55 protein-coding genes (2 of these 55 cut by a window edge) are annotated in these 55,952 nt (G+C 65.7%); 19 read left to right on the top strand and 36 right to left on the bottom strand.

Features of this window, described 5'->3' with window-relative positions; genetic code table 11:
* The 3 genes in view from V3C33_19735 to V3C33_19725 are tightly spaced (at most 50 nt apart) and all read right to left on the bottom strand, a layout consistent with a single transcriptional unit that may run on beyond the window.
* Positions 1-669: the 5' portion of a sugar ABC transporter permease gene (locus V3C33_19735; GenBank protein ID XAS67616.1), read on the bottom strand. 294 nt of this gene lie to the left of the window's left edge; only the first 669 of its 963 coding nucleotides appear in the window; it begins with the start codon at positions 667-669; the stop codon falls past the left edge of the window.
* A gap of 48 nt (positions 670-717) precedes the next feature.
* Positions 718-1,956: a sugar ABC transporter substrate-binding protein gene (locus tag V3C33_19730; GenBank protein XAS67615.1), complete on the bottom strand. Its 1,239-nt coding sequence runs from the start codon at positions 1,954-1,956 to the stop codon at positions 718-720.
* 50 nt (positions 1,957-2,006) lie between these two features.
* The gene (locus tag V3C33_19725; GenBank protein XAS67614.1) at positions 2,007-3,332 is read right to left on the bottom strand and encodes an L-fuconate dehydratase; all 1,326 of its coding nucleotides are present in this window, start codon (positions 3,330-3,332) and stop codon (positions 2,007-2,009) included.
* 189 nt (positions 3,333-3,521) lie between these two features.
* Between V3C33_19725 and V3C33_19720 the strand changes: the two genes are divergently transcribed.
* Complete coding sequence (locus V3C33_19720; protein XAS67613.1) at positions 3,522-4,406, top strand: fumarylacetoacetate hydrolase family protein; 885 nt, start codon at positions 3,522-3,524, stop codon at positions 4,404-4,406.
* A complete protein-coding gene (locus tag V3C33_19715) occupies positions 4,403-5,140 on the top strand; it encodes an SDR family oxidoreductase (protein ID XAS67612.1) in 738 nt (245 codons plus the stop codon). Before V3C33_19720 ends, V3C33_19715 begins: the two co-directional genes overlap by 4 nt.
* A gap of 90 nt (positions 5,141-5,230) precedes the next feature.
* On the opposite strand, the gene V3C33_19710 is transcribed toward V3C33_19715, so the two are convergent.
* The 14 genes from V3C33_19710 to dacB form a co-directional block, all read right to left on the bottom strand.
* Positions 5,231-6,160 (bottom strand): pantoate--beta-alanine ligase, encoded by a 930-nt coding sequence (locus V3C33_19710; GenBank protein XAS67611.1) that lies wholly within the window; start codon positions 6,158-6,160, stop codon positions 5,231-5,233.
* Position 6,161: 1 nt separating this feature from the next.
* Positions 6,162-7,112, bottom strand: a complete 951-nt coding sequence (locus V3C33_19705) for a DUF2520 domain-containing protein (protein ID XAS67610.1) — start codon at positions 7,110-7,112, stop codon at positions 6,162-6,164.
* On the bottom strand, positions 7,105-8,661 hold the full coding sequence (locus V3C33_19700; protein XAS69805.1) for a PH domain-containing protein: 1,557 nt from the start codon (positions 8,659-8,661) through the stop codon (positions 7,105-7,107). The genes V3C33_19705 and V3C33_19700 overlap by 8 nt, the downstream gene beginning before the upstream one ends.
* A gap of 65 nt (positions 8,662-8,726) precedes the next feature.
* Positions 8,727-9,239 carry a PH domain-containing protein gene (locus V3C33_19695; GenBank protein XAS67609.1) on the bottom strand — a complete coding sequence of 171 codons (513 nt, stop codon included), beginning with the start codon at positions 9,237-9,239 and terminating at the stop codon, positions 8,727-8,729.
* Entirely contained in the window at positions 9,220-9,753 is a 534-nt protein-coding gene (locus tag V3C33_19690) for a DUF3180 domain-containing protein (protein XAS67608.1), read from the bottom strand. The genes V3C33_19695 and V3C33_19690 overlap by 20 nt, the downstream gene beginning before the upstream one ends.
* Positions 9,754-9,756: 3 nt before the next feature.
* Positions 9,757-10,296, bottom strand: coding sequence for a 2-amino-4-hydroxy-6-hydroxymethyldihydropteridine diphosphokinase (folK, locus tag V3C33_19685; protein XAS67607.1), 540 nt, complete (start codon positions 10,294-10,296; stop codon positions 9,757-9,759).
* Entirely contained in the window at positions 10,293-10,652 is a 360-nt protein-coding gene (folB, locus tag V3C33_19680; GenBank protein XAS67606.1) for a dihydroneopterin aldolase, read from the bottom strand. Before folB ends, folK begins: the two co-directional genes overlap by 4 nt.
* 13 nt (positions 10,653-10,665) lie before the next feature.
* A complete protein-coding gene (folP, locus tag V3C33_19675; GenBank protein XAS67605.1) occupies positions 10,666-11,586 on the bottom strand; it encodes a dihydropteroate synthase in 921 nt (306 codons plus the stop codon).
* A 10-nt stretch (positions 11,587-11,596) separates the two neighbouring features.
* A complete protein-coding gene (folE, locus tag V3C33_19670; GenBank protein XAS67604.1) occupies positions 11,597-12,241 on the bottom strand; it encodes a GTP cyclohydrolase I FolE in 645 nt (214 codons plus the stop codon).
* A gap of 9 nt (positions 12,242-12,250) precedes the next feature.
* Positions 12,251-14,317, bottom strand: coding sequence for an ATP-dependent zinc metalloprotease FtsH (gene ftsH, locus V3C33_19665; protein ID XAS67603.1), 2,067 nt, complete (start codon positions 14,315-14,317; stop codon positions 12,251-12,253).
* Between the two features lie 389 nt (positions 14,318-14,706).
* The gene (hpt, locus tag V3C33_19660) at positions 14,707-15,258 is read right to left on the bottom strand and encodes a hypoxanthine phosphoribosyltransferase (protein XAS67602.1); all 552 of its coding nucleotides are present in this window, start codon (positions 15,256-15,258) and stop codon (positions 14,707-14,709) included.
* A gap of 32 nt (positions 15,259-15,290) precedes the next feature.
* Entirely contained in the window at positions 15,291-16,352 is a 1,062-nt protein-coding gene (tilS, locus tag V3C33_19655; protein XAS67601.1) for a tRNA lysidine(34) synthetase TilS, read from the bottom strand.
* A 140-nt stretch (positions 16,353-16,492) separates the two neighbouring features.
* Positions 16,493-17,626 (bottom strand): zinc-dependent metalloprotease, encoded by a 1,134-nt coding sequence (locus V3C33_19650; protein XAS67600.1) that lies wholly within the window; start codon positions 17,624-17,626, stop codon positions 16,493-16,495.
* A gap of 145 nt (positions 17,627-17,771) precedes the next feature.
* Complete coding sequence (gene dacB, locus V3C33_19645; GenBank protein XAS67599.1) at positions 17,772-19,343, bottom strand: D-alanyl-D-alanine carboxypeptidase/D-alanyl-D-alanine-endopeptidase; 1,572 nt, start codon at positions 19,341-19,343, stop codon at positions 17,772-17,774.
* Positions 19,344-19,482: 139 nt separating this feature from the next.
* On the opposite strand from dacB, the gene V3C33_19640 reads away from it, so the two are divergent.
* Positions 19,483-19,971, top strand: coding sequence for an inorganic diphosphatase (locus tag V3C33_19640; GenBank protein XAS67598.1), 489 nt, complete (start codon positions 19,483-19,485; stop codon positions 19,969-19,971).
* A 234-nt stretch (positions 19,972-20,205) separates the two neighbouring features.
* A complete protein-coding gene (locus tag V3C33_19635) occupies positions 20,206-20,805 on the top strand; it encodes a hypothetical protein (GenBank protein XAS67597.1) in 600 nt (199 codons plus the stop codon).
* Positions 20,806-20,820: 15 nt separating this feature from the next.
* Here V3C33_19635 and V3C33_19630 read toward each other — a convergent pair whose 3' ends face one another.
* The 3 genes from V3C33_19630 to serS form a co-directional block, all read right to left on the bottom strand.
* On the bottom strand, positions 20,821-21,666 hold the full coding sequence (locus tag V3C33_19630) for an HAD family hydrolase (GenBank protein ID XAS67596.1): 846 nt from the start codon (positions 21,664-21,666) through the stop codon (positions 20,821-20,823).
* A 205-nt stretch (positions 21,667-21,871) separates the two neighbouring features.
* Positions 21,872-22,885, bottom strand: coding sequence for a hypothetical protein (locus V3C33_19625; protein ID XAS67595.1), 1,014 nt, complete (start codon positions 22,883-22,885; stop codon positions 21,872-21,874).
* 169 nt (positions 22,886-23,054) lie between these two features.
* Positions 23,055-24,335 carry a serine--tRNA ligase gene (serS, locus tag V3C33_19620; GenBank protein ID XAS67594.1) on the bottom strand — a complete coding sequence of 427 codons (1,281 nt, stop codon included), beginning with the start codon at positions 24,333-24,335 and terminating at the stop codon, positions 23,055-23,057.
* An 89-nt stretch (positions 24,336-24,424) separates the two neighbouring features.
* Between serS and V3C33_19615 the strand changes: the two genes are divergently transcribed.
* Positions 24,425-25,504, top strand: coding sequence for a diacylglycerol kinase family protein (locus V3C33_19615; protein XAS67593.1), 1,080 nt, complete (start codon positions 24,425-24,427; stop codon positions 25,502-25,504).
* A gap of 53 nt (positions 25,505-25,557) precedes the next feature.
* Here V3C33_19615 and V3C33_19610 read toward each other — a convergent pair whose 3' ends face one another.
* The 3 genes from V3C33_19610 to V3C33_19600 form a co-directional block, all read right to left on the bottom strand.
* On the bottom strand, positions 25,558-25,776 hold the full coding sequence (locus tag V3C33_19610) for a hypothetical protein (protein ID XAS67592.1): 219 nt from the start codon (positions 25,774-25,776) through the stop codon (positions 25,558-25,560).
* Positions 25,777-25,871: 95 nt separating this feature from the next.
* Positions 25,872-26,852, bottom strand: a complete 981-nt coding sequence (gene pheA / locus V3C33_19605; protein ID XAS67591.1) for a prephenate dehydratase — start codon at positions 26,850-26,852, stop codon at positions 25,872-25,874.
* A 43-nt stretch (positions 26,853-26,895) separates the two neighbouring features.
* Positions 26,896-27,222 carry a rhodanese-like domain-containing protein gene (locus tag V3C33_19600; GenBank protein ID XAS67590.1) on the bottom strand — a complete coding sequence of 109 codons (327 nt, stop codon included), beginning with the start codon at positions 27,220-27,222 and terminating at the stop codon, positions 26,896-26,898.
* A 114-nt stretch (positions 27,223-27,336) separates the two neighbouring features.
* Here V3C33_19600 and V3C33_19595 point away from each other — a divergent pair, with 114 nt between their 5' ends.
* Both V3C33_19595 and V3C33_19590 read left to right on the top strand, forming a co-directional pair.
* Entirely contained in the window at positions 27,337-28,080 is a 744-nt protein-coding gene (locus V3C33_19595; protein ID XAS67589.1) for a peptidase E, read from the top strand.
* Positions 28,073-29,557 (top strand): amidase, encoded by a 1,485-nt coding sequence (locus tag V3C33_19590; GenBank protein XAS67588.1) that lies wholly within the window; start codon positions 28,073-28,075, stop codon positions 29,555-29,557. The genes V3C33_19595 and V3C33_19590 overlap by 8 nt, the downstream gene beginning before the upstream one ends.
* On the opposite strand, the gene V3C33_19585 is transcribed toward V3C33_19590, so the two are convergent.
* The gene (locus V3C33_19585; GenBank protein XAS67587.1) at positions 29,554-30,021 is read right to left on the bottom strand and encodes a MarR family winged helix-turn-helix transcriptional regulator; all 468 of its coding nucleotides are present in this window, start codon (positions 30,019-30,021) and stop codon (positions 29,554-29,556) included. The two genes, V3C33_19590 and V3C33_19585, sit on opposite strands and share 4 nt — an antisense overlap.
* A gap of 131 nt (positions 30,022-30,152) precedes the next feature.
* On the opposite strand from V3C33_19585, the gene V3C33_19580 reads away from it, so the two are divergent.
* The 3 genes from V3C33_19580 to V3C33_19570 are packed head-to-tail and all read left to right on the top strand — an operon-like array spanning position 30,153 to position 32,909.
* Entirely contained in the window at positions 30,153-30,545 is a 393-nt protein-coding gene (locus tag V3C33_19580) for a DUF6069 family protein (GenBank protein ID XAS67586.1), read from the top strand.
* Positions 30,546-30,577: 32 nt separating this feature from the next.
* Positions 30,578-32,047: a peptide MFS transporter gene (locus V3C33_19575; protein XAS67585.1), complete on the top strand. Its 1,470-nt coding sequence runs from the start codon at positions 30,578-30,580 to the stop codon at positions 32,045-32,047.
* Positions 32,048-32,051: 4 nt separating this feature from the next.
* Complete coding sequence (locus V3C33_19570) at positions 32,052-32,909, top strand: phosphotransferase (GenBank protein XAS67584.1); 858 nt, start codon at positions 32,052-32,054, stop codon at positions 32,907-32,909.
* Positions 32,910-32,918: 9 nt separating this feature from the next.
* Here the strand turns inward: V3C33_19570 and V3C33_19565 are convergent, their stop codons facing one another.
* Positions 32,919-33,467, bottom strand: a complete 549-nt coding sequence (locus V3C33_19565) for a DUF4190 domain-containing protein (protein XAS67583.1) — start codon at positions 33,465-33,467, stop codon at positions 32,919-32,921.
* Between the two features lie 774 nt (positions 33,468-34,241).
* Between V3C33_19565 and pgm the strand changes: the two genes are divergently transcribed.
* The gene (pgm, locus tag V3C33_19560; GenBank protein XAS67582.1) at positions 34,242-35,912 is read left to right on the top strand and encodes a phosphoglucomutase (alpha-D-glucose-1,6-bisphosphate-dependent); all 1,671 of its coding nucleotides are present in this window, start codon (positions 34,242-34,244) and stop codon (positions 35,910-35,912) included.
* On the opposite strand, the gene V3C33_19555 is transcribed toward pgm, so the two are convergent.
* Complete coding sequence (locus V3C33_19555; protein XAS67581.1) at positions 35,909-36,385, bottom strand: 2'-5' RNA ligase family protein; 477 nt, start codon at positions 36,383-36,385, stop codon at positions 35,909-35,911. The genes pgm and V3C33_19555 overlap by 4 nt on opposite strands.
* Before the next feature lie 216 nt (positions 36,386-36,601).
* The gene (locus tag V3C33_19550; GenBank protein ID XAS67580.1) at positions 36,602-37,207 is read right to left on the bottom strand and encodes a malonic semialdehyde reductase; all 606 of its coding nucleotides are present in this window, start codon (positions 37,205-37,207) and stop codon (positions 36,602-36,604) included.
* Between the two features lie 220 nt (positions 37,208-37,427).
* On the opposite strand from V3C33_19550, the gene V3C33_19545 reads away from it, so the two are divergent.
* Positions 37,428-38,792 carry a solute carrier family 23 protein gene (locus V3C33_19545; protein XAS67579.1) on the top strand — a complete coding sequence of 455 codons (1,365 nt, stop codon included), beginning with the start codon at positions 37,428-37,430 and terminating at the stop codon, positions 38,790-38,792.
* A gap of 202 nt (positions 38,793-38,994) precedes the next feature.
* Here the strand turns inward: V3C33_19545 and V3C33_19540 are convergent, their stop codons facing one another.
* Complete coding sequence (locus V3C33_19540) at positions 38,995-39,174, bottom strand: hypothetical protein (protein ID XAS67578.1); 180 nt, start codon at positions 39,172-39,174, stop codon at positions 38,995-38,997.
* 57 nt (positions 39,175-39,231) lie between these two features.
* Here V3C33_19540 and V3C33_19535 point away from each other — a divergent pair, with 57 nt between their 5' ends.
* From V3C33_19535 to V3C33_19525, 3 genes are all read left to right on the top strand, one after another.
* Positions 39,232-39,612: a hypothetical protein gene (locus V3C33_19535; protein ID XAS67577.1), complete on the top strand. Its 381-nt coding sequence runs from the start codon at positions 39,232-39,234 to the stop codon at positions 39,610-39,612.
* 170 nt (positions 39,613-39,782) lie between these two features.
* A complete protein-coding gene (locus V3C33_19530) occupies positions 39,783-40,280 on the top strand; it encodes a DUF6328 family protein (protein ID XAS67576.1) in 498 nt (165 codons plus the stop codon).
* A 163-nt stretch (positions 40,281-40,443) separates the two neighbouring features.
* Positions 40,444-40,608, top strand: coding sequence for a DUF6766 family protein (locus V3C33_19525; protein ID XAS69804.1), 165 nt, complete (start codon positions 40,444-40,446; stop codon positions 40,606-40,608).
* A 44-nt stretch (positions 40,609-40,652) separates the two neighbouring features.
* Here V3C33_19525 and V3C33_19520 read toward each other — a convergent pair whose 3' ends face one another.
* Complete coding sequence (locus V3C33_19520) at positions 40,653-41,777, bottom strand: glycerate kinase (protein XAS67575.1); 1,125 nt, start codon at positions 41,775-41,777, stop codon at positions 40,653-40,655.
* Between the two features lie 142 nt (positions 41,778-41,919).
* The gene (locus V3C33_19515) at positions 41,920-42,660 is read right to left on the bottom strand and encodes a glycerophosphodiester phosphodiesterase (GenBank protein XAS69803.1); all 741 of its coding nucleotides are present in this window, start codon (positions 42,658-42,660) and stop codon (positions 41,920-41,922) included.
* Positions 42,661-42,828: 168 nt separating this feature from the next.
* Between V3C33_19515 and V3C33_19510 the strand changes: the two genes are divergently transcribed.
* Positions 42,829-43,275: a hypothetical protein gene (locus tag V3C33_19510; GenBank protein ID XAS67574.1), complete on the top strand. Its 447-nt coding sequence runs from the start codon at positions 42,829-42,831 to the stop codon at positions 43,273-43,275.
* On the opposite strand, the gene V3C33_19505 is transcribed toward V3C33_19510, so the two are convergent.
* The 4 genes from V3C33_19505 to V3C33_19490 all read right to left on the bottom strand — a co-directional run bounded on the left by V3C33_19505 (position 43,272) and on the right by V3C33_19490 (position 50,332).
* A complete protein-coding gene (locus tag V3C33_19505) occupies positions 43,272-43,523 on the bottom strand; it encodes a hypothetical protein (protein ID XAS67573.1) in 252 nt (83 codons plus the stop codon). The two genes, V3C33_19510 and V3C33_19505, sit on opposite strands and share 4 nt — an antisense overlap.
* 109 nt (positions 43,524-43,632) lie before the next feature.
* Positions 43,633-44,451: an HAD family hydrolase gene (locus tag V3C33_19500; GenBank protein XAS67572.1), complete on the bottom strand. Its 819-nt coding sequence runs from the start codon at positions 44,449-44,451 to the stop codon at positions 43,633-43,635.
* A gap of 172 nt (positions 44,452-44,623) precedes the next feature.
* A complete protein-coding gene (locus V3C33_19495; protein ID XAS67571.1) occupies positions 44,624-49,687 on the bottom strand; it encodes a multicopper oxidase domain-containing protein in 5,064 nt (1,687 codons plus the stop codon).
* A gap of 27 nt (positions 49,688-49,714) precedes the next feature.
* Entirely contained in the window at positions 49,715-50,332 is a 618-nt protein-coding gene (locus V3C33_19490) for a hypothetical protein (protein ID XAS67570.1), read from the bottom strand.
* A 58-nt stretch (positions 50,333-50,390) separates the two neighbouring features.
* Between V3C33_19490 and V3C33_19485 the strand changes: the two genes are divergently transcribed.
* Complete coding sequence (locus V3C33_19485; protein ID XAS67569.1) at positions 50,391-51,785, top strand: copper resistance protein CopC; 1,395 nt, start codon at positions 50,391-50,393, stop codon at positions 51,783-51,785.
* A 225-nt stretch (positions 51,786-52,010) separates the two neighbouring features.
* Positions 52,011-53,603, top strand: coding sequence for an FG-GAP-like repeat-containing protein (locus V3C33_19480; protein ID XAS67568.1), 1,593 nt, complete (start codon positions 52,011-52,013; stop codon positions 53,601-53,603).
* A gap of 71 nt (positions 53,604-53,674) precedes the next feature.
* On the opposite strand, the gene V3C33_19475 is transcribed toward V3C33_19480, so the two are convergent.
* Positions 53,675-54,613: a carbohydrate kinase gene (locus tag V3C33_19475; GenBank protein XAS67567.1), complete on the bottom strand. Its 939-nt coding sequence runs from the start codon at positions 54,611-54,613 to the stop codon at positions 53,675-53,677.
* 288 nt (positions 54,614-54,901) lie between these two features.
* Between V3C33_19475 and V3C33_19470 the strand changes: the two genes are divergently transcribed.
* A complete protein-coding gene (locus V3C33_19470; protein XAS67566.1) occupies positions 54,902-55,933 on the top strand; it encodes an EAL domain-containing protein in 1,032 nt (343 codons plus the stop codon).
* A gap of 10 nt (positions 55,934-55,943) precedes the next feature.
* Here the strand turns inward: V3C33_19470 and V3C33_19465 are convergent, their stop codons facing one another.
* Positions 55,944-55,952, bottom strand: partial view of an alpha/beta hydrolase gene (locus V3C33_19465; GenBank protein ID XAS69802.1) — the 3' end only. 786 nt of this gene lie beyond the right edge of the window; 9 of the gene's 795 nt are visible here — the last part of the coding sequence; its start codon lies beyond the right edge, outside the window; its stop codon occupies positions 55,944-55,946.

The following is a 55,952-nucleotide window of genomic DNA, read 5'->3' as shown; positions in this document are numbered from 1 at the left end:
GTTGGCTCCGTCGATCTGGGCGGCTTCGGTCAGGTTTTCCGGCACGGCATCCAGGGCCGCCGAGAAGATCAGCATGTTGTAGCCGAAGCCCTGCCAGACGCTCATCACCACGATGGCGATCATGGCCCAGTTCTCATCGCCCAGGAAGTTCGGCGCCGCAACGCCCGTGGTGGTCTGCATGATCCCGTCGATCAGTCCTCCCTGCTGGTAGAGCAGCCGCCAGACGACGACGTTGGCAACGACCGGGGTGATGGCCGGGATGAAGAAGATCACCCGGAAGATATGCCGGCCCTTGATCCGGGGCGTCAGCCAGGCCGCCAGCCCCAGGGACACTACGAGGTTCAGCGGCACGTACAGCACCACGAAGAGCACTGTGTTGAGGACCACCTGTCCGAAGATCGGGTCGGTCAGGATCTTCGTGTAGTTATCCAGCCCCAGGAAGCTGGGTGTGCCCAGCAGCGGCCAGTTGAACAGGCTGATCACCAGTGATACAGCTATGGGCAAGAGGGTGAAGATTGCCAGGCCGGCGCCGTGCGGTGCCGCGAAGGCACCGCCCCAGCCGGTTTTGCGTCCAACGTGGCGCCGGCTGGCTTCGTCCTGTTTGGCGTGTGCCAGTTCTTCTTCAGCCGACTCAAGCAGCGCTGTGCCTGAACCTATCGGTACAGTCATGTCGAATCCTTCCTGGCCATGCTCACCGGCCGCCTGCTTGGACCAGCATTATTTCGGGAGCTGGGATGCGACGTCCTTCATGACGTCGCTGGCGCTTTGCTGGCCGTTGATGGACTTGACCAAGTACTGGTCGAGCAGCTTGCCGAGCTGGTCGCCGTTTGGGCTTCCGGGCAGCGGGATTGCGGTTTTCAGGGCGCCGATGAGCGCGTCCCCTACTCCGGGTATGCCGGCATTATCAATCCACTTGCTCTGCTCCGCGGTACGGGCTGCGAATGCGCGCCCGGAGGTAGCAAGCTCACCCAGAACCTTCTCCCCTGTCATAACCTTCAAGGCGGCAAAGGCCTTATCCGGCGTGGGGCACTGCTTGGAGATTCCCCAGCCTGAGCCTGCGCTGTAGGTCTTTCCGCCGCCCGGGCCGGCGGGCAGTGTTGTGACGCCAACCTTGAACTTCGCCTTGGACTTCGTGTCCAGCACCGACCATGGGCCGTCGATGCTCATCGCGGTACGTCCGGACAGGAATTGGTTGCCGCTGAAGGAGGGGTCTCCGCCAGGTAGCTGCGGCGACACTTTTTCCTTGTTGGTCAGATCGGAGACCCACTGCAGGCCTGTGGCGAAGTCGGCATTGGATGCGTCGATGCTGCTGTCGTCCTTGACGATGCGTCCGCCGTTGTAGGCCAGCACCTGTGACTCAACAAAGATGTCTGAGGAATTCGGCGCAATCGCGTACTTCCCGCCGCTGGTCAGTTTCTTCGACGCCGCAAGAAACTCGTCCGCGGTCCAGCCTGACTTGGGCTCGGGCACTCCGGCCGCGGCAAACATGTCCTTGTTGTAGAACATGACCACCGGGCCAACATCATAGGGCAGCGCGTACAGCTTGCCGTCCACGGTGAGGCCCTGGATCATCGATTGATCGAAGGCGCCAAGGTCCACGTTGTTGCTTTTCACCAGGTCGTCCAGAGGCAGCATTCCGGGCGCGAGCTGGCCCGTGCGCAGGCTCTGCGTGGCCACAAGACAGGGCGCGGTATTGGAGCTGAGCTGGGTGCTCATCTTGGTGAAGTGATCTGCGAAGGTGGAGCCCTGCAAGGTGATCTTGACATCTCCCAGCGTGGCGCTGGTATCGTCGGCTATTTTCTGCCAGGCGTTCTGATCCTCCGTTCCACCGACCCACATGGCCCAGTTCATCGCGGTCTTTCCGTCCGCCGTCGTCGTTGACGGGCTGCTGCTGCAGCCTGCAAGGCCGATCAGGCCCAGGGCAAGTGCACCTGCCGCTAACGCTTCTTTGCGCATAATCCTTACCGTACTTTCATTCGTTGGAATTGAGAGGAATTAACAGGAAATCAGTGCTGGCTTATGAGGGGGTGGGCTGTCCCGGCCCAGACAGGGCCATCGGGAAAGCTGTAGTCGGCGAGCGTCTTCTGGAGCATTTCGGTGCCCGCTCCGGGGGCATCGGGCGGCCAGTAGCAGCCGTCGTGGACGTCCACCGGCGTCACGAAGTGTTCGTGCAGATGGTCAACAAACTCGATCAGACGGCCCTCCTTCTCACCCGACACGGCCACGAAGTCGAACATGGACAGGTGCTGGACGGCCTCGCACAGGCCCACGCCGCCGGCGTGCGGACACACCCGGACACCGAACTTGGCCGCCAGTAGCAGGATCGCGATGTTCTCGTTCACACCGGCCACCCTGGCTGCGTCAATCTGCAGGACCTGGAGTGCCCCTGCCTGAAGCATCTGCTTGAACACCACCCGGTTCTGGACGTGCTCACCCGTGGCCACCGGGATCGGCGCCACGGCACGGGCAATGGCCGCATGGCCCAGAACGTCATCGGGGCTGGTGGGCTCCTCGATCCAGGCGATGTCATACGGCGCCAGGTGTGCCATCCATTCGATGGCTTCAGGCACGTCCCAGCGCTGGTTGGCGTCCAGGGCGATCCCGATGTCCGGGCCCACGGCCTCGCGAGCCATACGGACACGCCGGATGTCCTCCTCCAGTGAGGCACCGACCTTAAGTTTGATCTGTGTGAAACCGTCGGCGACGGCTTCCCTGGCCAGCCGGACCAGTTTCTCGTCGCTGTATCCAAGCCATCCCGGCGTCGTGGTGTATCCCGGGTAGCCCGCGGCGAGGAGCCCGGCGCGTCGTACAGACCTGCCGGGCACCGCACGGCGGAGTATGTCCAGCGCTTCCTCCGGTGTCAGCGCGTCGCTGAGGTACCGGAAATCCACCAGGGCCACGATGTCCTCAGGACTCATTGCGGCCAGCAGCTCCCACAGCGGGACACCAGCGCGCTTCGCCTTGAGGTCCCAAAGGGCATTCACGACGGCGCCGATCGCCATGTGCATGACACCTTTTTCGGGGCCAAGCCAGCGGAGCTGGGAATCGTGAACGAGCATCTTCCAAGTGGCGCCCATGTCACCCAGCAGCTCCTCCACGTGGCGCCCCCGGATGTGGTCCGTCAGGGCGTTGATCGCCGCGGCTTCCACCTCGTTGCCTCGTCCGATGGTGAACACGAAGCCGTGGCCCTCGTGGCCGTCGGCGGCGTCCGTGCGGATGATCAGGTAGGCCGCCGAGTAATCCGGGTCCGGGTTCATGGCATCGGAACCGTCGAGTTCCAGGGAGGTGGGGAAGCGGATGTCAAAGATATCCACAGCGGTAATGACGCTCATGATGCTCCTAGCTTCGCAGTGCACCCTTAGGACGCTGTGATAGCGGACCCGGCAACACTGCACTCTGGCGATTCTGGCTCTGCGATCAGAATAAACATCCGATCTTTATCTTGTCAAGAGGTCACTTTTGCCCGGATTGAGGATAATATGAACTGAAAGTTCGGATGTTAGAACTGTGACGGAGGAGAAATGAACGTGAAATTTGCGCGTCTGGGCGCCGCTGGCGAGGAACGGCCGGTTGTCATGACCCACGAGGTCGGTGGCGTCGAAAAGTTGTTCAGCCTGGCCCCGCTGACTCGGGACATCGACGGAAGATTCCTCGCCAGTGGCGGAATAGCCCGCACTCGTGCGGCCTTGAACGCCGGAAGCCTCCCCACGGTTTCCGGGGACGGCGTCCGCATCGGTTCCCCCGTTGCCCGCCCCGGCGCCGTGGTGTGCATCGGCATGAACTACGCCGCCCATGCTGCAGAATCCGGCGCCGAGCCGCCCACCATCCCCGTGGTTTTCCTCAAGCCCTCCAACACTGTCAGCGGTCCGTTCGATCCAGCACCCATCCCCCCGCTGGCAGAGAAGTACGACTGGGAGGTGGAGCTCGGCATCGTGATCGGCAAGGAAGCCACGTATCTCCCCAGTACCGAAGAGGCTGCAGAATGCATTGCCGGCTATGTCCTGGCCAACGATCTTTCCGAGCGCGACTACCAGTTGCCAGGCGCTGCCGGCCAATGGACCAAGGGCAAGTCGCTGCCGGCCTCCACCCCGTTGGGACCGTGGCTGGTTCCGGCGGACGAGCTTGACGCCGAAAAACTCCGCCTGCGGTCCTGGGTCAACGGTGACGCCCGTCAGGATTCCAACACGGCGGACCTGATTTTCGACGCCGCCGCTGTGGTGCACCATGTCAGCCAGTACATGCTGCTGGAGCCGGGTGACGTCATTCTTACCGGAACACCCGAAGGCGTCGCGCTCTCGGGTCGCTTCCCGTACATCCAGCCCGGCGACGTCGTTGAACTCGAAATCGAAGGGCTCGGCCGACAGCGCCAGGAGTTCTACCGCGCACACGGAAAGGATTCCCAATGACGAAGGAATTTGACGGCCTCGTCGCCATCGTCACGGGCGGAGCCTCCGGCATCGGAGCAGCCGTCGCGGACCGTCTCGCCGCCGGCGGCGCCCACGTGGCCGTCCTGGACCTGAACCCGGACGGCAGCCCGCACTTCGGTGTCGGATGCAATGTCGCCGACGACGCCTCGGTGCGGGCCGCCGTCGGGACCGTCGCCACCCGCTTCGGCCGCCTGGACATTCTGATCAACAATGCGGGCATCGGCGCCCAGGGCGACATCACCGCGAACGACGACGACGAATGGGCCCGCGTCCTGGACGTCAACGTGGTGGGAATCGCCAGGGTGAGCCGTGCCGCGCTTCCACACCTGCGGCAGTCACCTGCCGCAGCCATCGTCAACATGTGCTCCATCGCCGCAACCGCCGGATTGCCGCAGCGCGCCCTGTATTCGGCATCAAAGGGTGCTGTGCTTTCCCTGACGCTCGCGATGGCAGCCGACCACATCAGGGAAGGAATCCGGGTGAACTGCGTCAACCCCGGAACAGTGGACACCCCCTGGGTGGCCCGGATTCTGGACTCCTCCGCCGACCCCTCGGCCGAACGCGCCGCCCTCAACGCCCGCCAGCCACACGGCCGGCTTATCACCGCCGGGGAGGTCGCCGGCGCCGTAGCCTACCTGGCCAGCCCGCTCTCCGGCTCGACGTCGGGCACCTCATTGGCGGTCGACGGCGGAATGCAAGGTTTGCGCCTCTGACAGCCCACGCTGCGCGACAAATAGACGCCGGCCAGGGCGTTTGTGGACCGGCCGCATCTCAGGCCATCGCGCGCACACGACCGCCGGACGTCAGGAATTGAGCGGCACGTTGTCGATCAGGCGGACCGGGCCCACCTTGGCCGCGATAAGGGCCAGGCCTTCGCCGCGGAACGGGGTGTCCCGGCAATTCTCGGCCAGCGGCTCGAGTGTCCGCGGATCCACCACGTCGAAGTAGTCCAGCTGCACAAGCGGCTGGGACTCCACCATGGCCTGGGCGGACTCCAGGTCCAGCGGTTCGTGGGCATTGGCTCGGTCCTCGATCAGGTTCAGGGCACGGGAAAGCACCAGGGCGGCTTCGCGCTCGTCATCGGAGAGGAATCGGTTGCGGCTCGACAGCGCCAGGCCCTCGGCTGAGCGGACCGTGGGCACTGCCACGATCTCCACCGGGAAGTTCAGGTCCGCCACCATCCGCTTCACGAGCGTCAGTTGCTGGGCGTCCTTCTGGCCGAAGTAGGCGCGGTAGGCGGGAAGTCCCGCGCTGCTGCCGGACACAAATGCCCCCGCTGCCGGCAAGCCCGCACCGGGAATCCCGTAGTGGAGCAGTTTGGCCACCACAGTCAGCGCGCCGTCGAAGTGGCCTGGGCGGGAGGCGCCTTCCCACTTGTTGGCCAACGGTCCGGCGGTCACCCGCACCATGGGCTCACCACCGGGATAGACCTCCTCCACGGACGGCGCGAACACCAGGTCCACGCCCTCGGCTTCCAGCAGCGCCAGGTCCGCATCCAAAGTCCTCGGATAGCGCTCCAGATCCACGGCCTCGCCGAACTGCAGCGGATTCACAAAAATGGTGGCCACCACCACGTCGCTCTGTTCGACGGCGGCGCGCGCCAGCCGGGCGTGCCCCTCGTGCAGTGCGCCCATGGTGGGAACCAGGCCCTGTGATGCGCCCTGTTTTTCCGTGAGCAGCCGGGCACTTTCTGCCCGGAGCCCTGCCGCGGTAGTCACCAGTTTGATCGCCATGTCAGTGTCCTTCCGGGGCACGGGGTCCGTCGCCGCGTACCGCGTCGCCGTCTTCCGCGTCCCCATCCGGGCCGGCCAGCGCCTTGCGGATCCCGTCCAGCTGGTCCGGCTTCAACAGTCCGCGGCCTTCCGCCCGCCGGGCCGTGGCGCGTGCCATTGCCAGGTACGCCGCCAAAACATCGCCATCCCCGCCGCCGTCGTGCTCCCGCAGCGCCTCGGCATGCGCGGCCACGGTGCCCACATCGCCGCGGGCCACCGGTCCGGTCAGGGCGGATTCGCCGGAAGCGAGCGCGTTCTCCAGCGTGGCGCGCAGGAGCGGACCGAGCATCCGTTCGGGGGCATCGACGCCCACCACGCGAAGGAGTTCCGACGCCTGCGCCACGAGGGTGACCAGGTGGTTCGAGCCGTGGGCCAGGGCCGCGTGATAGAGCGTCCGGTCCGCTTCAGCGATGGCCACCGGCTCGGCGCCCATCTCCACCACCAGCGCCTGGGCGATGGGCAACATGGCGGCGTCCGCCGTGACACCGAACGTACAGTCCAGCAGCCTGGTGAGGTCCAGGCTCATGCCCGTGAAGGTCATGGCCGGGTGCAAGGCCAGCGGGATGGCACCCGCGGCGCGGACGGGGTGCAGAATGCCCACACCGAACCGGCCCGACGTATGTGCCACGAGCTGTCCCGGCTGCCAGGCGCCCAGTTTGGCGAGGCCTTCCACGAGGCCGCCCAGGGCGTCGTCCGGGACGGCAAGAAGCACCAGCTCAGCGCGCTCCACGATGTCCTGCACATCCAGTACCGGCACTCCGGGGAGCAACGTTTCGGCCCGTTCGCGGCTTGCTTCCGACACAGCGGAAACCCCGACGACGGCGTGCTCAGCCGCGCGCAAGGCCGCACCCAGGACGACGCCCACTTTGCCGGCGCCAATGATTCCGATGCCCAGGCGTCCGGGTTTACTCACGATGCTGGCCTTCCTGCATTTCGACTTCTGGCGATGGAACGGGTCCCTGGTGATCGGTTTCGACAGGCTCCACCACCGGCGGAACAGGCTCAACCACCGGCGCTTGTTCTACTACCCGGGCCAGCCATTGCTCGCTGGTCTGTCGTTTGCGGGCGGCACGGGCCCGGGAGGATTGCTCGTCGAACAGCACCCTGGCCTCATCCACGCCTGCCTGGATCAGCCGCGGCGTAACCGGCCCGGCTGTTGTATGCAGGACAAGGTCCACCACCCGGAAGCGGCGTGCCAGCGGTCCCTGCTGGAGCGCCATCGACTGTGTGCGCTGATGCGGCACCACCACCAGCTGCCGCCACCAGCGTCCGGAACGGATCAGCAGCGCGGTGCCTGTGGCCGCATAGCCGTTGCGGCGCCAGCCCAGCGGCGCGAGCAGACGGCCGCGGCGCGGAGTGGTGATAAAACCGCCGTCCCGCTCTTCCCCCGACACGACCCGCCCCGACGTACCGGCCAGTCCGCTGAGCCCGGCAGAAAACACGCGTCCGGGCTCGGGCGTTCCCGGATCCGGCAGGACCAGGGACAGCATGCTCATGACGTCGGCAAGCTTCCCCACGGGCAACAGCGTGGTCCGCGACGACGCCTCACCGTTGCTCCCGGCACCGCCGTAGCCCGCGACGTTGACCTGCATCCGGTACCAGCCGAAGATCCGCCATAGCGGCGGTTGGGCCACTTTGAGGGCCTGGATCCGGCCCGGCGGCAGCGTCTGGGCCTGGGTGTCAAGGAGCCCGTAGCGCAGGCGGATGCCGTCCGGCGAAATGGCTGCCGTGAAGTTGTAGCCCTTGTTGAATGAGCCCCAATAGGCCGCGGCCAGGCCAAGGACCGCGGGAATCAGGTAGAAGTAGAAGCCGCGGTTTTCAGTAACGGAGGAGAGGACCACGGAGGCGACGCCGCCCAGCACCACAAAAAAGCTTTGCTCGCTCAGCAGGAGCGAACCGACAAGGCGCGACGGCGGGACGGACAGCACCGCGTGTTCGGGCGCCTCGGGCGCGGCTTCTTCGGGACGGGTGGGGTCAAGCGTCACACCGGCAGCCCGGGCGAGAATGGTGGCGCGGAGCTGCTTTGCGTCGCCCATCTTCAGGTAGGCCAGCCGCACGGCTGATTCGCCGGCGTCAGCCACCTCGAACTTGAGTTCAGCGAGCCCGAAAATCCTGGCCAGCAGCGGCTGCACAATGTCGATCGCCTGCACGCGGTCCAGTCTCGCCTGCCGCTGCTGTTTGAACAGGAACCCGCTGTTGACGCGGACGTAGCCTTCCGCCACTTGGTAACGGGTGAAGTACCACGTCATGATGAAGCCCAGAACAGCCAGCACCAGCACAATTCCGCCGGCGGCCAGGAGCAAGGGCGCTCTGCCGGCGAAGTTGTCGTCCATCAGCGGGCGTCCTTGGAGCAGACGCTCGACAGTGTCCCGTCCGAAGAAGAACCCGATGGCGGCGATCGCCACCCAGCCCCGCACAAAGGGCGACGCCGGGTGCACGCGCAGCCATTCGCCGTCGCGCATTCCCGGAACTGAAGGCGCCCCGGGAACGGACGGAACCCCCGGTACAGACGTGGGACCGCCTGCGGTCACAGCCCGGCCAACCTTGCTTCGCCGCGGGCCGAGAGCTGCTCACGAAGCCGCGCGCCCTCACCGGCAGGCAGCCCGGGAATCAGGGCGTTGGTTCCGGCGGAGGCGGTGTGGAGCTTGAGGGTGCACAGGCCAAGTCCGCGTTCCACCGGCCCCACTCCGATGTCCACGTACTGCATGCGTCCGTACGGAACCGCCATGGTGCGCTGGAAGAAGATGCCGGTGCGGATGAGGAGGTCGTCGTCGCGCTCGGCGTAACCGATGGCGCGGACCTGGCGCGGAATCAGGACCAGGCGCCAGAGCGCCAGCAGCAGCATAAACGCCGGGACGGCGACGGCCAGCCACAGCGGGGGCCATTCCCACCAGCCGAGCAGGACAGACACCAGCGGAAGGCACAGGACCGCCACCACGACGAGATTCGCAAACGCCCACTCCACCAGGCGGACCGTCACGTATCTGGGTGAGACCCGCAGCCAGGTGATGCCCGGCGGGTCAATCGCCTCGGTAGGCATATTCGCCTTCCCCCTTGGTCTCGCCGCGTGCTCCCCGGCCGTGAATTCCCTGCCCCGGATCGGCGTCGCCGTCTTCCGGGGGAATCTTGCAAAAGCGCTCAACAAGCAGTCCCACCACAATCATGACCAGACCGCCACCCACCATGGCAAGGGCAAGCCAGGTGATGCCCTGGTTGCTCCGCAGGCTCCAGATGCGCAGCTGGTCCAGGAAAATACCCGCATGCCAGCCCAACAGAACCGTGCCGGCGTACGCGCACGCCTGGGCAAGGACAAGTGTCCGGGCCGCGAGGATCGGATCGAGGGCGGTCTTCTTTTTGGTGCTGTTCCGCCACCGCAGCACCCGGATGCCGAGCACCAGGGTGACGGCAACGATCACGCCCACACTGGCCAGGGCAGTGGCCGGCAGAACAGGGGTGGCCACGCCGTAACGGCTGGTCAGCACCGTGGCGAACCAGCCCGCGACAGTGACGATCAGGCCGATCAGCAGCAGACGGAGCGGATTGATGGGCTTCATGGGCTACTCAACCGACCCGGCCGTGGGGACGCCGTCGAAGTCTCCGAAACCGTCAAAAGGCGCAAGGTCCGCGAAGTCCGGTGCTTTGACGGCCAGCTCGCTCACGCGTTCGCCAATGAGCATTGCCCCCGGCTCGATCATGGACCACGGGTACAGCACAAAGGCACGCCCGGCCGCGCGGGGATGCGGCAGCGTGAGGGCGGGGTCATCGCTGGTGATGTTGCCGTAAACAATGATGTCGACGTCGAGCGTCCGCGGCCCCCAGCGGACCTCACGGACCCGGAGGTGCTTGTTTTCTACCGACTGGCAGTGCCTGAGCAGGTCCAGCGGCGGCAGCGACGTCTCGACGGTAATGACCATGTTCAGGAAGTCCGGCTGGCCAACTGGCCCGCCCACTGCTTTGGTCTGCACCACCGGCGAAACGGCCAGCAGCCGGATTTCCGGCAGGTCAACCAGATCGGCCACGGCAACGGAAAGGGTGTCGTTCCGCTCCCCCAGATTGCTCCCCAAGGCAAGGACGGCCCTGGTGTAGCCGGCGGTCATGTCCGCTCCCGGTACACGCTGACGGCTACGTCACCGAACGGCACCTCGATGGGTGCCTTGGGCTTGTGGACGGTGATCTCCACGGCCTGGATCCGGAATTCCTTCAGGAGATCCTCCGCGATCCGGACAGCCAGCCCCTCGATCAGGTTCAAGGGATCGCCCGTGATCCAGGCCTTGATGCGCTCGGCCACCTCGCCGTAATGGGCGGTGTCCCGGACGTCGTCCGAGGCCGCCGCTTTGGCGAAATCCAGGTGCAGGACGGCGTCAACAATGAAGGGCTGGCCATCCCGGCGTTCGAAATCGAACACCCCGTGATTGCCGACGGCGGTAACACCGGTCAGCGTGATCCTGTCCATCGTGGCTTCCTGCTTAGTGGTTGGGGCGGCTGATGGCCACCCGCGCGGCGACCTTGACTGCGTCAAGGCTGGGGACGACGTCGTGCACGCGCACCGCCCAGGCACCGCGGAAGGCGCTGATGGACGTCACGGCCGCAGTGGCATGATCGCGCTCCTCAGGGGCGGCGGCCTTGCCGGCTTCGGTGAGGAGGCTGCCGAGGAAACGCTTGCGGGATGCACCCACGAGGATTTTGTGGCCCAGGGATTCGAGCTGGTCCAGGTTCTGCAGCATTTCCCAGTTCTGCTCGTCCGTCTTGGAGAAACCCAGGCCCGGGTCCACGATGATCTGTTCCTGCGTCACGCCGGCCGCGTACAACTTGTCCCGGACACCTGCGAGCTCGGCCACAACGTCCCCGGCCACATCGCCGTACTCAGTAAGGGAATCCATGGTGTTGGCGTCGCCCCGGCGGTGCGTGAGGACGTAGGGCACCTTGCTGCGGGCCACGAGCTCGGCCATGTCCGGTTCGATGCTCAGGCCGGAGATGTCGTTGATGATGGCGGCGCCGGCATCCAGCGCCGCGGCGGCCGTGGAGGTGTGCATGGTGTCGATGCTGACCAGCGCGCCCGCCTTGACCAGTGCTTGGATCACCGGCAGAACACGCCGCTGCTCTTCCTCCGGGGTGACGGCATCGGCGTTGGGGCGGGTGGATTCGCCGCCGACGTCGATGATGTCGGCGCCTGCGTAGAACATCCGCAGGCCGGCAGCGATGGCGGTGTCCGCCGTCGCGTGCTTGCCGCCGTCGCTGAAGGAATCCGGTGTGACGTTCAGGATTCCCATCACCAGCGTGCGGTCCGAGGGAAGGTCTTCAAACGTGGCCGCCTGCCGCGGTTTGCGGAGAATGGGCAGCGGCGATGTTGCGGGGCCGGTTCCTGGGGCTGCAGCTAGGGAGTCCATAGTCTGTTCATTACCTTCCGAGTATGAGGCTCATGGCTTCGGCACGGGTGGCCGGGTCATGAAGTTGCCCGCGTACCGCGCTGGTGACGGTCTTGGCGCCGGGCTTGCGGATGCCGCGCATGGACATGCACATGTGTTCACATTCGACGACAACAATCGCGCCGCGAGGCTTGAGATACGTGACCATTGCCTCGACGATCTGGGTGGTCAGTCGCTCCTGCACCTGAGGGCGGCGGGCGTAGATGTCCACCAGACGTGCCAGTTTGCTGAGGCCCGTCACTTTCCCCTCGTGCGAAGGGATGTAGCCGACGTGCGCAACCCCATGGAAGGGCACCAGATGGTGCTCACAGGTGGAGTAGAACGGGATGTCCTTCACCAGCACCAGCTCCTCGTGGTCCAGGTCAAAGGTGGTGGACAGGACGTCCGCCGCGTTCTGATGGAGACCGGCAAAGACCTCGGCATAGGCCTTGGCAACCCGCTTGGGGGTGTCCTGGAGGCCGCCGCGGTCCGGGTCTTCGCCGATGGCCAGCAGGATTTCACGCACTGCGGCTTCAATCCGCGGGCGGTCAACCTTATGGTGCGGATGCCGCGCAGAGCCGCCCTCAGTCGGGTGCCCGGCGGTGGCGGAAGCGTCGTCGTCGTCGAAATGAGTCACAGAGAAAGCTTAGCCGTGGAGGCCGTCGGTGCCGGCCCCGGTGGTTCCGCCCTGGAACGAGCTGTCGCCCGGCACACCCTGAGGGTGCGGCGGCTGGGCATCCAGCGGTTCCTCGAGGCGCGCTTCCTTTGCTTCTTCCTGGGCTTCGCGTTCCGACTTCTCGAGACGCGACTCAACGGGTCCGGCCTGCTGGACCGGGCGGGATTCCTTGGAGAGCCATACTTCGCGGAAATCGCGCTTGCGGATGTCCGTGAAGATGTGCGCGATCTCGGCCTGGTTCAGGGTTTCACGCTCCAGGAGCTCAAGGGCCAGCTGGTCCAGGACATCGCGGTTTTCGATGAGGATGGCGTAGGCCTCGTCATGCGCCTGGTCGATCAGGCGGCGTACTTCCTCATCCACGATGTACGCGATCTGGTCCGAGTAGTTGCGCTCATGGCTGGCATCTCGGCCCAGGAACGGCTCGCCGCCGCCCTGGCCGAGACGCACTGCGCCCACACGCTCGCTCATGCCGTATTCGGTGACCATCTTGCGGGCCGTCGACGTGGCCTTCTCGATGTCGTTGGAGGCGCCGGTCGACGGATCGTGGAACACGATCTCCTCTGCAACCCGGCCGCCCATGGCGTAGGCCATCTGGTCCAAAAGCTCGTTACGGGTAATGGAATATTTGTCGCTCTCCGGGACCACCATGGTGTAGCCCAGGGCGCGGCCGCGGGGCAAGATGGTGATCTTAGTGACCGGAGCGGAGTTCCGCAGTGCGGCGGCCACCAGGGCGTGGCCACCCTCGTGGTACGCCGTGATTTTGCGCTCGTGTTCCTTCATCACGCGGCTGCGCTTCTGCGGGCCGGCCATGACGCGGTCAATGGCTTCATCGAGGGCGCGGTCATCGATCAGGTTCGCGTTGGAGCGGGCCGTCAGCAGCGCGGCCTCGTTCAGCACGTTGGCGAGGTCAGCACCCGTGTAGCCCGGGGTCTTTTTGGCCACGGCCTTGAGGTCGACGCCCGGTGCCATCGGCTTGCCCTGGGCGTGGACCTGGAGGATCTGGTCGCGGCCGATGAGGTCCGGGGCTTCGACGGAAATCTGGCGGTCAAAACGGCCCGGGCGCAGCAGCGCGGGGTCCAGGACGTCAGGGCGGTTGGTGGCGGCGATCAGGATGACGTTGGTCTTGACGTCAAAGCCGTCCATCTCAACCAGGAGCTGGTTGAGGGTCTGCTCGCGTTCGTCGTTGCCGCCACCGATCCCGGCACCGCGGTGACGGCCGACAGCATCGATCTCGTCCACGAAGATGATGGCGGGCGAGTTGGCCTTGGCCTGCTCGAAGAGGTCGCGGACGCGCGAGGCACCCACACCGACGAACATTTCCACGAAGTCGGAGCCGGAGATGGAGAAGAAAGGCACGCTGGCCTCGCCGGCAACGGCGCGGGCCAGGAGGGTCTTGCCGGTTCCGGGAGGGCCGTACAGCAGCACACCCTTGGGGATCTTGGCGCCTACAGCCTGGAACTTGGCCGGCTCCTGGAGGAATTCCTTGATCTCCTGGAGCTCTTCGACGGCTTCGTCGGCGCCGGCGACGTCGCTGAACGTCACCTGCGGCATGTCCTTGTTGACCAGCTTGGCCTTGGACTTGCCGAACTGCATTATCTTGGAGCCACCACCCTGCATACGGGTCATCAGGAACCAGAACAAGGCGCCCAGCAGGATGACGGGAATCAGGAGAGACAGCAGACCGGAGAACCAGTTGCTTTCGATCGGCTGGTCCGTGAAGCCCTTGGATGGCTTGGCGTCGGTGACAGCCTTGACCACGTCCGGGCCGCGGTCAGTGACAAAGAAGAACTGGACGTTCTTGCCCTTGTCCTGGCCATCGATGACCAGGTTGTCCTTCAGCACGAGATCCACGCGGTTCTCGCCGTCGAAGATCTTGGCCTGTTCCACCTTGCCGCTGTCGGCGAGGAGCTCCAGGCCTGGCTGGGTGTCGATCCGTGTGGCGCCACCGGGGGCCAGCGTTGCAAAAGCCAGCAGGAGCATGCCCACCACAATGATGATCCAGATGCCCGGGCCCTTGAAGAAACTCTTAGCTTTCATCTGATCGGGGGCTGGCCCCGTCCCTCCTGGTAGTGCTGCACGGCGCTTGATCGGCGCGCGTGTGGTGTTGCGTCAGCTTCTAGCTATACACCGTTCGGAGTAATTCACGCACGGTGAAGCCCAAAAGTTCCCTCTGGGCGTAGTGGTTCCGGGAGCTGCTGCGGGGTGCGGCGGGTGCCAGCCGGTGCCAGCCGGTGCCAGGTGCAAGTTTGGCGGCATATTTGCACCGCTTCAGCCGGCCGGCCTGTCCATCCCCTTGGTATCCCGGACCACGTTTAACCAGACCGCGCCGCCGTCAGCCATGGTTTTCCAAGGTTCGACGGCGGCGCAGTCTGCTAAGCAGGGCCTGAAACAGTGCGGAACCGCACCGGGAGAGGGGAGGTGCGGAGTTACTCGTAAACGTGCGGCGCCAGGGTGCCCACGAAGTCCAGGTTGCGGTACTTCTCCGCGTAGTCCAGGCCGTAGCCGACCACGAATTCATTGGGGATGTCGTAGCCGACGTACTTGACGTCGATCTTCACCTTGGCGGCGGTGGGCTTGCGGAAGGCCGTGCAGATTTCCACAGATGCGGTGCCGCGGGATTCCAGGTTGGTCTTCAGCCAGGAAAGGGTGAGGCCGGAATCGATGATGTCCTCAACGATCAGCACGTCCTTGCCCATCAGGTCCGTATCGAGGTCCTTGAGGATCCGGACAACGCCGGAGGACTGGGTGCCGGAGCCGTACGAGGAAACAGCCATCCAGTCCATGGAAACGTGGCTGTGGAGGGCCCGCGCGAGGTCTGCCATCACCATGACGGCGCCCTTGAGCACGCCCACAATGAGGAGGTCGCGGCCTTCGTAGTCTTTGTCGATCTGGGCAGCGAGCTCGGTAATCCGCTCCTGGATCTGCTCTTTGGTGTAGAGAACGTGCTTGAGATCTGCCTGGACGTCGTTTGAATCCACCAATGGCTCCTGTGTAGATGCGGGGGGTGCGACTATTTTTGGGGCGGTTTTTGAGACCGGAATACTAGCTTCCCACAGCGGGCGCCTTCACGGGGAACGCCTGTGCCCGCATCCTGCGCAGATGCCTGCCGATGGTCCCGGTCTTCAGCGAGCAGCTGCGCCAGCGACAGCCGGTACACACTCACCCCGCCAGGCAGCTGAACGGGACCCGCCGAGCCCTGCCGCCGCAGCAACGCTTCCGCCGCCAGAAGGCGCCGGTAGCCGGGTTGTTGACCCCCGACGTCGGCCGCTGCCTTTGCGATCACCCGGAACCTGATGGCCGGCGCCAGTTCGCCCAACGCCGCCTCGGGCAGGCTGACGTCCGGTCCGGAACGGTCCACGAGGGCAGTGAACGTGTGGTTCGCCACGTCCTCGAGATAGTCGGCGTCCAGCTGCAGGATTGACGCTGTGCGCGCCAGGGACTCCGCTACACCAGGGCCGAGCTTTTCCTCCAGCAGCGGAAGGACCTCCACCCGTGTCCGCGAGCGCGCAAAGGCGGGATCCGCGTTGCTGGGATCGTGCCACGGATCGAGGTCCTCAACGTCGCAGATTTCCAGGGTATCGGCACGGCGCAGGCCAAGAAACGGGCGCAGCAGCCGGCCCCGGGAAGGGCGCATCCCGGCGAGGGACCGGGTGCCGGAGCCCCGGGCCAGCCCCAGCAGCACCTGCTCGGCCTGGTCGTCGAGGGTGTGTCCCAGGAGGACAGCCCCGGCATCGGTTTCCAAGGCCACGGATTCGAGCGCCGCGTGGCGTGCCCCCCTGGCAGCCGCTTCCGGTCCCGCCCCCGTGGAGGCAACGTCCACGGTCCGGATCACCACCGGACTCAGGCCGAGGTCCTTCAGAACAGACGCCGTCCTGGCGGCAACCTCGGCGGACCCAGGCTGCAGTTGATGGTCAACCACCACAGCGCCCACGGTCACCTGGTGCCCGTCAACGTTCCCGCGCCGGGCAAAGTAGGCAGCCACTGAAGCCAGGGCCAGCGAGTCGGGACCGCCACTGCACGCCACCAGTACACGTTCCGGGTACCCGGCCTGGGCCAGGGCGTCCTGCAACATGTTCCGCGCCTTGCCAACGACGGGAGCCAAGCGGCCGGGCCGCCGTCGTCCGCTCTTTGCGGAGCCGCTGCCCGCAGCACCGCTGCCCGCAGCACCGCTTGATGCCGCAGGCGGACGGGAAGGAAGTTCCGGCACGGAGGCTAGAGCCCCATCCGGTCCAGCCACAGCTTGGCGTCGTGGATCTCGGGTTCTGTGGGGAGGTGTTCGGCGGATTCCCAGACCCGGTTGAACCCCTCCATGCCGGCAACGGCCACTACGGCGCGGACGAATTTGGCACCGTCGCTGTACTGGCGCATTTTGGCGTCGAGGCCCAGCAGATTGCGGATGAACTTCTCCAGCACACCGCGGTCCTTGCCGCGGGCGTTGAAGCGCTGCCGGATGGTCTTGACGGACGGGACGATGCCTTCATCAACGGCGTCCATCACCACATTGGCATGGCCTTCCAGCAGGCTCATCACGGCGGTCAGGCGGGACAGTGAGGCCTTCTCCTCCGGATTCTGAAGCAGATCCAGGATGGCGCCACGGCCCGGCGTGTTGCCGGTGGCGCTGCGGTCCTTGAGGGATTTGGCGGCGGCGGAGGCCCGCTCCATGAGGGAATCGACGTTGCCCAGGAGGTGCACGCTGAGGTTGTCGATCTCGTCCAGCATGTGGTGCCGGAGCCACGGCGCGGCAGCGAACTGGACCCGGTGAGTCTGTTCGTGCAGGCAGACCCAGAGGCGGAAATCCTCCGGAGCCACTTTGAGCTCGCGCTCCACCGCAAGAATGTTGGGTGCCACGAGCAGCAGGCGGCCGCCAGCGGGTGCGTTGGAGCCCTCGGCGAGCGCGGCGAAGGGATCGTACTGGCCCAGGACCTTGCTGGATAGGAAAGCGAGCACGGCGCCCAGCTGGCTGCCGGTGATGGCGCCGCTTACACTGGCCGCTCCGGGACTTATGGTGCCCCGGCGGCTTTCGAGCATCTTTTCAATGGCAGGCTTGAGCATCACTGCGAAACTCTGGGTATTGGCCTTGGCCCACGACGCACGGTCCACCACCAGCACGGACGAATCGCGGAGATCCCGGGCTGCCTCCAGTCCGGTGATGTGATGGACGTGCGGCACGGAAATGTCCGCCATGCGGCGCAGGCTGTCCACGGCCGCCCCGATTTCGGCTGCGCCCAGCGAGGGCCCGGCGGGAGCCAGCCGGGCAGCGGTGGAGGCCGCCAAGTCCCAGTTGATCAGAGCTGGGGCCGGGGCCGGCGACGCCGGTACTGATGATTCGTGCGCAGATGACTCCATACTCTCCATCAGATCACAACAGGCCTGTGATCTGCCCTTAAGTTCGCTGACTGGCGAACTGCAAGTCCGCCTGGCACGGGCCCGTTGCTGCGGAAGCCAACGCCCCCGCAGCGGCGTCGTCCAAGCCCAGCCAGACCGACCAGCCCTAGCGGCAGCCGCAGGAAGCAAGGGCCGACGCCGATCGGTCCAGCGCCACCTTGTTCCCGCCGGCGCCGGATGTCAGACCGTTGCCGATGAACGAGAACACCAGCAGCCGCCCGTCTGCGTCCACCACATAACCACTCAGCGCAATCACCGAATTCAGCGTGCCGGTTTTTGCGCGGACCAACCCGGCCCCGCGGGCTGTGGAGCTGTCCGCGTAACGGTCATCAAGGGTGCCCGTCAGCCCTGCCACGGGAAACCCTGCCAGGGCGGCCCGGAGCCTGGTATCCGGTCCCGAGGTGATGGCCCGCACCACTTCCGAGAACTGACGTGGGGACACCTGGTTGGCGAGGGTAAGTCCGGAAACGTCGGCCACACGCATGGAGTCCGTGGGGATACCAAGCTCGGTCAGCTGCTTCAGCACCGCGGCCGTGGCGCCTTCGTTGCTGGCTGGCTGGCCGGCAGCCACCGCGGACATCCTGCCCAGCACTTCAGCAAGGTAATTGTCAGAGGTCTGCAGCATCAGGTCCACCTGCTGGCTCACCGTGGCCGACTGCACCTCGGCCAGGACTGCGGGTTCGCCGGCGGCGTGCCCGCCCGTGGCCGCTTCTCCGCCGGCAGCTTTCCCCTTGGCGGGCTCGCCGGAAGCAGGGCCGCCGTCGGCTGTCTCACCGTCAGCCTGCCTGCCCTCAAAACGCGCGACGCCGGGTGCAACAGTCAGCCCCGCAGCGGCACCCGCCGTTTCCAGCTGGGCAGCGAACGCCTTTGCGGCGGTCATGGCTGAGTCCTGCGGGCGCGGGCCCGTGGTTTTCAAAGGATCGAACCGTGCCGAGTTAAGCGCCAGGGGGAACAACGGAGCCGTTTCGCCGGCCGCCACGTCCTCCAGACTCCAGGCGGGGTTGAGCGAAGCACCGCTGAAGAGGGAGTCGTCCACCACCACGGAGATCTCGCCGGTGACTCCCTTCTTCTTCAGGGACCGCACGGTCAAGGCAGCCAGCGTGGCGAGACCGGCGTGGCCCATCACGTGGTCCGGCGACGATTCGCCTGCCCCGAGCAGGACATCGCCGCTGCCGGTGAGGACCACAGAATCCGCAGCAGGCCCCGCAAGTACCCTGGTGCTGAACCGCTTCTCCGGGCCGATGGCGCGCAATGCCGCCACAGCCGTAAGCAGCTTCATGTTGGACGCAGGAATACGGCTGTTTGCCGCGCCCCGGTCAAAGAGCACCTGCCCTGTGATGGCATCCTGGACCACGCCCGTAAACGTCCCGGCACCGCTGGTCTTGAGCGTTTCATCGAGCTGGGCCGCCACCGCATCCGGCCATGGCACTGCCGCCGAATCACTGAGCTGCGTGATTCCCTGCGGTACGGACAGATCCAGCGGAGTCCTCTGCCAGACGGGGGCGGCAGCTTCACCTGCCCCTGCGGGCTGGTTAGGGCCGGTAAAGGCCGGGGCGATCATCATGCCCGCCGGAATGGCCAGAGCCACCAGCACGAGCGTCAGCAGCGCCATTGGCCAAACCCGCCGCAGCGCCGTGATTGCCTGCGTGCCGCCTGCTGCGCTGATGATGCGGTTCATGCTGCTGCTGGTCCTTTAGTCCTTGAAATGTCCCCACTAGTTCATGAAACCTGGGCCTCTCGCTATATCCTCAATAGTAGTCGGCGGCACAGCCCCTATTCGAGCGTGCCGCGAACACCCTGAAGTCGAGGAGCATTCCATGAAGCACGACGTCACCATCGAGATCCCCAAGGGATCACGCGTCAAGTACGAAGTCGACCACGAAACCGGCCGCGTCCGCCTGGACCGCGTCCTCTTCACCTCCATGCAGTACCCCACGCACTACGGTTTCTTCGAGAACACCCTGGGCGAGGACGGCGATCCGCTGGACGCACTGGTGCTCCTGCAGGATTTCGATCTGCACCCCGGTGTAATCGTTGAATCCCGCCCCATCGGTGTCTTCAACATGACGGACGACGGCGGCGGCGACGCCAAAGTCCTCTGTGTTCCGGTTGATGCCCGCTTTGACCACATCCAGGAAATCTCGGATGTCAGCGAATTTCTGATCAAGGAAATCGAGCACTTCTTCACCCGTTACAAGGACCTTGAGCCGGGCAAATGGGTCAAGGCTGAAGGCTGGGGCGACCGCGCCGCAGCCGAGACCGAGCTTGAAGCCTCCATCAAGCGCTATGTTCCGGCGGCCCACTAGCCTGGAGCCCGCAAGGCTCCCGGAGGCGGTTTAGCCTCCAACAGCTGCGACGGCGGTTGGTGCAGTTTGATTCAAACTGCTCCAACCGCCGTCGTGCATTAAGTGCCGCCGCGACTCGTGAGATGACACCGTCCGTCTGACATCGGGCGCCTCCACTCGCCGTCTTGAGCTCCGTTACGTCGCTGGGCCCGGCCTCTTGCCTGCGCTCAGCCAACGGGTAGTCTTTGATCCACAATGTTCACGCTGACCATCAATCAAACGGACAGCCGGCGCGACGGCGACTGCGTCCCACAGCTGCTGAAAGACCTGCGGCACATACCCGCGCGCCTCGACTTCGACCGCTCGGTGGAGGACGAGGTCCAGGGCATTCTGGACTGTCCGCACCAGGCTGTGGAAGCCGCCATGATCGCGCTCCGCTGCGGCAGATGGTTTGTGGGAATTGGTGTGGGGCCGGTCAACGAGCCGCTGCCGAACCAGATCAAGGATGCCTCCGGGCACGGGCTGATTTATGCGCGCAGGGCCGTGGACCGCCTGCGCAACGGCAAGGACCGCGTCCCGGTGGCCGTCGAAGGTCCGCTGGCCGATCTTGCTGGCGAAGCCGAGACGGTATTGAGGCTGCTGGGCCATATTGTCCGCGACCGGAGCCAGGCCGAATGGCGGGTCCTGGACCTCATGACGCCGGGGGTGCGCGGCCAGCAGAAAGCTGTCGCCGAGGAACTCGGAATCACCACGCAGGCCGTCAGCAAAGCCGTGGCCCGGTCACAGTGGAACGAGGAACACGCGGCCCGCCCCGCAGCTGCCCGGCTGCTCTCGCTGATTCTGGAAGTCCGCTAAGACCTGCTGCCTGCGTTACAGGAGGCTGCGGAGCACGTGCGCGGCGCCGTCGTCGTAAACGGAGTGGGTGACCTCATTCGCGGCGGCGATCACTTCCTCCGGGGCCTGGCCCATGGCAACGCCACGGCCTGCCCAGGTGAGCATCTCGATGTCGTTGCGGCCGTCGCCGATCGCCACCGTGCTGTGCGCCGCAATGTCCAGCCGGCCGCGGAGGTGCTCCAGCGCGCTGGCCTTGGTGACGCCCGCTGCAGCGATGTCCAGCCAGGCCGTCCAGCCCACCGAGTAGGTGACGCCGGCCAGTCCGATGTGCGCGATGGCCTCGTTGAATTCTTCCGGCGTATTCTCTGCGCTGAAGACCACGACACGCACCGCGGTCGCATCAAGCATGGTCTGGAAGTCGACCCCGATCGCCTCAACGCCAAAGCTGGCGTCCTGGAAGCGCTCGGTGGAGAGGAAGTTGCCGTCCTGATCCTCCAGCGCGTACTTGGCGGAGGGCAGGCGTTCGCGCAGTGCACGCAGGGCGGGGCCCGGATCGAAGGTGGCCTTGTGGATGATCTCGTATCCGTCAGCGAGGGCCGGGTCCAGGCGCAGGGTCACGCCGCCGTTGCAGCAGACGGCGTAGCCCCGGTTCATGCCGATCTGTTCGATGACTGGGAGCGTGGCGTTGAGCGAACGGCCGGTGGCAATCATGACCTCGTGGCCCGCGGCAACAACGGCCCGGGCGGCTTCGCGGACAGGAGCGGACATGTGGCCATCGTGGTCCACCAGCGTGCCGTCAACGTCCAGGGCGATCATGAGCTTTTGTTTCGTATTTCGCTGGTCTTCGGTGCCAGCGACTGAGGCTTCGGTCAGTGTAGTCATGTATCCAGTACAGCAGACACCCCCGACACCAGCTAGGACGCAGGCCACAGCGTTCGGTGAACACCGGGTTAATACCCACAGGTTATCCCCGCTGTGAGTATTAACCTTTCCTGGCTCCCCTCGGTTAACGGCAGGTGCACGGCTCCCCCTTTCATAGCTCCTAGGCTTGTTCGGATTTCCTTGCCTTGACCCTTCGGTTTGCGGGTCAGGCGCGGTTTCGGGGAGGCAGCCCGGCGGCGAGGAGCTTGCGCCGGAGCTTTTCAGGGTTGTCGACGTCAGACCAGCCCCACCGCACGAACCCGAACCCCAGGCCGCGGATTCTGTCTTCCCGGAGTTTCTCGCGGTAAAGCACCTGCTCCACCGGAATGTCACCGCGAAGCTCTGCATCCAGGTATTTCCCCTTCCCGTCAAACTCGCCCGCCACGCGTTGCTCAGGCCACCAGAAATCGCCTCGGCCAATGAATCCGTCACCGTCCCTGAAGTCGTGTTGCAGCACCGGCTGTTCGAAACCCAAAAACTCGAAAGCCGCCCGGCTATAGGACTCGCCCACAGACTCCGCCAATGGGCTGGCGAGCGACGCGACGAGGTCCGCGCGCAGCCTCGCGGCGGCAGACGGATGCGCCGATATCGCAGCAGCAACGGAATCGAGGTCCCGGAGCCTGCTCCCCGGAGGCAAGACCCCTTGGTCCCTCAGTTTCCTGGCGACACCGTCGGCCACCACCAGGGCCTGGCTGAGCTTTGCGGAGAACATGATGTCCAGAGCTGTCTGGACCAGCCCGGTGCATCGGAATTCACCCTGGGATGTGGGCTCTATGGATTCTCTCAGGTGGTATCGGAGCGGGTAGCTGCGCTTGTTCCGGATCTCATTGGCCTGCTGATCCCCACCCAATACCAGGAGCGACGGCCTTCGCGTTCCGGACCGTCCGGGCATGGTGGTTGCCAGTTCGACGCATTCTGGCGTGCGCAGCGCGGGCACACCGTTCGCCAAGGCAGCGGTCTCCATGCAAAGCACGGCGCCAGGCACAGACCGGGCAATCGCGGCCGCGGACCAGGCGAAGCGTTCCGAAGGCAGGGCCCGGACCCAGTCCGCGGATGGAATGTAGAACCCGCGCCGGATCCTCACGAGCCTACCGGCCCTGAAATCGCGGTGAATTGAATCCGTGGTGGCCCGCGTCCTGAGGATCGCCGCGGAATCAATCAAGCCGGGTGGGATCTCCATGCGTTCAGCCTGAAGCCCGCAAGCGGAGGCGTTACTGGCCGGACGGGCCCATGTGCACAAACCGGCCTGTGGAGGAAGAGTCGCTAGGAAAGAACCTGGGCTTGTTCGCGGTCCCTGGCCTTGAAGGCACGGACTCGCGAACAAGCCTGGGAATAGCCGCGCTAGGAAGCTACAGGACCGGGAAGACCTCGAGGCCGCCGAGGTACTTCTGCAGGGCAGCAGGCACGTTGACCGAGCCGTCCGGGTTCTGGTGGTGCTCCAGGATAGCCACGATCCAGCGTGTGGTGGCCAGCGTGCCGTTGAGGGTGGCGACGGCGCGGGTCCCCTTGGGGGCGCCGTCCTCGTTCAGCACGCGCTCACGGATGTTCAGGCGGCGGGCCTGGAACGTGGTGCAGTTCGAGGTGGAGGTGAGCTCGCGGTAGGCGCCCTGGGTGGGAACCCAGGCTTCACAGTCGAACTTTCGGGCGGCGGACATCCCCAGGTCACCGGCGGCGGTATCGATCACGCGGTACGGGAGCTCGCACTTGGCCAGCATTTCCTCTTCCCACGCGAGCAGCCGCTGGTGTTCCGCAGCCGCTTCCTCAACCGTGGTGTAGACGAACATCTCCACTTTGTTGAACTGGTGCACACGGATGATCCCCCGGGTGTCCTTGCCGTGCGAGCCGGCCTCGCGGCGGTAACAGGAACTCTGGCCCGCGAAACGGATGGGTCCGGTTGAAAGGTCCAGGATCTCGTCCGCATGATACCCGGCCAGGGGTACCTCTGAGGTGCCCACAAGGTAAAGGTCGTCATCGGCGAGACGGTAGATCTCGGCGTCGTGCTTGACATCAAAACCGGTGCCCTGCATTGTTTCCGGACGCACCAGGGTGGGGGTGATCATGGGCACGAAGCCGGCGTCGATTGCCTGTTCCATTGCCATCTGCAGCAGCGCCATCTCCAGCCGGGCGCCAACTCCACGGAGGAAGTAGAAGCGTGAGCCGGACACCTTGGCGCCGCGCTCCATGTCGATCGCACCGATGAGCTCGCCGATTTCCAGGTGGTCCCGTGGCTCGAAATCCGTGAATTCGCGGGGCGTGCCGACGGTTTTCACCACGACGTAGTCGTCCTCGCCGCCTTCGGGGACGCCGGATTCAATGACGTTGGGGACGGCGCGGAGCAGCTCATCCTGCTGGACCTGGACAACATCGGCCTCAGCGGAGGCGGCTTTCACTGAGCCGGCGAGTTCGCGGACCTCGGCCAGGAGGGCCTGCTTTTCCTCGCCCTTGGCCTGCGCCACTTTCTTGCCGTAAACGTTCTGCTCGGCGCGGAGGTTCTCGAAGCGGATCAGGGCCGCGCGGCGGGCGGAGTCTGCGGAGATGATCGCGTCCACCACGGACTCATCGGCGCCGCGGGCGCGCTGGCTGGCACGGAACTTGTCCGGGTTTTCGCTGAGGTCTTTTACGTCGATCACCAGACAAGAGTATCGAATGTGCCGGTGCATCCGCGGCGGCCCTGCGCGCGGAACGGCCGTACGGTCCGGCGGGATAGTGTTGGAGCACCATGAGCGACTGGATTCCGTACCTGTTCATCACCGGGGCCCTGGCATTCGCCGTGTCCAGCTGGTGGGGCGTGCGCCGGCTCAAGGCGCGCCATATCCGCAGCGCTGTCCGGGAAGACACCCACGAATCAGGCCTGGGGAAACAGCGTGTGGCAGTAGTCCTCAACCCCGTCAAGGCAAAATCCGCCGAGGCCAAGGCCATCATCCAGCGGGCCTGCCATACTGCCGGTTGGGAAGCACCGAAGTTTTTCGAAACGACGGCGGAGGATCCCGGATTCTCGCAGGTCCAGGCTGCGCTTGAATACGGAGCCGACGTCGTCCTGGTGGGCGGCGGTGACGGTACCGTCCGCGTTGTGGCCGAGTCGCTGGCACACACGGATGTCGCGATGGGCCTGATCCCGCTGGGCACGGGCAACCTGCTGGCACGCAACGTGGATCTGGATGTCAATGATCTGTCAGGCAACGTCCGGACCGCGCTCTTCGGCCACCAGCGCTACATCGACACCGCCAGGATGGGGATTGAAAACTCCGTCACCGGCCACTCCTCGGAGCACGCATTCCTGGTGATCGCGGGGATCGGAATGGATGCCGAGGTGCTGGGTGATACGAATGACGGCCTCAAGAAGGCAGTGGGCTGGCTGGCCTACACGGAAGCCGGGGTCAGGCACCTGCCCGGCCGCCGCAAGAAAGTCTCCATCGCACTGGACGACGAGCCCGAACAGGCCAGAAAAATCCGCAGTGTACTGTTCGCCAACTGCGGCCTGATCCCCGGCGGCATTGACTTCATTCCACAGGCCATGATCGACGACGGCATGCTGGACGTGGTGGTGATGAGCCCCCGCAGCGCCATCGGCTGGCTGGCGATGTATACCAAAGTCCTCCTCAAGCACAACAGGGCTCTGCCCGTCATGACGTTCTACCGTTCCGGCAAGGTGGTCATCAAGTGCCCGGAGCCCATGCCCACCCAGTTGGACGGCGATACGTCCGGGGAAGCCACCAGCGTGAGCGTGCGGGTGGAGCCGAGGTCGTTGCTGGTCAGGGTCCGGGCAGACCGGGCAAAGGAAACCCCGGTCCGGCGCTAGGTGTATTGCAACTTGGACGTGTACTGCAACTTGGATGCCGCTAAGCGTGAGGCCTAGGCGCTGGCGTCCTTACGGCCGCCCTTGGCGGCGTACGCAGCAGCCTTCGCCGCGGCCCTGGCCTCCGACTGTTCACGGATCATTGCCTGTTCCTCTTCGAAGCGCAGGCGGTCGGCACGGTCGGCTTCGTCACCGTCCCAGTCCTGATTTTCTGCGGTGGGCTTGGGATTGACGATGATTCCCTGGCCGTCGTTCTCGCTGATGGTGCCTGACATGACCCGCTCCCTTCGGTAGGGGACTTCCACCAATGTGGATCAAGTAAGCATACGCACTGTTATTGGGGCAGGGAAGTACCCCGGGAGGCATTTGTCTACGCTGTGGGCGGAGCCCCGAATCCCTGTCCGGGCGCGACGGATTCCCCCTGGAGAATCTCTCCGACCCAAGCATGAGCCGCACGGAATGCCTGGTCAGAAGTGTGCGGCGCCACCACGGGGCTCTGCGCGTCAGCCCGGCCATAGGAGCCCAGGAAGCGGGTGGCGGGGCTGATGCGGTGGAGCCCCGCGAGTGCGTCACCCACCCGCGCATCCTCCACGTGGCCGTCGGCGTCGATGCTGAAGAAATAGTGCCCCAGATACTGGCCGGTGGGCCGGGATTCGATCCGGCTCAGGTTCACGCCGCGGGTTGCGAACTGGTCCAGAATTTCCATCAGGGCGCCTGGCCGGTCCTCGGGCAGCGGCACCACGACGGTGGTTTTGTCAGCGCCGGTCCGTTCCGGGAGGGTGCCGGGCCGGCTTACCAGCACAAAGCGCGTGACGGCCCCGGGATTGTCCCCGATGTTCTCAGCCAGGACCGCAAGGCCCGGCTGCTCCGCTGCGACGATGGGCGCACAGATGGCGGCGTCGTAGTGCGCTTCTTCTTCCAGCAGCCCCATGGCGGCCGCCGCCGTGGATGATCCCGGAACATATTCCGCACCGGGGATATTCACTTCGACCCACAGGCGGCACTGGGCCCACGCGTGCCCGTGCGTGGACACGCGGCGGATATCGGAAATCGCCACACCCGGCCGGGCCACCAGCACAAAGCTGATGGGCACCAGCGCTTCCCGGATGATCCGAAGCTCCTGCCCTGTGGCAATGGCGTCCAGAGTGGCGGTCACGCCGCCCTCCACGGAATTCTCGATTGGAACCATGGCCGCGTCCGCGGATCCGTTGCGCACCTTGTCCAAGGCGGCGTTGACGTTGGAGGACGGGATCCGCGTGGCCTCAGCCGCGCCTGGGACCTGCATCAGCGCCGCCTCGGTGAAGGTGCCTTCGGGGCCGAGGTAGGTATAGGTGACAGGTGACGCAGGCATTAAGTATTCCTTTTGAGATATGGAAACGGTGAAGAGGAGGGAGCTAAAGGACAACCGGCTTGAGGCCGTTGTCCGAGATGATGGGTTTGCCTGATTCGAGCCACTGGTCCATACCCCCGGCCACATTCAGGGCCGAGTAGCCCTGGCCCGAGAGCCACTGTGCGGCGCGGAATGAGCGCCCGCCGGTGCGGCAGATGACATAGAGGTCCTGGTCCGGATCGAGTTCGCCGATCCGGGCCGGGAGCTGGTCCAGCGGAATATGCAGTGCGCCATCGGCATGCCCGGCAACCCACTCGTAGTCCTCGCGCACGTCCAGGATCCCGGCGTCCGCGGGGACGTCGTTGACGGTCACGGTATCGAAATCGCTCATGGGAATCCTCTCCAGGGAATCAACGTCTGCAACCCAGCGTATCGCCAGCGCAACACCGCACCTCTGAAACCGCGCGCAGGTTACGCTTCTTGGAGACCGCAAAGGAGAAACGCCGTGCCTGCTGAACAGCCCACCATTCTTGCGACCTCCGGCGGCTACAAGGCCGGGAACCGCACCCGGCTGGAGTTTGACGCCCTGCTGCATCACGCCGTCGAACTCTCCGGTGTCAGTGGCCGGGCGCCGCGGGTGACGCATATTGGCACGGCGTCCGGCGATCAGCGCTGGTTTAACGCCGAACTGGACCAGGCCGCGAGGATTGCGGGCTTCGATTTCAGCCATCTGAACCTGTTCACCATGCCGAACCATGCGGATCCGGAAGAGCACCTGATGGAACAGGACGTGGTGTGGGTGAACGGCGGCTCGGTGGTGAATCTGCTGGCGGTATGGCGGGCTCACCGGCTGGATGAGATCCTGCACCGCGTCTGGGAGCGGGGCGTTGTGCTCGCGGGCGTTTCCGCCGGATCCATCTGCTGGTACCAGGGCGGCACCACGGATTCGTTCGGCCCGGAGCTGCGTGCCGTGACCAACGGCCTCGCCCTCCTCCCCTACGCCAACGGCGTGCACTATGACTCCGAGCAACGGCGCCGCCCGCTGGTCCATAGGCTCGTGGCGGACGGAACGCTGGGAGAGACCCACTGCACGGATGACGGCGTGGGGCTGGTTTACCACGGCACTGAACTGGTGGAGGCAGTTGCCGAGGTGAAGGGCAAGGGCGCGTACATTGTGACCCGGCTGACCGGCGAGAGTGTTGACGCCGTCGCCACCGAGGAGCGCCTGGAGCCGCGTTTCCTTGGCTGAGATCCACGGACTTTCCGCCGTTCAGCTCCGTGATGCCCTGCGCACGGGTGACGTCTCTGCCCGCGAAACAGCCGCGCATTTCCTCGCACGGATCGAAGCGCAGAACCCCGGCCTGGGCGCGTTTGTCACCGTCACCGCCAAGCAGGCAATGGCCGACGCCGGCGCGGCGGACGCGCTGTACGCCCGGGTTTCGAGAGGTTCTTCGGACGAAAGCCTCCCATTGCTTCACGGTGTGCCGCTCGCGTTCAAGGACCTGACCGATGTGGCCGGCGTGGTCACCACCCACGGCAGCGCCGCGCTGGACCACAAACCCGCACCGGTGGACGGCGCCCTGGCGGCAGCGCTCAAGGGTGCGGGCGTCATCTCACTGGGCAAGACCCAGGTTCCGGAATTCGGACTGACGGCCTACAGCGAAAACCTGATCGCGCCGCCGTCCCGCAATCCGCACGCGCTGAGCCGCAGCTCCGGGGGTTCGTCCGGCGGCAGCGCTGCCGCGGTGGCCGCCGGCCTGGTGCCGTTCGCTCCCGGGACCGACGGCGGTGGTTCGGTCAGGATTCCGGCTGCGGCCTGCGGTTTGGTGGGGCTCAAGCCCGGACGCGGGCTGGTGCCCGCCGGGGAGAGCTGGGGCGATCCCGCCAAGCTGGTGGTGGCCGGGCCACTGGCCCGTTCCGCCGAAGACGCAGCGCTGATGCTGGATGCGCTGGTGCCGGCAGACGGCACAGACGGACCCGGCTACCTCGACGCCGTTTCCCGCGGGCCGGGCCGCCTCCGGATCGGCATGAGCCTGGACAGCCCATGGTCCGCGATTTTCCCGTTCAACCCGGATGCGGAAGCGCTGGACGCACTGGCCACCGGTGTCCGCCTGCTGACGGATGCCGGCCACGACGCCGTCGAAACCACGGTCCGCTACGATAACCGCTACCCCGATGCGTTCACCACGGCCTGGACGGCCGGCGTCGGAACTGCCCGGATCGCGCCGCAGCGCGAGGCGCTGCTGACGCCGCTGACCCGCACGTTCCGGCGCCGTGCGCAGCAGCGCAGTGCAGCCAAGCTCAACGAGTCGCTGGCTTTCCTGCGGCAGTTCCAACGCGACACAGTTGCCCAGTACGCCGAATGGGACCTGATGCTTATGCCGTCGCTCGCACAGACGCCGCGGCCGGTGGGCTGGTTCACCGGCGCGGCGCACGGCGACGGGCACTGGCCGGCTGCCGAATGGGCAGGAGACGCCGACGGCGACTACCGCAAGCAGTGCGAGTACGCGCCGTGGTCCTCCATGGTGAACGTGTGCGGGCTGCCTGCCATCAGCATCCCGGTGCACTGGACCGGGAGTGCCGGGGCGGGGCTGACAGGAGGGCCGGGGCTGACAGACCGGCCGGGCGCCGGGCCGGGTTCCGGTCTGCCCATGGGCATCCAGCTGGTGGGGCCCATGGGCTCCGAGGCGCTGCTGCTGCAGGTCGCTGTGCAGCTGGGTTTCTAGACAGCAAGAATCGATGGGTCCTCCGGTGAACTCTTCCGGCGGCTCAGGCTGCCAGCGAGGTCGGTCAGGGCGTCTACCAGCTCCTCCACCGAGGTGGTGGTCATCCCGGCCACAGTTTCCTCCGCAAGCTCGCGCCAGATAGTGGTCAGCTGCGCCATGGCGGTGTGGCCTTGCTCCGAAAGCTCCACAACCATGGCCCGCCGGTCCGATGACGACGGCGTACGCCGAACCAGTCCGCGTGCCTCCATCTTCTGGACGGCCGACGTGATGGTGGGCGGCTCACAGCCGGATGCCGCCGCAAGCTGGGCCTGGCTCCGGGGGCCGTTCTCGAAGAGCTCGGCGATCAGGGCCTCCTGGCCAACCGAGAGGCCAATGGCCGCGAGCTTGCTGCCTGCCAGGGCGCGGTGCCGCATGCCGATCGTGCGGATGGACGCATTGATGGCAGCAGCCTGCAGGTCATTCACGGATACCCCTTGAAAATACTTAGTTAGACGACTAACCTTTAGTTACTTAGTCACCTAACTATAGTTCAAAGAGGAAGGAAAAGGCCATGTCAATTGGTCACGCACCAAACACAACGAAAGTACGACGCACAATGAACGCACGACGCCGGGGACTGTCCGTGGCGGCCGCCGCGGCCTTGGCCCTGATCGAATGGATTGTCGTGGTGAAGCTTGCGGGAATCCCGCTGACTATCGAGGAAATGTATGCGGGCGCATCCCGAGAGGTCGGGTGGGCCGCTGTCATCGTCACCGCTGTAGGGTCAGGCCTCGCCGCCTGGCTGCTGCTGGCGGTACTTGAGCGGTTCACAGCCAAGGGGCCGCGCATTTGGGTGGTGACCGCCGTCGCCGCTCTGTTGTTGTCCGTCTCCGGGCCGCTTTCCGCCGCATCAACCATCGGAGTCCAGGTGGCGCTGATCCTCATGCACGTCAGTGTGGCGGCGGTACTCATCGCGGGATTCACGGACAGACGGCAACCCACAATGTGACAATCCAGGGCCTCGGTGTCAGCATTAAGTAAATGAGCACAACTCATTTATCTGAATCCCCCGCGAAAACGCCGGGCGACACTTCATTTTTCGGCCACCCAAAGATGCTGGCCAGCCTCTTCTCCGTAGAAATGTGGGAGCGATTCTCCTTCTACGGCATGCAGGGCATTCTGCTCTACTACATGTACTACACAGCCTCGCAGGGCGGGCTGGAAATCGAACAGGGCCTCGCTGCCAGCCTGGTAGGCGCGTACGGCGGAGGCGTGTACCTCTCCACCATCCTGGGCGCGTGGCTCGCGGACCGGCTGTTCGGATCGGAGCGGGTGCTGTTCGGCTCGGCCGTCATGATCATGGCCGGACACATTGCCCTGGCGTTGCTGCCCGGAATCCCCGGGCTGGTCGCCGGCCTGGTGCTGGTGGGCGTCGGTTCCGGCGGGCTTAAAGCCAACGCGACTGCGCTGGTGGGCACCCTCTACGGTGAGAAGGACGACCGCCGCGACGCCGGTTTCTCCATCTTCTACATGGGCATCAACGTCGGCGGGCTGATCGGCCCGCTGGTCACCGGCTGGCTGCAGGAGAGCCGCGGGTTCCACTGGGGCTTCGGCGCAGCCGCCGTCGGCATGGCGATCGGTCTGGGCATCTACGCGCTGGGCCGCAACAAACTGCCGGAAGAAGCACACCGGGTCCCTAATCCCCTGCCGGCCTCGGGCCGCACCAGGTACGGGCTCATTTTCCTCGGCATCGCCGCCGTCATCGCCGTCCTGCTGTCCACGGGCGCCGTCAACGCCGAAAACCTGGCGCTGACCATGGCCTACGTGGCGATCGGTGCATCCATCCTCTACTTCGCCCTGATCTTCACCAGCAAAAAGGTGGACGGCCCCGAGCGCAAGCGGGTCACAGCATTCATCCCGCTCTACATCGCCTCGGCAGCGTTCTGGGCCCTGTTCCAGCAGCAGTTCACTTTCATCGCCGTGTATTCCGAGGAGAAACTGGACCGAAACGTGTTCGGCTGGGAAATGCCGGCCGCCTGGGTACAGTCCATCAACCCCGTGTTCATCATCATTTTCGCCGGTGTGATGGCGGCGCTGTGGACCAAGCTGGGCCACAAACAGCCCAGCTCGCCGCTGAAATTCTCGGTCGGCCTGTTTGTGATGGGGCTGGCATTCCTGGCGTTCATTCCGCTGGCCGGCGACGGCAAGACTCCGCTCGTGGCACTGGTGGGAATCCTGTTCCTGTTCACTCTTGCGGAACTTTTCCTCTCCCCGATCGGCCTCTCCGTGACCACCAAACTGGCGCCGCAGGCCTTCCACACCCAGATGGTGGCGCTGTTCTTCCTTTCGGTTTCGCTGGGCACCACGCTGGCGGGCATCCTCGCCGGCCTGTACAACCCGGACGACGAGCTGCCGTACTTCCTCGGCATCGGCGGGGTAGCCATCGTGCTGGCCGCGGGCATGGCGGCCGCCTCGCCGGCAATCAAGAAGCTCATGGGCGGCGTACGCTGACGCGATGAGCATTATGAACCGTGGGCCGGTTGAGCAGCGGCTGTACGTTCCCGCTCCAGGCGAGGCGTCCGACGTCGAACTTATGCCCGCGGGCGATGTCACCGACGGTGTGGTGCGGGTCGGCGCAACAATCCGCCGCCCGCACCAGCCGCAGAGTTTCGCCGTCGCCGACTATCTTGACTGGCTTGAGGACGCGGGCTTTGACGGTTCGCCGCGGTTCCTGGGCCGCGACGCCGAAGGCCGCGACGTTCTCACCTTTGTGCCGGGGCTCTGCGCTGGAGCCGTTCCTGAAAAGTGGGTGCAGTCGGAGGAGCTGCTGGCTTCCGTGGGGCAGCTGGTGCGGCTGCTGCACAACGCCTCACAGGGTTTTGTGCAGGCGCATCCGTTCCCGCCTCGGCCCATCCGGCAGGACACTGCAGCAGGAGACCCCGCCGAGCTGGTCTGCCATCTGGACGTGACCCCGCAGAACGTAGTGGTCCGTGACGGGCTGGCAGTCGGCCTGGTGGATTTCGATCTCGCCGGCCCCAGCACCCGGCTGAAGGATTCCTTCAACACCGCCACGCACTGGGCGCCACTGCGCGACCCTGCCGATGCGTGGCCCGGCTGGGAAGCCGTGGATTCGTTCCGGCGCCTGCGGATTTTCGCCGATGCCTATGGCTGGACGGAAGAAGAACGACGGCGGCTGCCGGAGTTCGGCGTCGAGGCCACCCGGCTTTCGTTTGAGCGTATGCAGCACAATGCCCGGGCGCTGGGTGGCGGCTGGGCACGGATGTGGGCTGAAGGAGTGGGCGGGCTCATCAGCCGCCGCCGCGAATGGCTCGAAGCCAACGCGAACCGGCTGGTTGAGGAGCTGACCGCCTAGCCTGGCGGGCTAGTAGTTGATGCCGCTTTGGCTGGCGAAAATTGCTCCCAGGATCAGGAACAACAGCCAGAAAGCCCCAAACAGCACCCCAAGATATCCCGTGATGAGGCCTGTAAGCGCAAACCCTCGCCCGGCAGGTTCCTTCTTCATGCCAATGTGCCCCAGAATCACAGCTGCGATCTGCGGAATGACAAAGAAACCACCCGTGACCACGCCGATGATGCCGCACACCATGGCTGCAATACTGAGACCCTTGGGCTCGGCCGGCATGCCGTAGTACGCCGGTTGACCGTACGGGTTTGCCTGCTGGCCGTACGGGATTCCAGGCTGCGCATAGGGATTGCCGTACTGCTCGCCGGGCTGGTTGTAAACCGGCGGGGGTGTGAGGCCTGGATCTCCGGGCTGATCAAACGGCGGCTGCTGAAACGGGGGCGGGGCCGGGGTGCCTGAACCCTGCGGCGGCACAAACGGCGGCGGCACAAACTGCGGCGGCTGGTAGCCGGCCGGCGTCTCGTCGCTCCCCGGCCCGTCCTGGCGCGGAGTCGGCTGATCTGTCATGAGAATCCCCCTCGAAAGTCCTTGCTCCAAACACTACAACGGGGCTATCCACCTGCCTACCGTCCCCCAGCAGGAAGTCATCTTCAGCAGAACTGTGGCCATAGCTCCGGGCATCGGCAACGACGCCTTCAATTCCTGTGACCCCAACACCCGAAGTTGTCACGCCAGAGAGCTCCTGATGCCTGGCATAGCCGTTCTGGCGCAGCACATCGGATTTCAACAGGACGGCTCCCGGCCAATTCCTGGCATCGACCACCACAACACCGCAATGCCCCACCAGCACACGGTCCGGATTTGCCAGCGGCCGGCCGGGCCAGTGCACATCGTGGAGTAGGAACCAGCCTGTTCAGGCGGTCCGCCACAATTCTTTCTCCTGCCGCGCCGGCGCTCCATGATTCGGCGGCACGCTGCGCGTTATCAAGGTGGCGTTTCAGCCGTGCAGCCCGTTCTGCCGCCAGCCGTGACTGCTCGGCGGCACCATCCCCTGCCTCCATCGAAAGCCCCCCTCGACTCTCCGCATCACTGCCGGCAGCGGAGGTCCCGCCGTCGTCAGTGTTTGAAATTAGCAGCCCCGCGTCGGCGGGTATATGGGTACTTTGCCGTGGAGTACTCAGGTCTTGTCCGGCGGCCGGACCGGAAGTGCGTCTGTCCGGTGAACGGCTGTGCGGTGAACGGCGGCTGAAATCTTTTATGCAACTGTGACATTCAGCGTCATAGGGCCCTGATTTCGGACAAGCCGCGCCCCGGCCCGCCGTCGTCTGGCATGCTGGTGCCATGGCTAGCCGCGCGGGCACTGTTGCCCAACCCCAGGACCTTGTTGATCTGACTGCGCTTCTGGATGCGTATTACGACGTCGCTCCGGATCTCGGTGATCCCGGCCAGCGCGTGGCGTTCGGAACATCCGGACACCGCGGATCCAGCCTCAAAGCCTCCTTCAACGAGCCGCACATCGTGGCCATCACGCAGGCGATCGTTGAGTACCGTGCCGGGCAGGGCATCACCGGGCCGCTGTTCCTGGCCAAGGACACCCATGCGCTCAGTGAGCCCGCGCAGAACTCCGCGCTGGAGGTCTTGGCGGCCAACGGTGTTCAGGTACTGATCGATGCCCGCCACGCATACACGCCCACCCCGGCGCTCAGCCACGCCATCCTGACGTACAACAACAACGCCGGGCCCGGCGCCCCGCAGGCTGACGGCATTGTAGTCACCCCCAGCCACAATCCCCCGGGCGACGGCGGCTTCAAGTACAACCCGCCGCACGGCGGCCCCGCCGACACCGATGCCACCGGCTGGATCGCCAACCGGGCTAACGAACTGCTGGAGAACGGCCTCCGCGGCGTGAAGCGCATCCCGCTGGCTGATGCACTGAACGCCGGGACCACCGGCAAGTTCGATTTCCTCAGCAGCTATGTGGACGATCTCCCGTCCGTGCTGAACCTGGACGCCATCCGTGACGCCGGCGTCCGCATCGGCGCCGACCCCATGGGCGGCGCGGCGGTTGACTACTGGGGCGAAATCGGCGAGCGCCACCACCTCAACCTCACCGTGGTCAACCCCACCGTGGACCCGCAGTGGGCGTTCATGACACTGGACTGGGACGAGAAGATCCGGATGGACTGCTCCTCGCCTTCGGCGATGGCCTCGCTGATTTCGCGGATGTCCGACGGCGGCGCTGGTCTTGCCGGTGGCGCCGCCTTCGACATCGCCACCGGCAACGACGCCGACGCCGACCGTCACGGCATCGTGACCCCCGACGGCGGGCTGATGAACCCGAACCATTACCTCGCCGTCGCGATTGACTACCTCTACCGCAACCGCAGCGGCTGGAACCCGAACTCGGTGGTGGGGAAGACGCTGGTTTCGTCCTCCATCATCGACCGCGTGGCGGAAGGCCTTGGCCGCAAGCTGGTGGAGGTTCCCGTGGGCTTCAAGTGGTTCGTGCCCGGGCTGCTTTCCGGTGAAGGCGCGTTCGGTGGCGAGGAATCCGCCGGAGCCTCCTTCAATAAGAAGGACGGCAGCGTCTGGACCACGGACAAGGACGGCATCCTGCTGGCACTCCTGGCTTCGGAGATCACCGCCGTCACCGGCCAGTCGCCGTCGCAGCTGTACAAGGGGCTGACGGACAAGTTCGGCGCCCCGGTGTATGCGCGGATCGACGCCGCCGCCACGCGGGATCAGAAGGCAGCGCTCGGCAAGCTGTCGCCGTCGGACGTCACTGCAACCGAATTGGCCGGCGAGGCGATCATCGCCAAGCTCACCGAGGCCCCCGGAAACGGAGCATCGATCGGCGGGCTGAAGGTGGTCACCGAGAACGCATGGTTTGCGGCGCGGCCTTCCGGCACCGAGGACGTCTACAAGATCTACGCCGAGTCCTTCAAGGGCGCCGAGCACCTCAAGCAGGTCCAGGCCGAAGCGAAGGCGCTGGTTGACGGGGTCATCGCCTAGAGTTCCCAGAGCTTGAGGATGCACCGGGTGGCGTGGCGGCCGTCGGGAGCCATGTCCACCAGCGCTATCCGGTCAAGCACGACGGCGTCGCCCGGGTTCACGCGCTTGCTCCCGTGGTGGGAAATATGGGGACGGTAGTTGTCGCCGGTGTAGTGCGGGCTGGCTATGTTGCCTGACAGGCCAACCACGGCCTCGACGAGCGATTCGTGCAGCAGCTGCAGGCCTGGACTGGGGTCAACGAGGCTGACCGGAACGGATCCCAGATGGCCGAAGCCGTCGTCCTCGCCGATGGTGAGCGCCGTCCCCAGCGCAGCCTCGGCGGGGCCATCAGCAAGAGCCACTACGCCGGCCGGGGCGTCCTCGCCGTTGATGTCGAACCGTACGATCGTGATATGCAGGGGCCAGTCGGTCCGGGGGAACTCCTGGCCCTCCGTGACGGGCTCAACAAACACCACCAGGATCAGGTTCCGCATAGCCCCAGTGTGCCACGGCAGGCCACCGCGTGCGCCCAGGGCGTTCTGCACATAGCACCGCCGGGCACCGCGCGGCGGACGGAATCGGGACTAAAATTGGAACTGGCGATGGATGCATGCCGTGCAGTTTTCTGCAGAAATGCGGTCCCGGTTGCCTTCGGCATGTCCCCCATATTGCCGGAGGCAATCGCATTGTGTGCCCGCGTTCCTGGACGCTCAGACCGTGCGGACAACGTCCTCGTAGGCAAACTTCGGCTTGGCTTCGCCCCACGCATCCGCACCTGGCCGGCCGATGTTGACCACCAGGAAGCTCTTCTGGCCTCCGGCCGGGAAGAACGCGGCGTCGATCGCGGCGAAATCGGCGCCGGTCATGGGGCCGGCGGCAAAGCCAAGGGAGCGGACGGCCAGGATGAAGTAGCCGGCCTGCAGGTGGGCGTTGTTGTTGCCCGTCGTGGCGGCGAGCTCCGGGGCGGCGTCGTACATGGCCTTCGGCGCGTTGTAGCCAGGCAGGAAGTTGTGCCACTGCTCCGTCCACGCGGTGTCGTAGCTGAGGACAGCAACCAGCGGCGCGGAAGCCGTCTTGGCCCGGTTTCCGGCGGACAGGGTGCCCACAAGCGTGGCCCGGGCTTCGTCCGAGCGGACGTACGTCACGCGGAGCGGCTGCGAGTTGAAGGCCGTGGGGCCGAACTTGGTGAGTTCGTAGATGGCGCGGGCCTGCTGCTCGGTCACCTCGCCGGTGAAGGCGTTGGCGGTGCGCGCTTCGGCAAAGATTGCATCCACGGCGGCTGAATCGATCACTGCTTCTTCATGGGCGACGGTCATTCGCATCCCTTTCGTTTGGCCCGCGCACCTGGTGGTGGCCGGCAGTTCTGCTTTCCATAGTTGCAACTTCAAGCGACGGTGTCCTCTTCCCGTGACGGGGCGTGACGTTCGGCACAGCGCGTTGCACCGCCCCCTCTGCTCCCGGCCCGCACGGGCAGCGCGGTATTGTTGCACCGGAAGATCCCGGCCCTCGCGGCTACCCCTTTGAAAGGCCCCGGCAATGAGCATGCTCGGTACCAAATGGAAGCTGCACGGCAACGGCAAATCGATCCGTCCCGGACAGGTGGTTGCTCCGGATGAGCGCCTTGCCTGGCCCCTGACCATCGGCGTGGGCATGCAGCACGTTGTGGCCATGTTCGGCGCCACGTTCCTGGTGCCCATCATTACGGGCATGCCACCGGCCACCACCCTGTTCTTCTCCGGCATCGGCACCATCCTCTTCCTGGTGATCACCCAGGGCAGGGTTCCCAGCTACCTCGGCTCCAGCTTCGCGTTCATCGCGCCCATCATGGCGTCCCAACAGCAGTTCGGCGTGGCCGGGGCGCTGGGCGGAGTGGTGCTTGCCGGCGTCGGGCTCGCGGCAGTCGGCGCCGTCGTGCAGAAGTTCGGCGCGGGATGGATCAACCGGCTGATGCCGCCAATCGTCACGGGCGCCATCGTGGCGCTGATCGGCCTGAACCTTGCGCCGGCCGCAAAAAACAACTTCGATGCCGCGCCCGTCACTGCGGTCATCACCCTGGCGACCATCATTCTGGTGAGCGTACTGTTCCGCGGCATCATCGGCCGCCTCAGCATCCTGGCAGGCGTGGTGGCGGGGTACCTCGTGGCCATGATCCGCGGCGAAGTGGACTACGCCAAGATGGACGCCGCCGCGTGGATCGGCCTGCCGCATTTCCAGACACCCGAGTTCCACCTCGGCGTCGTTGGCCTCTTTGTCCCCGTGGTGCTGGTGCTGGTGGCCGAGAACATCGGGCACGTGAAGTCCGTGTCCGCCATGACCGGCCAGAACCTCGACGGCGTCTCCGGCCGCGCGCTGATGGCCGACGGCGCCGCCACCGTGCTTGCTGGCTTCGGCGGTGGTTCCGGAACCACCACCTACGCGGAAAACATTGGCGTCATGGCCGCCACCAAAGTGTATTCGACGGCGGCCTACTGGGTGGCGGGCATCTTCGCCATTGTGCTGAGCTTCTCACCGAAATTCGGCGAACTGATCGCCACGGTTCCGGCCGGCGTGCTGGGTGGCGCGGCCACTTTGCTGTACGGCATGATCGGCATCCTGGGTGTGAAGATCTGGGTCCAGAACAAGGTCAACTTCTCCAACCCGGTGAACCTGACCACCGCCGCCGTCGCGCTCATTATTGGCATTGCCGACTACACCTGGACCGTCGGCGACCTCAAGTTCACCGGCATTGCCCTGGGCTCCGCCGCAGCCTTGGTGATCTACCACGGCATGAAGGCCATCGCAAAGGCGCGCGGCAGTGTGGCCGAACCGGAAACGGAACAGGCCGGGCTCCCGCCGGCGGTCAAGGCTGCGGTAAACGCCGCGGCAAACGCCGCGGCAAAGCGGGCACAGAAAAAGCGCTAGCGGTCCGTCGCCAAAATAGACCATGAGTGCCTGTTGGGCGTGCGGGTAGGTCAGATCGGGTAGAGCCGGTGCTGGCGCCGCGGGTAGGGGCGGCAGGGAGTCGGCTGCGACGACCGGCGTCTTCCTGCCCTGTTTGCCATGGAATCGGGGGCGAGGCACCTCGTCGCGGCAAAGGCACCGGGTGCCGTCTCAACGGTTCCGTTCAGCCGGCGTCGAAGGTTTCCTTGTTCTCATCCCGGTCGTTCGGGGCCTTCTCGGCTGGAGGATTCGTGCCGCTGCCGTCCGGGAGCCCTGCGGCGTCCTCGCCGGATTCCGAGGAGAACGGCGCGGAGCCCTGTCCATCCGCGTTGGAGGCGTCGATCTCGGCCTCTGCCGAGGGCAATTCCGCACCGGCCCCGCCCGCCGGCTCGAATCCCGGGTCGGTGCTGTCAGTCTCGGCATGCAGCTGGTCGTCGGTGCCGCCGAATCGCCCGGCTCCGGGCTCGCCCGCGCTGTCCTGATCCTCGGCACTGAGGTGACCCAGGCTGGGTGTACCGGTCTGGTAGGTCTCGCCGTCGGGGCTGTCCTGGTTCAGGCCTGCAGCGTCGAAGCCCTCTTCTTCCCGCGGCTGGGCGAACTGCTTGGTGTCCGGTCCGCCGCTTTCCTGCTCCGCGGTGGGTGTGCCGTACCGCCGGTTTCCTCTTCAGGGGCCGTGTGCTGGTTGTCGCTCATGTTTCCTCCTGTTGTGACGGGATCAGTTGTGCGTGGATCGGGATGGATGAGCCCGGGGGCTGCCTGGCTGAGCCACTCACACTCCACCTGCTCAGTGCGGATTTCCTAAGGGCCCGGTGCGCATCGGGCTCTTCGAAACTAACCGAGACCGGCGTGGCACATCCACTGTTGGGACCAAATTAGTCAGTAAACTTATAAAGCGTTGAAGTTGCCTGTGCTTGCGCCTAGATTTGGAGCAACCGTGCGAGTCCCGAGGGCTGCGAGCAAGGAGGCGAGTGAATGTCAGATCCCGAGTATCAACCCGGCAGCGCAAGCGGAAGGAACGAGACACGGGAAGAGCAGCTCGACCGGAACTGGGGCGAGCTGCTTCAAGAGCTCAGGGTTCTCCAGACCGGCGTCCAGATTCTGGCCGGATTCCTGCTGACGTTGCCTTTCCAGCAGCGGTTCGAAACCCTCGATGACTTCCAGATCGGCCTGTATCTTGCCAACGTGGTGGCGGCCACCCTCACCACGGCATTTATCCTCCTGCCCGTCAGTGTCCACCGGCGCCTCTTCCGTCAACGCCTCAAGGAAACCCTGGTGTCCAGCGCGGACAGCATCACCAAAATAGCCCTGGGCGGCGTCGCCATCCTGAGCGTGGGCACCGCCGCGCTGGTCTTCGATGTCACCGCCGGGCGTGTTGCAGGACTCACTGCCGGCGGCGTGCTGCTTGCCGTTCTGCTGGTTCTGCTGGTCTACGTCCCGCTGCTTCTCAACAGGCGCGCGGCGGGCAAGTAGCAGGCGGGTTTCAGACCAACGCAGGAGGAATCATGGGCAAGTGGGCCAAGGAACACGGGCTGCTGCTGGCAAACATTGCATTGTTCGTGGTCTTTTACGGCGGGATGATCCTGACCGGCGCCAATAACTACAGCAGAGCCACGACCAGCCAACCGTCACGTTCCTGGGGTATCTGGCAACCAGCCGCTTCTGGTTCGAGTCCTTCCAGAACTGGCAGAGTGAATTCCTGGCCGTCGCCGTGCTGGTCGGCGCTTCCGTTTACCTCCGCGAAAAGGGCTCACCCGAGTCCAAGCCCGTGGCCGAGCCGCACTATGAGACGGGCGCGTAGCTCCCCGGTCGGCGAGTTTCCACAAAGGTTCCGCAGAGGACGGCTCAGGCGCCTTCCAGCACCTGGCTCGTGGCCCACGCGAGGTACTTGGCGGCATTCGCGACGGCGTCTTCCGGACTTGCGGCGATATCCAGCAGTTGGGCAGCGGCCACCACGCCGTGCCCGGCGAGCTCTTCCGGCGTCACCAGAATCCGGCCAGCCACCACGATCACCGGAATCCCTCGTTCGTGCGCCGCGTCCGCGAGCGCGATGGGTGCCTTGCCGGTGAGCGACTGCGAGTCCATGGACCCTTCGCCGGTGATCACCAGATCGGCGTCCGCGAGCTGTTCGGCCAGCCCCGTGAGCCCCGCCACCAGCGCGAAACCGCCTTCCAGCCGTGCCTGGGTGAACGCCAGGAACGACGCCGGGAACCCGCCTGCTGCCCCGGCTCCCGGTACGTTGACGTCCCGGCCGGTCGCCTCGCGGAGGACGGACGCCCAGTTGCGGAGACCGGCGTCGAGCATTTCAACGGCATCCTCGTCGGCGCCCTTCTGCGGGCCGAAAACGTGGGCGGCGCCCTCCGCGCCGAAGAGCGGATTCTGCACGTCCACGGCAATCCGGAACGTCGCCGCGGTGAGGCGCGGGTCCAGGCCGGACATATCCACCCGCGCCACATCTGCCAGCGACCCCCCGCCCAGCGGCACCACATTTCCCGCCGAGTCCAGGGGCTTGAGGCCCAGCGCACGCAGTGCGCCGCTGCCGCCGTCGGACATTGCCGAGCCGCCCAGCCCCAGCACAATCTCATTGGCGCCGGCGTCGAGGGCCGCTGCGATCAGCTGCCCGCAACCGTAACTGTGCGCGCGCAAGGCGTTGGCGGGCGTCGGCTCCATGTGTTCCAGACCGGAGGCCTGGGCCGTTTCGATCACGGCTGTCGCCCCGCCGAAAGCATCCTTGCGAATGGCCCACGCAGCTCCGATCGGCGCGAGAATCGGACCCACGACGGCGTTGAGCCGCTCCTCGTAGCCGGCCGACACCGCGGCCTCAAGGGTCCCTTCGCCACCGTCCGCCACAGGGAACTGGGTGGCTACGGCGTCCGGGTACACCCGAAGCGCGCCTTCGGCGATGGCGGACGCCGCTTCGGCGGCGGTGAGTGATCCCTTGAACTTGTCCGGGGCGATGAGAATACGCATGGGTCCATCCTGCCAGTAAGAGTTGGGAATGCGCTTGCCCGGCGTCAACATGACACTTGGTCCGGGAACATCAGTCCAGATATCGCCCTCCAAAGCGCGATTGAAAGCTGCAACTGGACAAAAACTCAAAGGGGGCCGGGAGTCAGCTCCACTCCCCGCGGTCCTGCAGCACTTTCTTCAGCAGGTCGGCGCGGTCCGTGAAAATGCCGTCCACGCCCAGATCCAGCAGCCGGTGCATTTCGGCTGGCTCATTGATGGTCCAGACGTGCACAAACAGGCCCAGGGCGTGCGCGCGCCGGACAAAGCCCGGCGTCACCACCCGGACAAGGCCGTAGCGGACGGGCACCTGCAAGGCGTCGACGTCGCGCAAAACGCTGCGGAGTACGCGTCCCAGCCACGCGACCGGCAGCAAGGGACCCAGCGCCACAAACAAGGCATTGGATACCATCCCCGCGGACGACGCCGTCCGGCGGCTGAGCAGTTTCAGCACCGCCCGGCGTCGGCGGTCTGAAAAGCTGGCCACCAGCACGCGGTCATGAACGCCGTGGCTTTCGATCGCGGCAGAAAGGCTGTGCACGGAGTCCCAGTCCTTGACGTCCAGGTTGAGGCGGGCCTCCGGGAAGGCAAGAACCAGCTCATCAAACAGGGGCACGGCCTCACGCCCGCCGATCCGCGCCTTCGCCACCTCGGCAGCCGTGAGTTCGGAGATCCGGCCACGCCCGTCAGTGACCCGGTCCAGGGTTTCGTCGTGGAAGAGCAGGAGCACGCCGTCGGAGGTGGTGTGGACGTCCGTTTCCAGGTAGCGGTAGCCAAGTCCGACGGCGGCGCGGAACGCGGCCATCGAGTTCTCCAGCCCGTCACGCGAGAAACCGCGGTGGGCCATCGCTACCGGGGGCACGGCCCCGGCACGTGAACCATCAGCACGTGAACCACCGGCCGGGCCGAAGTACGGTAGAGACTCAGTCACTTTTGAAGCGTACCAACCACGGGGCAAGGCCACGCCCGCAGACGGGAGCCAGGATGGCGGCACAGCCCCGGCACTTCAGCTCCGATGACATTACGGGGGCCGTCGGCCCGGCACGGCCACAGATGTTGCCGGGCGGACATCATCGTCTGCTGCACCACTGCCGGAGCGCCATTGTTCGACGGTTCACTGGTGGCGGACGGGGCCTGCGTGCTCGCCATCGGATCGCACGAAACGGACCGGCGTGAGCTGGATTCAGCCCTGATGGGCAGATCGGCGGTCTTTGTTGAATGCACGACGTCGGCACTCGCCGAAGCCGGCGACGTCACCATGGGAATCGCCGACGGCACCCTCAACGCAGAGCAGCTGACCCCCATCCGGGAAGTGCTCCTGGGGCGTGCTGCCCGCGCCGAGGACCGTCCGAACGTTTTCAAGGGCAATGGGATGTCCTGGCAGGATCTGGTGGTTGCCGCAGGGGTCCCGACCGGCAGCCGGAGCCTGCCCGCCGGTAGGCGCCTGCCTGGCCGGATCTAGTCCCAGGGCTGCGGGAGGATTTCCACGCCGTCGCTGCAGTGCAGCAGCGTGCGGCCGCGGCCGCCGTCGAGATCCACCCAGACGGCGGTGTGGTCCCAGGTGACGGCATCCACCAGTCCTGCTGTTTCGTACCCGGGCGTCAGGCGGACCCGGACGCGGTCGCCTTCCCGCAGGTTTTTCCAGTGGGCGTCCGGCTCTACCCGGCGCAGCGGCTGCTCGGCCTGACTTTCATTCGCATACCTGGCCATGACTCCCCCATCGTGCCGCCAACCGTTGTCTTGGTCTGAGCCTAGTCAGCCAAGATGAACGAGAGTTGGATGTCAGCTGGGAATCGGATGGCAAATACGGAACGCGGGCCTAGGGAAGTCTCAACCCGAGCGCGGCGAGCTTGGCCTCGAGAATCTGGGCCACGCCGTCGTCGTCAAAATGCGGAGCCTGCTGGCCGGCGGCACGGATGGCCTCCGGGTGGCCGCTGGCCATGGCGTAACCGTCGCCGGCCCAGCGGAGCATCTCGATGTCGTTGGGCATGTCGCCGAAGGCCACCACATCCGCGGCTTTGATCCCCAGCGACGTGGCGTATTCGGCCAGCGCCACGGCCTTGTTGACGCCCGGCAGGGACAGTTCCAGGAGCGCCACCGTGGGCGCCGAGTGTGTGGCGGCGGCAAGATGCGCGACGGCGGGAGTCACCTCTGCGAGGAACTGATCGGCCGTTCCCTCCCGGACCACTGCCAGAAACTTCACCACGGAATCCTCCGCTGTCAGCGTGTCAGTGAGCGGCGCCGGTGTGAATTCGGTCAGGAGCTCGCTGGACTCATTCTCGATGAAGCCCGGTTCCAGGTGGAATCCGGTGAGGGTTTCGGCGGCAAACAGGGCGGACGGCCGCAGGTTCTTGACGATCCTGCGGATTTCCAGCACGTCATCCATGCCGAGCGCCCTGGCGGAGACCAGGGTGTCCGCCTCGAGATCCCACACCACGGCGCCGTTGGAGCAGATCACGGTTCCGGTGTGGCCCAGCTGGTCCTGGAGCGGGTGCAGCCATCGCGGCGGCCGCCCGGTGACAAAAACAAGTTCGACGCCGGCCTCACGGCAGGCGTGGAAGGCGCGGATGGTGCGGTCACTGATTTTTCCGTCGTGCCCAAGAATTGTTCCGTCAATATCACTCGCTACCAGCCGCATCCTGCCAGTCTACGTGGGGCGCCTGGGGCGCCGCGCCGTCCGAAGTACGGTGTCCCGGCAGGCTCATCCGACGGGGCCGTGGCTCCACTGCGTCGGTATTTATTCCGGTGGTTTTGCCGCAGGATATTGTGGTTGACGGCGTGCCCCACCGGCCGCCGGCCCACTGACCGCGTCAAACGACGCGGCGCGGGAGTCCCCTTTCTCGAAGTCTCTGTTGGGCGTGGTGGGACCCGGGAGTTCCTATGGGCCGGCTTACCAGAGGCTGTCCGGGAAGCAGCCCTCCACCACAGGGCAGGACGGCCCGACTCTGCGGAGCACCAACGGGCCGCGAAGCCGGAGCCGGGGGTTGCCCACAGGTCACCATCAGCAACAGTCGTGCCGTTGGCGCCGAAATCCCGCTTGGCACACGTGCCGGGTTGACACCGCCGACAGCGAGGGCGGCCGGCAGCGTTGAGGTGCCGCCGCTGCCCGCTGTGAGTCCTTCCAGGCATTGGATGCCCTCCCCGGATACCGGGCAGGTGGCTGGCACGGGCAGAATCCGCTGGAGGCCCCACATGCCGGCCTGGGTAAATACCCGCCGCATGTCCCCGTAGAAGTAATCGCCTGGCGCATGTGCCGCTCCTCCGGCGCCCCCTGAGATATTGGCAGTGAGCATCTCCCACGGTCCGACGCCGCGGGTTTCGGCAGAATCGGCGTTTGCGATATTCGGATCCAGCGAGAAGGACACACCGCCCAGGTTAAAGGCGTGCATCTGTTCGCTCCCGGGTGCGACGAGGACGTGGACAACCATCGGATCGCCTGCGTAGGCGCTCAGAACGGGTGTGGTCGGATCACCGAATGCCGCTGAGCTAAAGGCATCTGAGCGTCTGTCATCGCGAGGAGACTGCTGATAGTTGACTCTCACGGAGCCCGCCTTGTCGACGCTGACGGGGTACGGCATGAAGCTGGCACCGATTTGTTTTTCGTCGTCAGCCAGTACCAGAGTGAAGTCACGGTAAGCGGGCTGGCCGCTGGGATGCACGTCGACGGAAGCACCGACGTCGGTTATCGCGCCTGTGGCCGGATTGGTGATCGTGGATCCGGCGGCCGCAACGGTGTAGGCACCGTAGAGTCCTTCCTTGTCCAGCCCTCCGCCCAGATCGGCAATGCTGCCGCCAGCCACCTTCGGGTTGTCGACGTAGTAGGTGTAAATGCGGGTGCGGCCGTTGGCGATACTGGTCTCGGGGTTCCAGCCCACATCAGCTCCGCTGGAGGCGGTGTCGGTGGCAATCCCGGCAAGGTGGAACGACACCCGGCTCTGCCCCGTTTGGTTAGTGACCGAGACCCTCACGCACTCGCCTTGCAGCAAGTGCAGCACCAATGGCTCCGGCTGGGCAGTGCCGGCGGTCACGGCCTTGGCCTGGCTGGTAGGCACGTAGGCGAACCGGACGGAGTTGTCCACGTTGCGGACCCTCACGGCGGTGAGACTGACGTTGTGGGGTTTGGCCGGCGATGGGCAGGGTGAGCCGGTGTTCACCGGTTCGGGTGGGGCGCCGCCTGTCTTAACCGGCAAGGCGGGTGCGTTCGGCGGGGTTGAGCCGGGGAGCGGTTGCAGGTAGTTCGCGTCGGTGGGATCGGCGGTGACGCGGCCCTTGAGTACCCGGATGATGCCCCAGGCGCCATCCGTGATCCGCCGGTCGATGCCGTTAAAGTACAGGTAGTCCCCTGGCAGGTGGTTCGTGCCTCCAGCCCCTCCCTTGAGGATCAGTGAATACTTCTCCGAGATCCCGTAGTGCAGAGTGTCCGTTGCGCTGCCCTCGGTGTTCCCGGCACTGTCCACGTAGCGGTTCTCATAGCCAAAGGTGTGGCCGTCCACGTGCAGCGTGTCCACCGTCGGCGCGACACTGATGGCCCGGATCACGAAGGGGTCACCGGCGTATGCCCTGGGCAAGGGGGTCAAGGGATCACCGTGCGCGAAGGAGCTGAACGCCAGCGACGGGGGTCCCACCCTGTCCGCCAGCGGGTTGGCCCGCAGATTGAGCATCGAGTCGTTTTCCTTCCCGATGCCTTTGTCCATGGTCCACAGCGCCATCTCGCGGAAGCTTCCGCGCACTCCGGCGGCGGCGGCTACAGGGTTGTTCGTGTGAACGTCGACGATCGTGCCCGAGTCAGCGAGCGCTCCGGTTCGCGGATCGTGATAGGTCGAGCCCTTGGGCTCGGTGATGAGCTGGCCGACCAGCCCGTGGGCCCAGGTGTGGATGCCGTCAACATGGTCGTGGAAGAAGATGTTGTCAAGGTTCACATCCGGGTACCAGCGGTACTGCACGAACTCGGTGCCGGCCCACTGCCCGATCGGGTGCTTCTGCTGAAGCGGTGCGGCCAGGGTCACCGTCCGCGCCGCCACATTGACGGCGGTGAGTACGCGAATCTCCGGACCACGACCGGACTGGCCGGCATTAGCGGTACCGGTAGCCGCAGGGCCCTCAGTGCCCAATCCCACGCCGATGCTCACACCGACCTGGAATTTAGCGACGTTGGACAGGTGCAGCACGGTGTCGCCGGCTGCGGCGGCGGCGGTCAGCTGCGGGTCCTCCACCTTGTAGGGACGGACGGCCTGCTCGTACGACATGCCCGAGATGACGCCATCCGAGGCCTGGGTGTCGAACTGCACATGGTGGATGTGAATATTGACCTGGGAGAAATGATCGGCGGCGTTTGCATCGGTCAGCTCGCTGGTCAGCGTGACCGCGTCGCACTCCCCGACGTTGGTCCGCAGCGCCAGAGGCTCGAAGGGCTTGGTACCTTCGAGCACGGCCTTCTTGTCGTGAGCCAGGACGAAGATCATGCCGGCCGGGTCGGTGATGGTGGGTGATACCTTCACCGGGTGTTCAACCGCGACCACGTTAAAGCGGCGCAGTATGGTCGGCGCTCCGTTAGCCTGTTTCGCCGGGCAGATTGCGTCGCTGCGGCCCGCGAACGGGTCCAGATGAGTGGGTGTCACGTTAGCGGCCGGGGCATCGCCCATCTCCCCCAGGTACGGCGCGCCGGAGTGTCCGTTCGGCGAGAACGGGGGGCGCATTCCCACGTGCGGCCTCATCATGGGGTACGCGGGGCGTCCGTTGTCGGGGTTGAACAGCAGAACCGGACGGTTGCCCACGAACGTATCGTCCGGCAGCGCCGTGGGGTGGCCTGGCTGGTTCGGATTGTTGTAGTAGTCCGCGTAGGCTCTTGTGTCCTCCGGTTCGCCCAGGTACTGGGTGGGCTTGGCGGGGTTGGTGGACCAGTTCCACACCGCACCGTCCATGGAGTTCCTACGGACGCCCGGCGGCGGCAGCTGGGGGCGGATCCAGCTGGCCAGGTTCCCGGCCGTCACAGTCTGGCCGTTGTAGGTCCTGCCGATGAGCCGGCTGGAGTCAACGGGGAACGACGGGGCCTTGCCTGCCGCGGCTCGGTCTGCCAGTGGTGCAAAATCGCTCTGCCTTGTGTCGTAGACCCGCCAGAAACTCCACATGCCCGAGACGTAGTGTTCCGCGATGTGGCAGTGGAACAGGAAGTCACCGGCACCCTGCTGGACGCCGCCGGCGCCGCCCTCGATCTCCAGGTTGTAGGATTCGCCGGGGCCGAACGCCTGCGAGTCCAGCCGTTCTGAGTCGGAGGCCTCCAGCGGATGCTTGTTTAAGCCGGTGTCGGCATAGTTGTACGTGGTGTCAGCCACCGGGTTGAACCGCCATCGGATTCCGCCGCCGTGCATGTGGAACACGTGGAACATTTCCGAGCCGGCGTGCAGGATCCTGAACTTGGTCGGGTCAGCCCGGTAGCCACGCGGCATGGGAGTCGAGGGATCGCCGAACGTGTACGAGGCGTAAGCGTGGGCCTCCTGCAGCGGGGCAACGTTCAACCGGTCGAAAAATCCCTCGGACCGGTAGTTGATGGCCCTCGTGTCGGGCCGGTAGGAGCTCGTATGCGGGTCGGTGAACGGGACGGGGACGCCGTTGGCCTGCAACACTGCATCCGTCTCGTCTTCATTACCTATCTCGTGGTACAGCTGGACGTTTTCCCGGAACTCGGGGGCACCGGCAGGCCGGATGATTGCCTCCCAACCCGATTCCAGCGGGGCCGAGTGCTCCTCGTCGACAGCGTTCGGGTCCAGGTACACCGACCCCGGGGGCTCCACGACCACCGACCCGAAGAGTCCGTGGTTTATTTGATCACGGAAGCCCGGTCCCGGATGCAGGTAGTGGGCGCCTTCTAGGGTTTTGTCATTTGGCACGTAGAACGTGTAGGTGCGGGAGGCGCCTTTGGCAACGCTGGAGGCGGCGTTGCGCCCGATGGCGTCCCCGGAGGACGCGGCGTCGAAGGCCAGTCCGTCGACGTGTACCCCGAAGTCGCCGCCGTCGGCATTGTTTGTGAACTTTATGCTCAGACAATCCCCTTCGTTGGCGCGGATGACAAGCGGCTGGATGGCATCGTCACGCAGACCGATGGACACTTTCTGGCTCGCCTCTTCGGCCCGCACCGCGGCCAGGCGGCTCGTGAGCACGTACATGCGGCCCTTGGGGTCATGGTCTCCAAAGCGGTTGATGGGTATGTTGACGTTGATCGACTGGACGTCGTAGGAGCGTTGGGGGGCCGCGCCGGGACACACCCCGGTAGCTGCGGTGACATGAGCGCTGGCTACCGCCGCAGCGGGAATCGCCGTCAGGAATGTTGTGCCCAGCCCGGTGGTGAGCGCCAGCCCCATGGCCAGGGCAGTGCGGGCCGAAGAGCTGATTCCGGCGCGCGGACGCGGCTGCCTCGAATCAAGAAGATGCCGCGCCGCAACCGCGAGCCCGGATACGGGCAGGAGGACCACCAGGAGGCTGAGTGCATCCCCCACCATCGTGGCCACCGGAAGCCCTGGAGGCTCTTGGTCGAACAGGACCAGGCGCAGCTGATTTCCCGCCGACATGGCCCCCGCCGCCACGGGCGCGCAAAGCAGTCCTCCCGCGATGGTGGAAAACGCGGATGTGGAAAAGGGTGTCTCGGCGTGGCGCAGAGCCCGAAGCGTCAGCGGAACGGCGAAAAGTACCAGCGGGAGGCTGAACGCGGTGACCGCGACGGCGGTCTCCAGCAGTGATGCCTGATCGTACGGGCCACCTCCACCGGCCATCTGGAGCCAGGCCAGCCAGCCCGCCCCTGCCGATCCCATGAGGACGGCCAGAACCAAATCACCGGCGAGCGGCCGCCGGAAACTCGATGCACTTCTGATAGCAGGCATTGGGGTCGCCTTCATTCGATGACGGTTCTAAGGGGAATGCGAGGACGGATGCATATGCCCCCCGGCGCCGGCCGGGGCCACATCTACTTCGAGGAGCGGAACATCGTCGGAGTTCCCCGGAGCCCGGAGGACGATCCGGGCACCGTCGCGCGGAACGACGAACGAGAGGAAGCCTTCGACGCGGGAATGCGGCCTCAGACGGCCTGGAGCAATGATGCCGCCTACCGGGGGGTATCCCTTCGGCGAACCGACTGCGAAGACACGGAGCACGCTGGCGTCGTAGGAGGCCGGCGAGTCGCCGGCGGCGACCACCACGTGGAGATTGATCAGAGCCTGATCATCGGTGACCAGGCTCTGAATTCCGTGTGACATCCCGGCCAGGTCCGTATCTGACAGCCCTTTGACTTGCTCCGCACGGGTGACGGAATAGGAGGCGCCGTTCACCGCAAGGGTGGACGGATCCGGTGGCCCGGCTATCGTCGCGGCCGCACGCCAGCCGCCAAGTGCGGTGGCGAAGCAGAGCGCGACAGTCAGCGCCCATGCCCACCGCTTGAAGGCAGCAGACGGTCCGGTCCGGTTCATGAGCACATAGTCCACCGGCAACCTTGTGAAGACCTTGGAGAAATGCTGTGGCGCAGCCCCCACATGCACTCCCCCCGCTCCCCGTCTTCCGACGCGCGGGGAGCACCCGTAGGATTCAGGAATGAAGCAGGGTTCCCGGGGTGCAGCCACGGCGGGTCGTTTGGTGCGGGGCATGCTTGCTGCCGCCGCCACAGCAATGCTTTTGATCCTGCCCGCGGGCAGCGCCGCCGCGCACGCCGAACTCCGGTCCAGCGACCCGGCACCCGGCGCGGTACTGGCCGCACAGCCTTCGGCTATCACCCTTACGTTCAGTGAGCCGGTCGAGGTGAACGACGACGTGATCGAGGTGTTCGATGACCGGTTCAACCGCGTCGACGTCGGACATCCGAGTTCCAGCGATCCCCAGCAAGCCGTTATCGAGTTCGGGCTGCGGTCCGGGCTTGCCGAGGGCACCTACACCGTCAATTGGAGCGCCGGCTCCGCCGACACCCATTTGGAGTCCGGCTCGTACCAGTTCTCTGTGGGCCATGCCAGCGTGGTGCGGGGAACGGCGCCCGAAAACGGCCGCAACGACCTCGCCGGGGTTCTGCTGGGGGTTCTGCGCTGGGCCGGATACGTGGGTCTGTTGCTGGGCCCAGGGGTACTGCTGGTCACGCTCGGGCAGTGGCCCGCCGGGCTGGCCGACCGGCGGGCCAGAGCTCTGACCATCACCGGCCTGTCCCTCCTGGCTCTCAGCACCGTTGGCACAATGGTGCTGCAGGGCATATGGGCCAGCGGAGAGCCGTTCAGCGCGCTGTGGTCCGCGCCCGACAAGCTGGACACGCACTCGCGCCGATTCGACCAGGTTTACGCCCTTCGCTCTTACTTGCTGCTCGGCTTCGCCGTGGCGCTCGTAGCCGCCCTGTCCCGGTCGGCCCACGCCCCTACGCGCCCACGGCGTGTTCTGCTCGGAGCCGCGACTGTGTCCACCGTGGCGCTCGTCGCCACCTGGCCCCTGGCAGGCCACTCTGCGTCCGGCGACGGTTCGGAAGTGGCGATGGCCGCAAATTTTGTGCACACCCTGGCCATGACGGTATGGCTGGGTGGCCTTGCCCTGATCCTGGTGGCACTGCGCCCGGCCGAACGGGCGCCGGACCTTGCGGCGGTGCTCCCCCGATTTTCCCGCGTGGCCCTGGCCTCCGTGGCCGCCCTCGTGGTCACCGGAGTGTTCATGGCCTGGCGGGAGGTGGGCACGGTCAACGCCCTCACCGGAAGCGCGTTCGGGGGGCTCTTGCTCGTCAAGCTGTCCGGAGTTGCCGCCCTTATTCCGGTGAGTAACCTGGCCCGCCGCTGGGTCAAACGCCACCTGCCGGCCGGTACCCCCGGGATGCCCGTTCCCCGTCCGGATCCGCCCGACCAGTCCCTGGCACCTACTCCCACGAAATCTCTGCTGACGGGGCTGATGGCCGAGGCCACGATCGCGTCCGGGGTGCTCGTGGTCACTGCCGCCCTCGTCGTGATCGCACCCCCCAGGTAGGTCCCCGCGGAAGCGTTCCCTACCGGATCCGTTCCGAGGCGATCCCGGCTTTTCATGCCTTGTCGCCCCGGCAGACAGGGGCGATTTTCTGGTAGCGGAAGTAAACTGGTGGTGGCAAGGGAGTCAAGCCATGGACGGTGAGGGTCTTCAACTCGCGTGGAATTCTCCTGCGGGTGATGTCAACGGTTGCGCAGTGGCCGCCGCAGGCGAGCCGGGGTGGTTTGCGTGATTACACGCTCGACCAGCCGGCTCCTGGTGGGACTGCTGGCTTCCCTCGCACTCATCCTCGGTCTAATGCCGGTCGCTGCCCCGTCCGCCCATGCTGCAACGATGTACGGGCATGACATCTCCTGGCCGCAGTGCCCGGCGTCCGTCGGTGGATTCGGCCTCCCGCTGCCGCCGGCCACATCGCAGTTCGTCATTGTCGGGCTCACGAAGGGGCTCCCCTTCACCGAGAACCCGTGTCTCGACAGCCAGGTGAAGTGGGCGAAGACGAATGGAAAGCGGGCTCACGCCTACGCGATGGCGGCCTTCCCCACCTCCCTGCAGCTCGCCACTTACCGCGCCCAGGGGCCGTGGACGTCCAGCACGCGCGCCGGGCAGCTGTCCAACGTGGGCTACGCCGAGGCACGGTTCGCTGCGGCCAGCCTGAAAAGGGTTGTCTTCGTGCCGTCCGTGGTATGGATCGACGTGGAGCCGCGGCCGGCCCAGCCCTGGCCAGCAAGTACGAAACTTCAGCAGCGCGAGAACCGCTACATCATTGAGGGCATGATGCGGGGCCTCCGTGACAGCGGCTTCGCCTACGGCTTGTACTCGTTCGACGCGGGATGGCAAAGCATCACCGGCTCGTGGCGGCTCTCCGGGGTGCCGGTCTGGGCCACGGCAGGCCAGCTCGACTATCCGGCTGAAGCCCTGGACCGCTGCCGGCAGGCCAGCTTTTCAGGGGGGCGCGTGTATCTCGCGCAGTGGTACGACGACGTGCGGGACTACGACCTCACCTGTGGCCCGTATGCCTTCACCCCGCTGCCAATTCCGGCGTCAACGCTGACAGGATCGACGGCGGACTTCAACGGGGACTGGGACAATGACGTCCTCGCGCGGGTGACGGCGACGGCGGAAATGCGGCTTTACGCCGGAACGGGTCGCGGCAGGATGCAGGCCGGCGTCCGCATTGGGACCGGCTGGGGTGTCTTCAACGCCCTGGAGACACCAGGGGACTTCAGCGGCGACGGCGCGCTCGACGTGCTGGCACGGGAGACGTCCACAGGTTACCTATGGCTCTACCGGGGCACAGGCACGGGCGGCTGGCTGCCGCGTATCCGCGTGGGCAGCGGATGGAACGCGTTCAATGCCATCGTCGGCCCGGGCGACTTCAACGGGGACCAGCGGGTGGACATCCTGGCACGGGAGGCGTCCACGGGCTTCCTGTGGCTTTATCCCGGGAACGGCGCGGGCGGCTGGCTGCCCCGGATCCGCGTCGGCACCGGATGGAGTGCCTTCAATACGCTCGTTGGCCCGGGTGACTTCAACGGCGACGGAGCCGTTGACATCCTGGCCCGGGAGACGTCCACGGGCTTCCTGTGGCTCTACCGCGGCACAGGCACCGGTGGCTGGCTGCCCCGGATCCGCGTCGGCAGCGGATGGAACGCCTTTGACGCGATCATCGCACCAGGCGACTTCAACGGCGACCGAACTGCCGATGTCCTGGCACGCACCGGCCAAGGCGCCCTGTGGCTTTATCCAGGCAGCGGGACGGGCACTTGGGTGACGCGCGTGCAGGTAGGGATCGGATGGCAAGGGCTCAGTCCGATCTTCTGACTCATTCCGGCGATCGGGCCCGTCGAGATCCAGGTTTCGACAGGATCAACCACCGGACTCGCCCGATCAGCTCAATCGCCGGTAAGGGCGTTCAGTTCTGCGCGCGTCGGAGGGTTGGCGCCGGCACGGGACACGGTGATGGCGGCCGCGCGGGCGGCGTGGGCCAACAGCTCGGCGAGCCCCTCGGCCGGGAGCGCGCGGAGGTCATGGCGGTTCTGCGCACCGTCCAGCCCCCGGTCCACCACCCCGGACAACAGTGCTGCCATGAATGAATCCCCGGCGCCAACGGTGTCCGCCACCTCGACGTTGGGTGCAGCAACTTCGGCTTCGCCGGCGGCGGTGATACCCCAGGGGCCGGCCGCTCCGCGGGTGACCACCACCATCGCGGGGCCCTCCGAGCTGCCCAGGGATAGCCAGCGGCGTGCGGATTCCAGCACATCAACGCCCGGGTAGAGCCATTCGAGGTCCTCATCGGAGGCTTTGACCACGTCTGCCAGCGTTACGAACTTTTCGGTCTGCCGGCGCGCGTAGTCCACGTCCGCGATGATGCTGGGCCGGCAGTTCGGATCGAAGCTGATGGTGGCCGACGGGTGGGCATGTTCCACGGCGGCCAGGACGTCAGCCGCGCCCGGCTCCAGCATCGTGGCAATGGATCCCGTGTGAAGCAAAGTGGTGCCCTGCAGCATGAACGGCAGCCTGTCCGCGAGGCCGGGAAGCTCCCAGGAGAGATCAAACGCGTAAGTGGCGGCGCCGTCGTCGTCAATCAGTGCGATGGCCACGCTGGTAGGCAGTGCGTCCGGGCCCTGCGGAAGCATCACGGAACTGGCTTTCAGGTGGGCAGCGACGGAGTCGCCGTAGGCATCGCGTCCGTAGCGGCCGATGAACTGGACAGCGTGGTCCAGGCGGGCCAGCCCCACCGCGACATTGAGCGGGCTGCCGCCCACGTGGGCTTCGATTCCGGAGGTGCGCTGGACCACGTCGACAAGGCCCTCGCCAATAACTGTGAGCATGGTCATACTCTGCCAGAGAAGGTGATCCGTGTCCTTTTGTTGTGGGGCAGGGGGATTAAACGTCGCCCCGGACCGCAATTTGCCCTAACCCGGGATACGATGTAGTTGCGATGCCCGGCATTCGCGGATTAGGATGGTTGGCTCGCTGACGGATTCCGGGCTCAGCCGGATCCCGCGGGGGAATGAGGGGATGACGCCTGTGTCAGTGGATGAGTTGGTTCTTCCGGCATCGACCCGACATACCGGGAGGCCAAAAACTTCTTACCCCGCCACCGGGGGACGCCGGCGATGAACATCCGCACGCAGGCATGGGGTATCGTTGCGTCGGTCTTGGCGGACACTGCTCCTGAAGGGGCGGCGGTCAGGCAGCGGCTATGCGAACATCTGGAGGCGACCCCTGGGGCTCCCGAACGGGCGCTGCTTGAACACCTGCTGGAAACCCAGCGCCAGGTCAGCCAGCCCGGCGCCGCCGGTGAGTTTCCGGGGATGGATGAGGATCCGATCTTTTTTGCACCTCCAACGGCGGAGGATCTGGACTCGCCGCAAAGCCGGTCAAGGATCAGCGCGCTGTTAAGCGACCGGATGCTGCTGACGGCGTTCCAGCCCATTCACGGACTGGCAGAGGGACGGATCATCGGCGTCGAGGCGCTCTCCCGGTTTGTCAGCGACGACGGCGCAAGTGCGGATTTCTGGTTCGCCGAGGCCGCCTCCGTGGGTCTCGGGGCCGATCTGGAATTCTCCGCCCTTGGCTCTGCCCTCCTCGCCGCGGAACAACTGCCCCCTCACCTGTATGTGGCCCTGAATCTTTCTCCGGCGTCCTGCATCAATCCCCGTCTGACCGCGCTCATCCACCGATCGCCGCTGGCGGTCAACCGGATTGTGCTCGAACTTACGGAAACCATCAGGGACGAGGAGTATGCCTTGTTCCTTGAAGCCATAAAACCGCTGCGTGAGCAAGGGCTTCGCGTTGCCGTTGACGATGCGGACTCCGGCTTCAGCTCAATGAGCCGAATCCTGAACCTCAAGCCGGACTTCATCAAACTCGACCGAAGCGTCATCGACGGCGTCGACACAGATCCCGGCCAGCATGCGCTCGTTGCCTCCATGGTCGAGTTCACCGCGCAGATCGGCTCGGTCCTGGTTGCAGAAGGAATCGAGACGTCGGCCGAACTTGCCGCACTCACCAACCTCGGCATAACGGCAGGACAGGGCTACTTCCTCGGCCGCCCCTCAATCCGGCCCGAGGAATGGGCTGGTTGGGACACCGCAGCCGAGGCGGTTGCCTCAACTGGCAGTTCACATCCTGCCAAGGATTTTTGAGCGGGCAGTTTCAGCCCAG

It is taken from the genome of Micrococcaceae bacterium Sec5.7, from assembly GCA_039636785.1.
Classification (GTDB): domain Bacteria; phylum Actinomycetota; class Actinomycetes; order Actinomycetales; family Micrococcaceae; genus Arthrobacter.
The sequence above is the reverse complement of the archived record's forward strand: the minus strand, read 5'-3'. Positions and strand labels throughout refer to the sequence as shown.

Excerpts from the sequence above, each read along its gene's own strand:
- V3C33_19470 (XAS67566.1), top strand. The coding sequence starts at position 54,902 with ATGAACATCCGCACGCAGGCATGGGGTATCGTTGCGTCGGTCTTGGCG.
- V3C33_19550 (XAS67580.1), bottom strand. The coding sequence starts at position 37,207 with ATGACCGTCGCCCATGAAGAAGCAGTGATCGATTCAGCCGCCGTGGAT.
- pgm (XAS67582.1), top strand. The coding sequence starts at position 34,242 with ATGGCTAGCCGCGCGGGCACTGTTGCCCAACCCCAGGACCTTGTTGAT.
- V3C33_19695 (XAS67609.1), bottom strand. The coding sequence starts at position 9,239 with ATGCCTACCGAGGCGATTGACCCGCCGGGCATCACCTGGCTGCGGGTC.
- V3C33_19485 (XAS67569.1), top strand. The coding sequence starts at position 50,391 with ATGAAGCAGGGTTCCCGGGGTGCAGCCACGGCGGGTCGTTTGGTGCGG.
- ftsH (XAS67603.1), bottom strand. The coding sequence starts at position 14,317 with ATGAAAGCTAAGAGTTTCTTCAAGGGCCCGGGCATCTGGATCATCATT.
- V3C33_19570 (XAS67584.1), top strand. The coding sequence starts at position 32,052 with ATGAGCATTATGAACCGTGGGCCGGTTGAGCAGCGGCTGTACGTTCCC.
- folK (XAS67607.1), bottom strand. The coding sequence starts at position 10,296 with ATGACCGCCGGCTACACCAGGGCCGTCCTTGCCTTGGGGAGCAATCTG.
- V3C33_19575 (XAS67585.1), top strand. The coding sequence starts at position 30,578 with ATGAGCACAACTCATTTATCTGAATCCCCCGCGAAAACGCCGGGCGAC.
- V3C33_19565 (XAS67583.1), bottom strand. The coding sequence starts at position 33,467 with ATGACAGATCAGCCGACTCCGCGCCAGGACGGGCCGGGGAGCGACGAG.
- V3C33_19475 (XAS67567.1), bottom strand. The coding sequence starts at position 54,613 with ATGCTCACAGTTATTGGCGAGGGCCTTGTCGACGTGGTCCAGCGCACC.
- V3C33_19725 (XAS67614.1), bottom strand. The coding sequence starts at position 3,332 with ATGAGCGTCATTACCGCTGTGGATATCTTTGACATCCGCTTCCCCACC.
- V3C33_19535 (XAS67577.1), top strand. The coding sequence starts at position 39,232 with ATGCAGCTGGTCGTCGGTGCCGCCGAATCGCCCGGCTCCGGGCTCGCC.
- V3C33_19730 (XAS67615.1), bottom strand. The coding sequence starts at position 1,956 with ATGCGCAAAGAAGCGTTAGCGGCAGGTGCACTTGCCCTGGGCCTGATC.
- V3C33_19650 (XAS67600.1), bottom strand. The coding sequence starts at position 17,626 with ATGGAGTCATCTGCGCACGAATCATCAGTACCGGCGTCGCCGGCCCCG.
- V3C33_19545 (XAS67579.1), top strand. The coding sequence starts at position 37,428 with ATGAGCATGCTCGGTACCAAATGGAAGCTGCACGGCAACGGCAAATCG.
- V3C33_19610 (XAS67592.1), bottom strand. The coding sequence starts at position 25,776 with ATGTCAGGCACCATCAGCGAGAACGACGGCCAGGGAATCATCGTCAAT.
- V3C33_19635 (XAS67597.1), top strand. The coding sequence starts at position 20,206 with ATGTTCACGCTGACCATCAATCAAACGGACAGCCGGCGCGACGGCGAC.
- V3C33_19495 (XAS67571.1), bottom strand. The coding sequence starts at position 49,687 with ATGCCTGCTATCAGAAGTGCATCGAGTTTCCGGCGGCCGCTCGCCGGT.
- V3C33_19530 (XAS67576.1), top strand. The coding sequence starts at position 39,783 with ATGTCAGATCCCGAGTATCAACCCGGCAGCGCAAGCGGAAGGAACGAG.
- V3C33_19690 (XAS67608.1), bottom strand. The coding sequence starts at position 9,753 with ATGAAGCCCATCAATCCGCTCCGTCTGCTGCTGATCGGCCTGATCGTC.
- V3C33_19580 (XAS67586.1), top strand. The coding sequence starts at position 30,153 with ATGAACGCACGACGCCGGGGACTGTCCGTGGCGGCCGCCGCGGCCTTG.
- V3C33_19630 (XAS67596.1), bottom strand. The coding sequence starts at position 21,666 with ATGACTACACTGACCGAAGCCTCAGTCGCTGGCACCGAAGACCAGCGA.
- V3C33_19715 (XAS67612.1), top strand. The coding sequence starts at position 4,403 with ATGACGAAGGAATTTGACGGCCTCGTCGCCATCGTCACGGGCGGAGCC.
- V3C33_19555 (XAS67581.1), bottom strand. The coding sequence starts at position 36,385 with ATGCGGAACCTGATCCTGGTGGTGTTTGTTGAGCCCGTCACGGAGGGC.
- tilS (XAS67601.1), bottom strand. The coding sequence starts at position 16,352 with ATGTTGCAGGACGCCCTGGCCCAGGCCGGGTACCCGGAACGTGTACTG.
- V3C33_19520 (XAS67575.1), bottom strand. The coding sequence starts at position 41,777 with ATGCGTATTCTCATCGCCCCGGACAAGTTCAAGGGATCACTCACCGCC.
- folP (XAS67605.1), bottom strand. The coding sequence starts at position 11,586 with ATGGACTCCCTAGCTGCAGCCCCAGGAACCGGCCCCGCAACATCGCCG.
- V3C33_19700 (XAS69805.1), bottom strand. The coding sequence starts at position 8,661 with ATGCGCGACGGCGAATGGCTGCGCGTGCACCCGGCGTCGCCCTTTGTG.
- V3C33_19640 (XAS67598.1), top strand. The coding sequence starts at position 19,483 with ATGAAGCACGACGTCACCATCGAGATCCCCAAGGGATCACGCGTCAAG.
- V3C33_19710 (XAS67611.1), bottom strand. The coding sequence starts at position 6,160 with ATGGCGATCAAACTGGTGACTACCGCGGCAGGGCTCCGGGCAGAAAGT.
- V3C33_19615 (XAS67593.1), top strand. The coding sequence starts at position 24,425 with ATGAGCGACTGGATTCCGTACCTGTTCATCACCGGGGCCCTGGCATTC.
- V3C33_19720 (XAS67613.1), top strand. The coding sequence starts at position 3,522 with ATGAACGTGAAATTTGCGCGTCTGGGCGCCGCTGGCGAGGAACGGCCG.
- V3C33_19625 (XAS67595.1), bottom strand. The coding sequence starts at position 22,885 with ATGGAGATCCCACCCGGCTTGATTGATTCCGCGGCGATCCTCAGGACG.
- V3C33_19515 (XAS69803.1), bottom strand. The coding sequence starts at position 42,660 with ATGGCCCACCGCGGTTTCTCGCGTGACGGGCTGGAGAACTCGATGGCC.
- pheA (XAS67591.1), bottom strand. The coding sequence starts at position 26,852 with ATGCCTGCGTCACCTGTCACCTATACCTACCTCGGCCCCGAAGGCACC.
- V3C33_19500 (XAS67572.1), bottom strand. The coding sequence starts at position 44,451 with ATGCGGCTGGTAGCGAGTGATATTGACGGAACAATTCTTGGGCACGAC.
- V3C33_19505 (XAS67573.1), bottom strand. The coding sequence starts at position 43,523 with ATGGCCAGGTATGCGAATGAAAGTCAGGCCGAGCAGCCGCTGCGCCGG.
- folB (XAS67606.1), bottom strand. The coding sequence starts at position 10,652 with ATGGACAGGATCACGCTGACCGGTGTTACCGCCGTCGGCAATCACGGG.
- V3C33_19510 (XAS67574.1), top strand. The coding sequence starts at position 42,829 with ATGACATTACGGGGGCCGTCGGCCCGGCACGGCCACAGATGTTGCCGG.
- dacB (XAS67599.1), bottom strand. The coding sequence starts at position 19,343 with ATGAACCGCATCATCAGCGCAGCAGGCGGCACGCAGGCAATCACGGCG.
- V3C33_19600 (XAS67590.1), bottom strand. The coding sequence starts at position 27,222 with ATGAGCGATTTCGATACCGTGACCGTCAACGACGTCCCCGCGGACGCC.